This is a genomic window from Lysobacter enzymogenes (assembly GCF_900106525.1).
GTDB classification, from domain to species: Bacteria; Pseudomonadota; Gammaproteobacteria; order Xanthomonadales; family Xanthomonadaceae; genus Lysobacter; species Lysobacter enzymogenes.
Genome location: NZ_FNOG01000001.1, coordinates 772,986 through 830,656, shown reverse-complemented (window position 1 = coordinate 830,656; position 57,671 = coordinate 772,986). Strand labels below are relative to the sequence as shown.

Below are 57,671 nucleotides of genomic sequence, written 5' to 3'. Positions count from 1 at the left end.
GTCGCGGACCAGCGCCGCGCGCACCCGCACCACATTGATCCCGCGGCCGTCGTCGCGCGCGCAGAACAGCCAGCCTTCGCGCTCGCCGTAGCTCAGGCTCAGGCGCACCGCGCCGACCGGATCCTTGCCGACCCGGCGCCGCATCGGCATCGGCTCGATCCCGTGCAGCACCGCGTTGGCGACCAGTTCCATGCCGATATCGCGCAGCATCGCCGCCTGCGCGGGCGGCAGCCGCGCGAACGGCTCCAGCAAGGCCTCCACCCGCACCGCCTTGCCCTGATCGCCGGCGAGCCGGCGCGCGAGCCCGGCCCAGTCGACGAACGCCGCCTTGTCGGCCGGCAACGCTTCGGGGCCGTCGCCGGACAGCGCCAGCAGCGGCGCCCAGGCCAGCGGGTCTGCGTCGTCGCCGAGCGCCGATGCCGAGCGCGGCGCGGCGGCTTCGATTCCGGCGTCGCGGTTGGGCTTCAGCACCAAGGCCTCGACGGTGGCGGCGGGGTCTGCGGAGGTGGTCGTTGCTATGGGCGGGGACGAATGTTGCGGCGTGGCGTTGTGGTGCGGCGATGCGGCGAGCGATGCCGATGCCGATGCCGATGCCGATGCCAACGATACCTGCGCCGATGGCGGCGAGATTCGCGGCGTCGCCGGGAACGACGGCTCCGTCGCCGCCTGCCGCGCGGGAGGCGGCGAGACCGAAACCGGCGCGGGCGTGTCGATCCGGCGCTGTGCGACCATCGTCGGTGCCGATGCCGATGCCGATGCCGATGCCGATGCCGATGTCGGTGCCGGCGTCGGTGTCGGCGACGCCGTCTGGGTCGACGCGTTCGGCGTGACGAGAGCGGCTGTCGTCGTCGGGGCCAGGAGAGCCGCGGCATCCGCGGACGCAACCGCTGCGGCAGGATTCGGCGAGGATCGGATCGGCGCGGCGAACAAGGCCGCATCCGCCGCCACGAACGACGCCGCGGCCGGCACCGTCACTTCGCCGCTGTCCGAGGAACTCGCTGCGGGCCGGATCGACACAGCAGCCCTGACCGCACCCGCCGCCGCAACGACCGGCGCCGCCACAGCGCTCGTCGCAACCACGCTGACCTGTGGCGCAGGCGAAGCGGTCTGCGCCCGCGCCGCGGCCGCCAGCACATCGCTTTGGCCGGACCGCTGCAAGCGCGCGACCAAGGCCTGCGCGTCGCCGCGCCGCGGCGACTCGGCATTCACCGCGTCCGCCGTATCCGCCGTCCTGCCCGGCGCAGCCGCACCCACGTCGCCGCGGCCGCTGTCCGACGTGCGCGCCGCGCCGACGCGCGCATCCAGGCCGAGCACGAACTCGCGCACGGTCGCGATGCGTTCGGCCAGCACGTCCAGCTGCGTCGCCAGCCGCGCGCCCTCGTCGGCGCGGGCCGCCGGCCCGGACTCCAGCAGTTCCAGTTCGAAGTGGTGCGCCGGGGTTTCCAGCAGTTCCAGTTCGATCGCCGCCGCCTCGCGCTTGATCGTGCGCGCTTCCTCCAACAGGCTGCGCAACGACGCTTCGCGCTCGGCTGCGGCGGACGCGCCGCGCAGCCGACCCAGCCGCACCCGCGCTCGCTCCAGCGCGGCCTCGGCGTGGCCCAGGCAACTGCGCAGTTGCAGGCCGTCGCGGCCGCAGGCGCGCAGCAGGCCGTCGAGTTGCGCGCGCAGGCGCAGGCGCGCGCCGGCCAGCTCGCGCGCCGCCTGCAAGCGTTCGCCGATGTCGCCGACGACGACCAGCAGATAGACCACGCGCTCGCCGTGACGCACCGGTTCGAACCGGAAACCCAATTGCAGTTGCCGCGACGGCGGCCCGGGCAGCACCACCTCGGCCAGCGGGTTGCGCGTGGCCGGCCGTGCGCCGGCCCGCGCGGCGAAGCACTCGCGCAGATGCGTGCGCAAGGCCTCGACTGTGTCCGCGCCGAGCATCGGCCGCAACGCCTCGACCAGGTCCATGCCGGGCCAGAGCTTGCGCTGAAGCACGCCGAACAACGACGGCGACACCGGTTCGCGGATGACGAAGTCGGCATCGATCAGGCACATGCCCTCGGGCAGCGCGCGCAAGGCGTCTTCGCAGCGTTCGCGCCAATGCGCGTGCTCGAGCTCTTCCTCGCGCAACCGGCGCAGGCGCAACCACAGCGCGAGGCAGGCGCCGGCCGCCAGCGCCAGGCCGAGCGCCGCCGCGAGCAGCAGGCTGTAGCGCAAGGACGCGACCCGCAGCGCGCCGGCCAGCACATCGGCCGAACGCGCCGTCGCCGCCGCGGCGGCCAGGGCCAGACCGAGCGCCGCCGCCGCGGACGCGGTCAGCAGCGGGCGCAGACGCGCGTGCGGCTGGTTTGGGTTTTCCGACATGGCGATCTCCGGCTGCGTCCCCGCCGCGCCGCAGCGCCGCGGGGACGAATCGCGAAGGCCGGCTCCGGCCGCATGGAGCGATCCGCGCGGCGGCGCCTATCAGGGGGAGCGTCGCCGACGGCGCGCGGCCGGAGCCGCCTTCACGAACTGGCGCGGCTTATTCCAGCCGCTCGATATCCACCACCAACGAAGCGCTGTAGGTCTTCCAGCTGACCATGATCACGTAGGGCCGCTTGCGCGAGCCGGCGCCGCCGATCGCGCCGGCCGCGGTGCGCGGCACCGAGATCTCCATCTCCCCGCCGAAGTGCTTGCGCGCGTTGCCGGCCAGGGTGTTGGCCAGCTCGCCGACGGTGTCGCGCAGGTTGGCATCGGACTGGTCGCTTTCGTTGAGCGCCAGCAGCAGGTGGCGGATCATCGCGCGCGGCGCCGACACGGTGATGGTGCCGCGGAACTGGCCGCTGACCGCGATCTGGCCGCTGTAATCGAACACCGGCGCGGTGCCGCCGTTGTCGTCGAGGAACGCGCCGCGCACGTTCGCCGGCTCGTGGGTGAGCTGGTTGAAGTAGTTGGTGACCGCGTCGATGAAGACCTTGATTTCGGTTTCGTTGAGGTCGCTCATGTCGGCAGCATCTCCAGCAGGGCCTCGACCAGTTGGTCGTCGGTGAAAGGTTTGTAGAGGAACCCGCGCGCGCCCTTCTTGAGCGCGGTGATCGCGGTGGATTTGTCGCTCAGCGCCGAGACCACCAGGATGTTGACCTTGTCGTCGATGGCGGCGATCTGTTCGGTGCATTCCACCCCGCCCAGCTCGGGCATGGTCAGGTCCATGGTCACCACGTCCGGGCGGTGGCGCACGAACAGGTTCAGCGCTTCGGCGCCGTTGCGGGCCTGGCCGACGATCTCCAGGCCGGGCAGCCGGGTGTCGCCCGCCAGCCGCGCGATGCGTTGGCGGATCACGTTGGAGTCGTCCACGATCAGCAGTTTCATCGGGCCTCCGGCCTCAGAACGTCAGTTGGAAATCGCCGCCTTCTGCCGTCGCCGCGGCCGGCTTGGCCTCGGCCACCGGCAGGCGGATGCGGAACTCGGTGTAGGCGCCGACCTTGGTCGACATCGAAATGGTTCCGGCCATCGCCCGCACCTGCTTCATGACCAGATCCATGCCGACGCCGTGGCCGGCGTCGCGGTCGCCGCTGTCGGCCGCGGTGGACACGCCGGGCTCGAAGATCTTCATCATCGCGTCGCGGTCGCTGAGCGCCTGCACTTGCTCGGGCGTGTAGCGCCCGGACCCGGCCAGCGCCGCGCGCACCCGCGCCACGTCGATGCCGCGGCCGTCGTCGCGCACGCTCAGTTCGATCTGGCGGCTGCCGGCGTCGGCGCTGCGGAACACGATCGACCCGGCCGCCGGCTTGTCCAGCGCGGACCGCTCCTGCGCCGGCTCGATGCCGTGCGCGACCGCGTTGCGCAGCAGTTGCAGGCCGATCGCGCGCAACGCGGCGAGGGTATCCGCCGGCACCCGCTCCAGGCCGTCGAGCTGCATCTGCAATTGCACCTGCTTGCCCTGTTCGCGGGCGATGCGCTCGGCCAGGCCGGCCCAGCCTTCGACCAAGCGCTGCGCCGGCGTCACCACGACCGGCGCGCGCGCATCGTTGCCGCCGGAGATGCGGTCGAGGAACTCGCGGATCGTCGTCGCGCACTCGAACATGTCGTCCAGGTGCACGGTCATCTTGACCATGTCGCCGCCTTCGACTTCGCCGCGGTCGCGCAGGCTGATCAGGTCGACCTCGAAGTTGTGCGCCAGCGCTTCCAGCATTTCCAGGTTCAGCGCCGCCGCCTCGCTCTTGAGCGAATGCACGTCGCGGAAGATCGCGTTGACCAGTTCGACGTAGTCGGTGCCGCCGCGGCGGCCGGCGGCCTGGCGCAGGTCGTCGTTGATGCGCTCCAGCACCACGCCGATGCGGTGCAGGAAGAAGCGCACTTCGCTGGAGTCGCGGCTGAGCACGCGCAGCAGGCTTTCCATCTCCTCGCGGGTGCGGGTCTTGGCCGCGGCGATTTCCTGGGTCAGGCGCACCCGCTCGGTCGCGTCGGACACCGTCACCAGCAAGTGCACGGTGTCGTCGCCTTCCTGCACGCGGTTGAACTGGAAGTTGAGGTAGCGCGGCTGGGCCTGGCCGCGGCCGTCGCTGCCGCCGGCCACCGGCACTTCCGACAGCGGATTGAGGCTGGCGACCAGGTTTTCCTTGACTCGCTTGCCGAACAGCAGGCCGAGGTAGTCGCGGGTGGCTTCCAGGGTCTGCGCGCTCACCATCGGCCGCATCAGCTCGATCAGGTTCATGCCGGGCTCGACCCGGCGCTGCATGATCTGCGGCAGCGATTGCGACATCCGGTCGCCGATGACGAAGTCGCCGGTCACCAGGAACAGGCCTTCCTTCACCGTCGCCAGGATGTCCAGGGTCTGCTTGCTGGACCGGGCCACCGCGCGGTCGCCGGCGCGCAGGCGGCGCAGGGCGACGAACACAGTGAACAGGAAGTTCAGCAGCAGCGCGAGCGCGCCGCCGTACTGGACCTGTTCCAGGGTGCGGGTGTTTTCCTCGGTGCGGCGCTGCACCGCGTCGATTTCCTCGCCGTACAACTTGAGCATGGGTTCGACCACGTTCAAGCCGTGGGCGACCGCTTCGGACACCACCGCCGCGGGCGCCTCCGGCGCATCCAGCACGCGCTGGATGCGCTCCTGCCACGGCCGCCACAGCTTGTCGGCCTGCTCGTTGGCAGCGATGAACTCCGGGCTGTAGCGGGTGTTGTCCAGCGGCTGGCGGGCCGGTTCCTCCGGCAGGCGGCCGCCGTCGCGGAACACCACGATGGTATGGCTCACCCGCTCGGAACGTTCGCGCAGCATTTGCAGCGACTGCGCCGAGGGCGCCTTGCCGTCCTTCTGGTCGCGCTCCATGGTCATCAGCGCGCGCAGCACCAGCTGGGTCGAGGTTCGCTCGGTACCGGCAAGGTCGCGCATGATCACGCGCTGGGCGATTTCCGTGTTCAAGCGCACGCTGACCACGGTGGTGACCACGGCGATCAGCAGCGAGATCGCCACCGCCACCACGATCGCCGCATAACGGCTCCAGAAACTCCTGCTTTGTTCCGTTTGCATGTCATTCCCCAAATGAGCATGACCGGCCCGGCCTGGGCCGTGGATGCGCGACCCGCGTCGCGCCGATCAGAAGTAGATTTGCGCGCGCAACTGCGCGATTTCCGGATCCGGCTCGACCCCGCGCCGCGACGCATCGGCCCACACGTAGTTGAACTGCAGCTTGAAGTGCTGGCCCAGGTACCAGTTGGCGCCGAAGGTCCAGTCGCTCTGGCGGCCGCCGATCGCGCTGCCCGGGTCGTTGAGGTCGATGTGCGAATAGCGCGCGGCCAGTTCCACCGCACCCCAGTCGCGGCTGGGCTTGAGGTTGCCGAACGCGGCGCTCTTGTAGCTGCGCTTCTCGCCGGTCAGCACCCACGACGCGGCGAGGTAATAACCGTCGGCGCTGTAGTCCGGCGCGCCGTAGCGGTCGATGCCGATGCGCAGGTATTCGCTCTGCACCAGCAGCGGGCCGCGCTGCCAGATCGCTTCCAGGCCGAGCCGGCCGATGCCTTCGACCCGGTTCAGCGCGCCGGTGTCGACCAGCCGCCGCGCGGTCAAAAACGCTTCCGGCCGCACCTGCACGCGCAGGGTGTCGTCTTCGCGCTTCTCGTTCGACGCCGACAGCCCCAGGTGCAGGATCTGCGTATCGTCCTTGATCGGGTTGAACACCACGCGGCCGCCCAGGGTGCGGCCCTGGTTGTCGCCGAGCAGGTCGCCGCCGGCCTGGACGGCGAGATTGAAGTACCAGTTCGGCACCTTCTCGTACGTCCAGTCCACGCCGAGGCGGCGGCCGGCGTAGAACGCGGTCACCGGCATCGCGCGCTCCATGAAGGTGGTGGCGGCGGTGCCGACCGCGCTTTCCTCGTAGCCCACCGGGGTCTTGAACTGGCCGATGCGCAGGTCGCCACCGGCGCCGGAGATGCGCACGAAGTTGTCGAGCCACACCTCGTTGCGGAAGTCGTAACCCAGCGCCAGCTCGAACACGCCCGACTTGCGCACATAGGCGCTGAGTTCCTGCCGGCGCCAGGCGTCGTCGTCGACGAAGGACGCATCGTCGAAGCGGGCGTAGTCGTAGCTCCAGTTGCCGCGCAGCCCGGCCTCGATGCCCGACTCGCTCACGACCTTGACCGGCCAGTCGCCCAACAGGCTGTAGCCGCCGTCCGCAGCCCACGCCGGCGACACCGCCAGCAACGACAGCGCACCCAGACACACTCGTTCGAATCGCATGCAGCCCCCTAGGCCTTAACTGGACATCGATGCCGGCGGGCTGGAACGATCGCGGCGGGCGCCGCGTCGGCATGACCGACGCGGCGCCTTTCGCACGGTGCGGCCGGCACATGCGACGAGCGCGAGTACGCGCCGGCGCCGTGCCGCTCCCCCTCCCCTTGCCCCCTGTTTTCGCGATGCGCAACGTGCTGTACGTCGCATCGCGAAACATTGCTTGTGGCGTCCACGATAGCGAGGCGACATCGGCTTGTCCAGCCGAAAAAAACTCGATGCGCCGCAGATGCACACGACTGATGCGATTTGCGCGCAGGCGTTAAACCGATGCGGTGCCATCGGCATGTCGAAGCATTCGGATCGCCATCGCGGCGCGCTTGCGTCGCGTGGTGCGCGATCGCGTCGGCCGCAACCGGCGGCGCATCAATGCGCTACCGCATTGAAGCCGGTCTTGGGCAAGATTCGCGGGCACATGAGTCCGGCGCGGGGCCCGGCGAATGCGGCACGCATAGCGCAGTAAGCCGGCACGCCGAAGCGGCCCAGACTTGTTCGAACGAAAAAAGTTGCGACGCGCTGGTTACAGCGCCAACTAAAACGTGATGCTCATCACGTGTTGTTCATTTTGAGCGCGAACGTCCGCGCCTGATTTGCGCTCGACAGGCACGCAAAATGCGTGGATTCGCACAGCGGCCTCGTCGGCAACGGCAGCGTCCGCCTAGATCTTGAAATAGATCCTGCGCGCATCCAGCGCGCGCACCACCAGCCACCACAGCGCGACGAAGGCCAGCGCGAACGCCAGCGACGGCAGGTAAGGGCCGAAACGCGGCGTCATCCAGTCGGCGAAACCGTGGCGGTAGATCGGCTCCAGCCAACCCAGGCCCATCAGCAAGTACAGCAGCAGGGCCGAACCGCCGTAGGCGGCGATGGCGTTGACGCCGAAGGCGCGGCCCAGCGGCGGCCAGCCCTTGCGGTCGATCAGCACGTGGCACAGCGCGAGGATCCAGCACGACCAGCCGCCGGCCCACAGCACGTAGGCCGGAGTCCACAGGTTCTTGTTGATCGGCTGCGCCAGGTCGAGCGCGGCGCCGGCCAGCAGGCCGGCCGCGCCCGCGAGCAGCAGCGCGCGCACTTGGCCGCGGCGCAGCCAGTCGCCGGCGCGCAGGCCGACCAGCGTGGTCGCCAGCGCGCCGAGCGTGGACACCAGGCCTTCGGGATCGTGGCCGCGGCCGCTGGCCGGGTCGATCTGGTAGACGTGCGCGCCGAGGATCGAAAAATCGATGCGGCTGGCGATATTGACGAACGGCGCGTAGCTGCCGCCGACGGCGAGCAGGACGAAATAGCCGGCCAGCAGCGCGCCCCACAACGCCCACTGCGCGCGCGCCGACAGATACAGGGCGATGGCCGCGGCCGCAGCGAAACACAGGCCGATGCGTTGCAGCACGCCGGGCAAGCGCAGGTAGTCGCGATCGGTCACCCACATCGCGATCAGGTGCAGCGCCAGGCCCAGGCCGAGGATGCGCAGCGCGCGCCACAGCGCCGGGCGCAGCAGCGCCGGCGCGGGCGTGCCCGCGTCCAGGCGCGGCAGCATCGCCAGCGCGATCGACGCGCCGACGATGAACAGAAACATCGGGAAGACCAGATCGGTCGGAGTGAAGCCGTGCCAGTCGGAATGCAGCAGCGGCGCGTAGACGTGGCTCCAGTCGCCGGGGTCGTTGACCAGCAGCATCGCCGCGACGGTCAGCCCGCGCAGGGCGTCGACCGAGGCGTAGCGCTTGAGCGCGGGCGAACGCGCGGCCGCGTCCGGTTGCGGCGCCGGCGCGCGCGCAGCGGCGTGCGTTGCGGGCGCCGCGGCCTGACTCACGCCGCTTGCGCGAGCGCTTCGCCGATCATCGCCTCGACCGCTTCCAGGTCCGGCAGCAGCGCGGCATCGTCGTTGAGGCGGACCCGCGCCTGCACGCCCAGCGGCATGACTTCGTCCTCGCGGCTCTGCAGGTACAGGCCGGAGGCCGACACGGTGACCAGGCGCGGGAAGCCCTGGGTCAGCATGGCGAAATACGGCAGGCGCGAAGCCGCGCTGAGCGCCTTGAGCACGACCACCTTGCTGCCCAGCCCGCCGGGTTCGCGCGCCAGGCCCGACAGTTCGCCGAAGGCGATCATCGGCAGGTTCCAGCCGCGCCAGCGGATCTGGCCGAGCAGCCAGCGCGGCGCGCCGGCGATCGGCGCCGGCGGCGCGTACGACAGCACCTCGGCGATGGTCGCGTTGGGCAGCAGCAGGCGCGCGCCGGCGACCTGGACCAGCACGCCGCGAATGTCGATGGGCGGCGCGCCGTCGTTGGACGTGGCGCCGTCGCCGGATGCGGCGCCGTCGTCGCGCGCGATGTCGTCCTGCGCGCCGTCGACCGGCTCAGCGTCGTTGTCGGGGATCGAATTGGACATCGCGCTTTCCTCGCCGCCGCATGCGGCTCATGACTCGGCCCCGCCGCGCGGGGCCCGTGAACGGTGACGGCGGCACGCGCGCCGCCGCGGAACATTCTGCACTGCCTGCGCCGGCGCGCCGCGCATCGCGGCGTGCGTCGGCGGCTCCGCGGCGCGCCCGCAGGCCGCCGCGGACGCGGGTCAGATCGGGCTTTGCCGCGACCAACGCGCCGCCAGGCGCGCGGCCAGATCGGCCGGCTGCCCGCCGAGCGCGCCGCGCGCGATCGCGGCGCTGGCCGCGGCGGCGTCGTAGCAGCCGTCCGGCGCTTGCCCAGCGACCAGCGCGCCCTGCGCGGCCAGAGCCATCGCCGCATCCACCTGCGCCGCTTCGGCGCCGCTGAACAACAGCACCGCGCTGTCGCCGGCAGGCAGCGCGGACAACACGTCGGCGCCCTCGGCGAACTGGATGCCGCTGTCGGACACCTCGATGCCCAGCCCCGCCGGCAGGATGTAGATCACGCCCTCGATGGTGCGCGCGCCGGCTTCGGCCAGCTTCACCAGCACCGGGGTGGCGCGCTGCATCTGCGCGACCAGCTTGTCGTAGCGGCCGCCGTCCAGGCGCTGTTGCACCAGCACCGGACGGTCGAAGTTCTCCGGCAGCGCGCCGAGCAACTGGCGCACCGCGTCCGGGCCGCCGATGCCGGCCAGCACCAGCACCGCACCGCCGCGGCCGCCGCCAGCGTCGGCCGGCGTGTCTTCGACCAACTCCAGGCTGGAGATGCGGCGCTCGATGTCTTCCAGGTCGTGGCGCGGCGGCGGCGGCGCGTGCGCGCCGCTCTGGCCGGTCGCGGCCTCGACCAGGCTGGTTTCGTCGGCGAACGACCAATCCGGCACCGACGGCGCCGCCGGCGCGGGCGCCTTGGGCTGCTGCGGGACGGCTTCGTCGCTGGCGAAATCCAGGGTGGTTTCGAACTGCGTAGCGTCGAACGCCGGGAGCGGCGGCGGCGTGGCCGCACGGTTCTCGTCGGCGTCGTGCGGCGCGTCGGGCTCGTGGGTCGCGAACGCAGCGTCGAGGTCGACCAGCTCGCGCACTTGGCCCGGCGCCGGCGCACGCCACATTTCCAGGTCGCCCAGGCCGGCCTCGTCGAGCGGCGGCAGCGCGGCGGCGTCGCCGTCGGCCTGCCAGTCGTGGGCCTGCGCGTCGTAGGGGCGCGCCTCGCCGGGAACCTGGTTCGAGTAATCCTCGGCTTCCAGGCTCAGGTTGGAGAAATCGAAATCGTCGCCGCCGCGCGGCTGCGACGCTTCCGGCTCCAGGCCCAGGGCCTGGCGGGCGAAGAACTCGCGGGCCTCGTCGGGCAGTTGCGGCGGCTGCGTCAACACACGGTCGCCGGCCGAACCGATCGGCGCGACGCGGTCCAGTTCGCCCAGCGATTCGCTGGCGAACGACAGCGGATCGGCCGGCGCTTCGGCCGAGACCGGATCGAAGCTGACGTGCGACGCGGGCGCCGGCAGCAGTTCGTCGGCATCGTCGTAGGCCGGCAGCGCTTCGACGGCTTCGATTTCTTCGATCTCGCCGAAGTCGGCGGCGTCGAAAGTGGCGGCGTCGAAAGTGGGATGGGACGAGTCGGTGCGCTCCGGCTCGACGGCCGGCGTTTCCAGGCCGATCGAATCGAGGCTGGCGCTGTCGAGGTCGTTCGCATCCAGGGTATCGGTGGCGGCGGCGATGTCGCCGGTCGCCTCGAAGTCGATGAAGCTCACGTCCTGGCCGGCTTCCGGCGCTTCGGCGTCGGCGGCGAAATCGAGGACGTAATCGCCGGCATCGGCTGCGACTTCATGCGCGGCCGGCTCGGCGGGAGCAGCGGGCGCAGCCAACTCGGCCGCACCCGGACGCACGAACGCCAGCACGTTGTCGCCCGCCACCGGCTCCTGCGCCAGCGGCGAACCTTCGTGCGCCGGCTTGTGGAAGCCGTCGGCCTGCAAGGTCGGCGGCGTTTCCGGCTCGGGCTCGCGGCCCGGCGGCAGCACGTCGTCGTGGCGATGCAGCTTGGCGCTGAGGTGGCGCGCCCAGCGCGCCGCGTCCCAGCCTTCGCGCGCGGCGGCCAGTTCGGCCTCCTCGAAGATCACTTCGATCGACGGATCGACCAGCAGGTTCTCGAACCGGTCCAGCGCATCCTCGGAGGCCGGATCGAGCACGACCACGACCACGTCGGGATCGGCCGCGTCCAGCGCCTTGGGATCGAGCACGGTCGGATCGCCTTCCAGCACCAACTGCGCGCCGGCCTCGGCCAGCGCTCCGCGCAGGCGCTCGCAGGCTACGCCCGCGCGCGCCAACAACACTACACGACGATCGCCGTCAGACATGGGGACGCGCGATTCCCAGCAATTCGAATACGTTACGGATCAATTCCGGCTCCTGGTAAGGCTTGCCGAGATAGCGTTCCACGCCGATCTCGAACGCGCGCTGACGATGCTTCTCGCCGCTGCGCGAGGTGATCATCACGATCGGCACATGGCGCAGGATCGGATCGGCCTTCATCTGGGTGGCCAATTCGTAGCCGTCCATGCGCGGCATCTCGATGTCGAGCAGCATCAGGTCGGGCACGCGCTCGGCCATGCGCTCCAGCGCGTCGATGCCGTCCTTCGCCGTGGCCACTTCGAAGTTGTGGCGCTCCAGCACGCGACCGGTGACCTTGCGCATGGTGACCGAGTCGTCGACCACCATCACCAGCGGCACCTTGCGCGCTTCCATGTGCATCGTCGGCGGCGGCGCGCTCTGGGCGAAGTCCAGCAGCTGCGCGGTGCGGCGGCGCACCAGCGGGGCGACGTCGAGGATCACCACCACGCGGCCGTCGCCCATGATGGTGGCGCCGAAGATGCCCGGCACCGAAGCGATCTGCGGACCGACCGGCTTGACCACGATTTCGCGGTTGCCGATGACCTGGTCCACCGATACCGCCGCGCGCAGGTCGCCCGAGCGGATCAGCAGCAACGGCATCTGCAGCTGGCCTTCGGCCTTGGCCGGCGCGTGGCCGACCAGCACGCCCAGGTCGTGGACGTGGTAGTCCTCGCCGCCGTAGCGGTAGGCCACCTCGCCCTGGTCGAGCACGTCGCGCGACAGGCGGCCGACGCCGCGCACCGAGGCGATCGGCACGGCGAAGGTGGTGTCGCCGATGCGCACGAACACCGCCTGGGTGACCGCGAGCGTCTGCGGCAGGCGCAGAGTGAAGCGCACGCCCTGACCGGGCGTGGACTGGATGTCGAGCGCGCCGCCGAGCTGGCGCACTTCGCTGGCGACCACGTCCATGCCGACGCCGCGGCCGGCCAGGCGGCTGACCTCGTCGGCGGTGGAGAAGCCCGGCTCCAGGATCAGCATGTCCAGGTCGGAGTCGGACAGCACCGCATCGCTGCGCACCAGCCCGCGCTCTTCGCCGCGACGGCGGATCGCCGCGCGGTCCAGGCCGGCGCCGTCGTCGGCGACTTCCAGCACGACTTCCGAACCTTCGCGGCGCACCGCGATGCGCACCGTGCCTTCGTCGGTCTTGCCCGAGGCGCGGCGCTTGGCCGGGGTTTCCAGGCCGTGCGCGACCGCGTTGCGCAGCATGTGTTCCAGCGGCGCGGTCATGCGCTCGAGCACGTTGCGGTCGAGTTCGCCCTGGGTGCCTTCCAGCTTCAGCGCGACCTGCTTGCCCAGTTCGCTCGAAGCCTGGCGCACCACGCGGCGCAGGCGCGGCAGCAGCGTATCGAACGGCACCATGCGCGTGCGCATGAGGCCTTCCTGCAGCTCCGAGCTCACCCGCGACTGCTGCAGCAGCAGGGTTTCGTACTGGCGGGTCAGATCGTCGAGGGTGATCTGCAGGCTGTTCTGGTCGGCGGCCGATTCGGCCAGCGCGCGCGAGAGCTGCTGCAGGGTCGAGAAGCGATCGAGCTCCAGCGGGTCGAACGAATGCTCGGGCGAGTCGCCCTCGCGCTGGTAGCGCGCGATGATCTGCGCTTCGGTTTCGATTTCCAGACGGCGCAGCTGGTCGCGCATGCGCAGGTTGGTCTGGGCCATTTCCGCGATCGCGCCGCGGAATGCGCCCAACTGCTGCTCCAGGCGGGCGCGGTAGATCGCGACCTCGCCGGCGTAGTTGACCAGGCGGTCGAGCAGGTCGGCGCGGATGCGCACCTGTTCCTGCGGCGCGCGCACGCCGATGTCGTCGTCTTCGCCCAGCGGCTGCTCGAGGATCGGCGCCGACAGCGGCTTGAGGCCGTTCTCGTCGACTTCGGGCTGCGCAGGCGCGGCGGTCGCGGCGGCGGTGTCGCCGGCGTCGATCGTGAGTTCGCCGCGCGAGCGCGCCTCGAACATCGCGATCAGCTCGGTCGGCATGGCGATGGCCTTGCGCTGACCGACCCGGGTGACCATCGCGTGCAGGCGGTCGAAGCCGCGCTCGAGCAGGGCGACGCTGTCGCGGCCCAGTTCGGTGCGATGGTCGACCACCGCTTCCAGCAGCGATTCCATGACGTGGCCGAGTTCGCCCACGGCCATGATGCCGGCCATGCGCGCGCCGCCCTTGAGGGTGTGCAGGTCGCGCTGCATGCCGACCAGCAACTCGCGCTCGCCCGGCGTTTCGCGCAGCTGCGCGAGCAGGCCGTCGGAATGGTCGAGCAGATCGCCGCCTTCTTCGACGAAGATGTCGACCAGTTCGGGATCGAGCTCGCTCAGGTCCAGCGCGTCGTCCGGATCCGGATCGGCGTTGGCGGCCTTGGCGAACGCGGCGGCCAGCGCGGCGGACACGCCGGCGATGTTGGAGCCGGACACCGCAGCGCCGCTCGCGGCGACCGCGGGTTCGGCTTCGTCGTTGGCGGCGGTGTCGGCCGGCTGCGCGTCCACGCGCATGCCGTCGAGGTTCGCCGGTTCGTCGCTGTGCTCGCGGGCCAGACGCTCGGCGGCGTAGTCGGCTTCGAGGCGTTCGTATTCCAGGCGTTCGGCTTCGGCCTTCTCGGCGGCGAGGCGTTCGGCTTCCAGGCGTTCGGTTTCGGCTTGCTCGGCGGCGACGCGTTCGGCTTCCAGGCGCTCGGCTTCGGCTTGCTCGGCGGCGACGCGCTCGGCTTCCAGGCGTTCGGCTTCGGCTTGTTCCGCAGCGACGCGCTCGGCTTCCAGGCGCTCGGCTTCGGCTTGCTCGGCGGCGAGGCGTTCGGCTTCCAGGCGCTCGGCTTCGGCCTGCTCAGCGGCGAGGCGTTCGGCTTCCAGACGCTCGACTTCGGCCTGTTCGGCGGCGAGGCGCGCGGCTTCGGCTTGCTCGGCCGCCAGACGTTCGGCTTCGGCCTCGGCGGCGTACTGCGCTTCCAGGCGCGCGTACTCCTGGCGCTCCTCTTCGGCGAGGCGCTCGGCTTCCAGGCGTTCGGCTTCGGCCTGTTCGGCGACGGTGCGCTCGGCGACGAGGCGTTCGGCTTCGGCACGTTCCGCTTCGGCCTGTTCGGCGGCGAGGCGTTCGGCTTCCAGGCGCTCGGCTTCGGCTTGTTCGGCGGCGACGCGTTCGGCTTCCAGGCGTTCCGTTTCGGCTTGCTCGGCGGCGAGGCGCTCGGCTTCCAGGCGCTCCGCTTCGGCCTGCTCGGTGGCGATGCGCTCGGCTTCCAGGCGCTCGGCTTCGGCTTGTTCGGCGGCGAGGCGTTCTGCTTCCAAGCGCTCCGCTTCGTCCTGCTCGGCGGCGACGCGTTCGGCTTCCAAACGCTCCGCTTCGGCCTGCTCGGCGGCGACGCGTTCGGCTTCCAGACGCTCCGCTTCGGCCTGCTCGGCGGCGACGCGTTCGGCTTCCAGACGCTCCGCTTCGGCCTGTTCGGCGGCGAGGCGTTCGGCTTCCAGACGTTCCGCTTCGGCTTGCTCGGCGGCGACGCGTTCGGCTTCCAGACGCTCCGCTTCGGCCTGCTCGGCGGCGACGCGTTCGGCTTCCAGACGCTCCGCTTCGGCCTGCTCGGCCGCGACGCGTTCGGCTTCCAGACGTTCCGCTTCGGCTTGCTCGGCCGCGAGGCGCTCGGCTTCCAGACGTTCCGCTTCGGCCTGTTCGGCGGCGAGACGTTCGGCTTCCACACGCTCCGCTTCGGCTTTCTCGGCCGCGATGCGCTCGGCTTCGGCGCGTTCGGCCGCGGCCTTCTCTGCCGCTTCGCGTTCGGCGCGCGCGCGCGTCTGGTCGCTCTGGCCCAGCGAGCCGGCGAACGAAGCGAAATCGATGGTGAACTCGGACGTGCGACGGCCGTCGCTGCGGCCGACCGGCACGTCGGCGGTGCCCAGGCCTTCGCCCTGGAACGCGCTGAGGTCGTTGGCGCTGAGTTCGACCACGCCCTGGCCGATGGCCGGCGCGTCGTCGAGGTCGAGCTCGTCGACCGGCATCGGCGCGCGCGCGTCCGGCAGGCTGTCGCGCAGCGCGGCGAGGCGCTCGGGCAGGCCGAGGAACATCGGCACGTGCGGGCTGGCCGACTTCAATGCTTCGATCGTGGTGCGGATCGCCGCGGCGACCGCGCCCATCGCCGCCACGCCCTCGGCGCTGGCCGGCGCGCCGCTGGCGAGCAGGCGCTTGACGTAGGCTTCGGTGGGACCGGTGACGTCGGTGATGACCGGCACTTCGGTCATCGCGAAGGCGCCGTTCATGGTGTGGATCGAGCGCTGCAGCGCGTCGTTGGCCGGCTGCGGCTGCACGCGCGAGGCGTCCAGCCAGGATTCGATCGTGACCAGGTGGCCGGCGACTTCGCCGTCGAGGATTTCCAGCAGCACCGGATCGACCGAAGCCGGCACGTACGGGCCGGCCGCGACGGGCTTCGCAGCTTCGGCGGCTTGTTCGATCGCGGCGTCGGCCGCGGCCTGCGCCGACGGCGCGGCCGGCGGCTGATAGAACGCTTCCTCACCGCTGGCGAGCAGGTCGGCGTGCGCTTCCATGCCGGCGATGTCGACGCTCAGCGGCGCTTCGTTGCGCAGCGCGGCGTAGAAGCTCGGCAGCGCGCGATAGGCGTGGTCGACCAGGTCCAGCACTTCCGGGCTGGCGACGCGGCCGTGCTCGCGTACGCGGTTGAGCAGGTTTTCGATCTTCCAGCTGAACTCGCCCAGGGTCTTGGCGCCGACCAGGCGGCCGCTGCCCTTGAGGGTGTGGAAGACGCGCCGCACCGGCTGCACGCGGGCCAGATCGTCCGGCGCTTCGCGCCAGGCCGGCAGCAGTTGTTCGAGGTTGCCGATCTCTTCCTCGAATTCCTCCAGGAAGATCTCGCGCACTTCGTCGTCGATGTCGTCGACCTGTTCGAAGCCGCCGTTGGCGCCTCCGGACGGGATCAGGAACGACGGCGGCGCCGACGGCACCGCTTCGACCAGCGCGGTGTTGACCAGACCGCCGGAAACGCGCTCGGTGAGGTCGGCCGGTTCGGCGGCCGGCGGCCGCGACGGATCGGCGTCGAACGCCGAGGTGTACTGGGCGGCGCCGTGCTCGGCGTCGAGCGCGCGCGGCTCGCCGTCGGCGCGCTGCGGCGCTTCGATGTCGGCCAGGCCCCACTCGGGCGCGACCGGAATCTGCGGCGGCGTCTGCGCGGCCGGCGCTTCGGCGCTGGGCTCGGACGCGGCGGGCGCGACCGCGGCGGCGTCCTGCGCCGGCGCGACGTCGGCCGGCGCGGCGGCCGGCTCGACCCGGACCACGTCCGGCAGCGGCCAATAACGCAGCGCTTCCAGGCTCTGGCGGGCGATGTCGAGGATGTCGTCGCGGTTCGGGCGCTGCTCGCGCAGCGCTTCGAGGTAGTACTCCAGGCTGGCCAACGCATCGGCCAGGGTGTCGAGCTGCTGGCCGCTGGGCACGCGGCGGCGGCCGATCAGTTCGACTTCGGTGTAGCGCTTGACCCCGGTGAGGTAATCGGCGGCCAGCGGCAGCTCGATCATGCGCAAGGCGCCGGCGACTTCGTCGAGCACGCGCGGCACTTCGCTGAGTTCTTCGTGATCCCACTTGGTTTCGACGAAGGCGACGAAGGACTGGCGGGCGTCGCCGAAGTTGGCGATGGCTTCGCGCGCGACCACGTCGAGCACCTTGCGCGCCTCGCCGGCAAGCAGGTCCTCGTCGCCCTTCTCGTCGGGCAGGCCGAGGCGGCTGACCTGGTCGTCGAGCGAGGCGTCCACGTACAGCAGCGCGCCGGCCACATCGAGCAGGGTGCCTTCGTCGGCGGCGCGGCGGCCGTCGACGATGTCGTTCATGGCGTCGCGCTGCTGCAGCACGACGGTGCGGGCCATGCCCAGTCCCATCATGCCGAGGGTGTCGCTGACCCGCGCCAGGGCTTCGACCTGCGGGCGCAGTTCGCCCGGGTCGGTCTGGTTGGTGCGCAGGTGCAGGTCGAGCGCGTCCTTGACCCGCAGCAGGTCTTCCTTGATCGCCGCGGCGACGGTGTCGAGCAGCGCGCGGTTGCGGCCGCTGAGGCTGCCGCGGGCGTGTTCGAGTTCGGATTCGCTGGGCAGGTGCGCGGCGAGTTCGAAGGTCTGGCGCAGGTCGTCCAGGGCCGGGTGGCGGCCGTCGCTGTGGGCGACGTGATAGAGCAGTTGCCGGGTCGGCTCGGCCGCGGGCTCGCCGCGCGGCGCGCTGAAGCCGTCGTCGGACAGCATCTGCCGCGCTTCGCGCTCGACCCCGCCGAAGGCCTGGCGCAGCGCGCGGGTCGGCGGCAGGGCGCCGTCGCGCACCGCGTGGGCCACAGCCGAAGCCACCCACAGCATGCGCCGCACCGGTTCCAGCACGGCTTCGGCGAGCAGGCCGTCGATGGCCGCGGCCAGTTGCACGGCCTTGCCCGGCGCGCCGTCTTCCGGCCACGCGCTCAGCGCTTCGCGCAGCGAGGCCAGATGCGGCGCGCTGGCGTTGCGGCCGCCGGCCGCGCCGACCGGCAGCGGCGGCGGCAGGTGCGCCGGCAGCGGACGGTCGAGGTTCGGCGCGAACAGCACGCTTTCGTTGAGCCCGGATTCGCCGCGGGTGGCGCGCAGCTCGTTGAGCAGCGGCAGCAGCACGATCGGGATGTCGCGGTGGCCGCCTTGCAGGCGTTCCAGGTAATCCGGCAGCAGCACCACGCCGCGCATCAGCGCCGCGCAGGCTTCGTCGCGGTCGTGCACGCTGCCCTGCTGCAGGGCCAGCGCCAGCCGCTCCATTTCCTCGGCGACCATCGCCGGGGCGTACAGCTCGACCATGCGCAAGGTGCCGTGCACCTGGTGCAGGTGGTTCGCGCATACGCGCATGCGCGCGGCGTCGGCGGGATCTTCGGCGAACGCCTCGATCTCCTGGCGCGCCTGGCGCAGGGTTTCGTCCAGCTCGGGCTTGATCCAGCCCAGCGTGGTGGTGTCGATCGCTTCGCGCAGGGCGGTCATGGCGCGCTCCGCCCGTCGGCGCGGCCGCGTCGGAGACGCGGGGCGTGGCTCAGCCAGCGATGTGTCGGACGCTTCATCCTCGGTACAACCCTATTCCGTATGTCTGTTCCGGAGCCGCTTGCCGCTGCCGCCCTGCACCTGCCACGCCTGCGCTTCAAGCGGCTCCTGCCCGCGCTCAGGCCGGCAGCTTGAAGTCGGCCACCGAACGGCGCAGGTCCGCCGCCAACTGCGCGAGGTTTCCAATCGACGCGGCGGTCTGGTTGGCGCCCTGCGAGGTCTGCGAGGTGATCTGCTGAATGGTGTTCATCGTCTGGGTGATGTTCGAGGCTGCGCTGGACTGCTGCTGCGCGGCGCTGGAAATGCCCTGAATCAGGTTCGACAAGTCCGACGACACCTTTTCGATCTCGCCCAGCGCGGTGCCGGCGTCCTCGGCCAGGCGCGCGCCGGCGACCACTTCGGAGGTCGTCTGTTCCATCGAGCTGACAGCTTCGTTGGTGTCGGACTGAATTGTCTGGACCAGCGTCTCGATTCGCTTGGTTGCGTTGGACGCGCGTTCCGCCAGTCGCTGCACTTCGTCGGCCACCACCGCGAAGCCTCGACCCGCTTCGCCCGCCGATGCCGCCTGGATCGCCGCGTTGAGCGCGAGGATGTTGGTCTGTTCGGAGATGTCGTTGATCAGTTCCACGATCGAGCCGATTTCCTGCGAGCTCTCGCCCAGGCGCTTGATTCGCTTGGAGGTCTCCTGGATCTGATCGCGGATCGAGTCCATGCCTTGAATCGTCTGCCGCACCACGCCCGCGCCCTTGGTCGCGATCTGCACCGAGCGCTGCGCCACGTCGGCCGACTCGGCCGAGTTCTTCGACACCTGGTCGATCGAGGCCGCGATTTCGCTGATGCGGTCGGACGCGGAGTTGATCTCCTGCGCCTGGTGTTCGGCCGCCTCGGCCAGGTGCATCGCGGTGGCCTGGGTTTCCTGCGCGCTGGAGGCGACCTGCACCGAGGTGTCGGTAATCGTCTGCACCAGGCTGCGCAGCTGTTCGACCGCGAAGTTGATCGAGTCGGCGATCGCGCCGGTCATGTCCTCGGTGACGGTGGCCTTCACCGTCAGGTCGCCTTCCGCGAGCGAACCCATTTCGTCCAGCAGGCGCATGATCGCCTCCTGGTTTCGGTCGTTGAGTTCCTTGGTGGTCTGGTAGCGGCGCTGCTGGGCGTAGTTCAGCGAGAACAGCAAGCCGGCGATCGCGACCAGCGCGCCCAGGCCGGAGATGATCGAGACCCAGATGTTGCCCAGGATGCTGGTGTCGCTCATCGAGCCGAACGAGGTCAGCGCCGAGAACAGCGACTGGCTGTCGGCGAGCATCTTGTCCGAGCCGCCGGTGATCGATTCGGCCGCGGCCTGGGCCTGGAACAGGTCCTTGGAGCTGGCCGAGATCGCGTCGAGGTCCTTCTTCATCTCCAGCCACAGCGCCTCGGCCTGGCCGAGCGCGGCCAGCGCGCCGCCGTTGCCCAGGGCGTTGACGCCGAAGGACGAGTCGCCCTTGCGCAGGCCGGTGAGGATGTTGCCGAACACGATCGCGTCGCGGCCGAGCGCTTCGCCGGCCATGCCGGCGCCGCTGCCGCCGGCGCGGATTTCGGTGATGCGGCGGGCCATGGTCGCCGACAGCACCATCTGGCGCAGGGCGATGTAGACCTGCGAGGACGGCGAGCCGGAGGCCGACATCGCGCGCACCAGTTCGTCCAGGCGCGCCTGCAGCTGCGGCACGCGGCCGGAGAAGCTGTCGGCGTTGGTCGCCAGCGCCAGCACCGCCTTCTCCGAGGCGAGCACCTGGTCGGAGCTCTTGCCCATCGGCTCCCAGGTCTTGGTCGCCGTCTCGATCGGGCCGGACACGTTGGCGGTGTTGCCGTAGTTGTCGTTGAGCGACTTGATGTCGCCGTCGATGGCCGACTTGGTGGTCTTGAACGCGGCGAACGCGTCCTTGTTGCCGCCGACCGCTTCGCGCGCCTGCACCGCGAGCTTCTGCGAGTTCACCTGCAAGCGCGAGGCCGCCGAGCTGGCGCCGCCCAGGCGCGCGGCCTGCCAGGTCGCATAGCCGGTGTTGAGGCCGAACACCAACACCGATATGCCCAGCACGATCAGCCAGGTATTGGCGCCCAGCATGCGGCTCTTGCCGGCGTTGTCCATCACAGTGCTCATGGTTCGGGAACCTCGGGTGTACGTGCGTGCGGTCTTGTTGGAGGAAGCGGCTGCGTCAGGCCGCTGCTTGTCGGAATTCGGGGGTGCGGGCCAGGCGCTCGAGGCTGAAGACGCCCCAGGCGTGGTCGTCCACGCGGTAGGCGCGCTCGACGAAGTTGGCGTAACGGCCCGAGGTCAGCGCCTGCGCCTGGTCCAGGTCGAGCAGGTTGTGCTCGTGGAAGCTGCGTTGGCCGAACAGCTCGTCGATCAGCACCGCGACGTCGCCGCCGGGCTGGCGCACCAGCAAGATGCGCTGGCCTTCGTGCAGCACGGTGCGCTCGCCCTCCAGGAACTGCTTGAGGTCGACGATCGGCAGCAGGCTGCCGCGCACGTTGGCCACCCCGAGCATCCACGGCTGCGCCCCGGGCACCTGGGTGACCTGCGGCAGCGAGAGGATTTCCACCACCTCGGCGAAGGTCGAGGCGAGCCGGCGCGCGCCGATGCGGTAGCCGACGCCGCGCCACAGGCCGGGCGCGTCGAGCTGTTCGGGCAGACCGGCCACGTGCGCCAGCGAACGGCGCTCGTAATCGCTCAGCACATCGAACGGCGTCTTCAAAATCATCGTTTCACTTATCCAGCAATTCTTTGATCCGCGCGATCAGATCGTCCTCGCGCGGGGGTTTGACGATGTAGTCGCGCGCGCCCTGGCGCATGCCCCAGGCGCGATCGGTCTCCATGCCCTTGGTGCTGACGATCAGCACCGGGATCTGCTTGGTCTGCTCGTCCCGGCTCAGCGCACGGGTGGCCTGGAAGCCGTTCATGCCCGGCAGCACCACGTCCATCATCACCAGGTCGGGCAGCTCGCGCTTGGCCGCTTCGATTCCGTCCTCGGCACTGCCCGCGGCGAACACCTCGTGACCGTTGCGTTGCAGCAGTTGGGTCAACACCGCGGTATCCGTCGGCGAGTCCTCGATAAGCAGGATGCGTGCCATGGTGTGCCCTACCCCCCGGTCAGGCGTGTACGTGCTTGCGGATCGCGTCGAGGAGCTCCTCGCGCGTGAATGGCTTGGTCAGGTATTGCTCGGAACCGACGATGCGGCCCCGCGCCTTGTCGAACAGCCCATCCTTGGAGGACAGCATGATGACCGGCGTGCCCTTGAACAATTGATTGTTCTTGATGAGCGCGCACGTCTGATAGCCGTCCAGACGCGGCATCATGATATCCACGAAAATGATCTGCGGCTGTTGGTCGGCGATCTTGGCCAACGCTTCGAATCCGTCGATGGCCGTGACCACCTCGCATCCTTCGCGCTTCAACAGCGTCTCGGCGGTTCGACGGATGGTCTTGGAATCGTCGATCACCATGACCCTGAGACCATCGAGGCTGCCGCTACGAACCTCGTCGAGCATTCTTTGTATCCCCCATTGCAAACGCCTTGAAATCCCCGGGGCGTCGCGAAGCCGTCTTTATTTCAAGCCGCACGCAGGCTGTCAAGCGCGCGTTTCGCGCCCGGAAACTGAATACGCATGCCGCACAGATCACAGGACAAAAACTCCGGGCATCACACTTCCCCGGATGCCGCTTCCCTCGGCTAAGCCATCGTCCTGTCCCGCGCAAGGCGGTCGACCTGATCGCTGCGTGTCGCAAATGGACGCTGCACGGCCGTTTGCGACCCCTACATCATGACAGATACCGGCGACCTGCCTGCTACCATCCCGTCAATCTTTGAGGATTCCGTTGCCATGCCGTTGGACATCGTCGTCGTGATGGACCCGATCGGGTCGATCAAGATCGCCAAGGACTCTACCTTCGCCATGTTGCTGGAGGCCCAGCGCCGCGGCCACCGCCTTTGGTACGTAGCGCCCGGCGGGCTGAGCCTGGACGGCGGCAGCGCACGCGCCAAGGTAGCGCCGGTACGCGTGCGCGACGATAAGAACGGCTGGTTCGAATTGGGAGATTGGTCACAAATCGAACTCAGCAGTGCGCACGTGATCCTCATGCGCAAGGATCCGCCGGTCGACGCCGAGTACCTGCACGACACCCAGATCCTCTCGGTCGCCCAGCGTGCCGGCGCGTTCGTGGTCAACGATCCGCAGGGCCTGCGCGACTACAACGAGAAGCTCGCCGCGCTGCTGTTCCCGCAGTGCTGCATCGACACCCTGGTGAGCCGCGACCCGGCCGAGCTCAAGGCCTTCGTCCAGCGCCACGGCCAGGCCGTGCTCAAGCCGCTGGACGGGATGGGCGGGCGCTCGATCTTCCGCGCCGCCGCCGGCGAGGCCAACCTCAACGTGATCCTGGAAACGCTCGGCGACGGCGGCCGGCATCTGGTGATGGCGCAGAAATTCCTTCCCGAAATCGCCGACGGCGACAAGCGCATCCTGCTGGTCGACGGCGTGCCGGTCGACTACGCGCTGGCGCGGATCCCGCAGGGCGACGAGTTCCGCGGCAACCTCGCCGCCGGCGGCCTAGGCTGCGGCCGCGCGCTGAGCGAGCGCGACCGCTGGATCGCCGCCCAGGTCGGCCCGGAAATGCGCGCGCGCGGCATGCTGTTCGTCGGCCTGGACGTGATCGGCGACTACATGACCGAGCTCAACGTCACCAGCCCGACCTGCATCCGCGAGCTCGACGAACAGTTCGGCCTCAACATCGCCGGCCTGTTGTTCGACGCGATCGAGGCCCGCCTGTCGGCCGCACGCGCCGCATGAGCGCGGCCGGCGTTCCGCACCTGCCCGGCGGCGGGTTGGCCGAGCCGCAGCGCTTCAGCGCGACCATGGTGCTGTCGGTGCTGGTCCACGGCATCCTCCTGCTCGGCGTCGGCTACACCCTGGAGAAGGCCGCGCCGGTGGTGCCGACCCTGGACGTGATCCTGACCCAGACCCAGACCGCGCTGACGCCCAAGCAGGCCGACTTCCTCGCCCAGGCCAACAACCAGGGCGGCGGCGAGCACGACAAGAGCACCCGCCCGCGCGACAACCAGTCCGGCCCGGCGCCGCAGGCCGAGGCCGGCGTGGCGCAGATGGCGCTGCGCGCGCAGTCGCCGGCGGCGCAGGCGCAGCCGACCGCGCGCGTGGTCAGCAGCACCCGCGGCGAGACCGTCGCGCCGCGCGAGCGCCTCGCCCAGACGCCGACCGAGCGGCCGCTGCCGCCCGGCGAACGCAAGATCGAGCACGACATCGAAATGGCGCGGCTGGCGGCCGAGATCCACATGCGCTCGGAGCGCTACGCCAAGCGCCCGACCCGCAAGTTCGTTTCCGCCAGCACCACCGAGTACGCCTGGGCCGGCTACCTGCGCGAGTGGGTCGACCGGGTCGAACGGGTCGGCAACCTCAACTACCCCGACGAAGCGCGCCGGCGCCGGCTCGCCGGGCAGGTCGTCATCAGCGTGGCGGTGCGCCGCAACGGCAGCGTCGAGCGCGCCGACATCGTGCGCAGCAGCGGCATCGCCCTGCTCGACGCCTCGGCCCTGCGCATCGCCAAGCTGGCCGAGCCGTATGCGCCGCTGCCGAAGACCGAAGAGAACCCAGACATCCTGCACGTGACCCGGACCTGGAACTTCCTGCCGGGCGGGTCGCTGGTCGACGAGTGAGGCGCCGCCGCCTCAGCGGCGCGGGCGCCAGCGCGCTCACGTACGGTTCGAGGCTGGCCCCAAGGCGAAGACGAACTCGGCCATCCGCCGCTGCAACGCAGCGACGTGGGCGCCGATCGGCGCGGCCTTACTTCAACGCCGGACCGGGATGCGCCTCGACCTGCTTCCACGGCACCAGCGACCACTCCGGATACTCGCAGGCGCGCGCGACCCGGGCGAAGTACGGGCCGAGGTAGAGGCCTTCGGCGGTGAGGTACCAGATCGAGGTGCCCCAGACGTCGGGATCGGAATAGTCGCAACCCTCTTCGTCCTTGGGCTTCGCCATCTCGGCCGGATGCAGCCGCGTCAGCGTCTTGATCGTCCAAGGCACCAAGGTCGACTGGCGGTACTCGCTCAGTCGCTTGTAACCGGGGCTGTCGTAATCGCCGCGGCCGGCGCTGCGCGGCGGCGCGCCCTTGCCGAGCCAGAGCACGTCCTCCAGCGCCAGTTCGCGGCCGCTGCGCACGTCGATGGTCAGCGGCGAATCGCCGAAGTCCGGGTGCGCGCCGCCGCAGTAGTAGCTGGTCATCAGGCTGAGGCTGAGGAAGCGGCGGTCGAGCAGGCGCGGGGTGACGGTCTGGTCGAAGTCGCTCTCCGGCGCGGAGGTGCATTGCAGCGCGTCGACGGCCGAACGCCACAGACGCTGCTTGAGGATCGTGTTGACCCGGCCGCGCGCCGGCTGGTCGACGCCGGATTCGACGGTGAACAGTTCCATGCCGGTGCGCGGCTCGCGCCACCATTGCAATTGATGCCCCTGGAACTGCTGGGTCTTGGATTTTTCCAGCGCCAGTTCGCTGACGCGCAGCGCATCGAAGGCCGAGGCGTCGTCGCCGGCGCGGCGGTAACGCTCGCCGTCGCGGCCGGCGCGCAGGGACGCGATGTCCACGCGCTGCAGGCGCACCGGCAGGCTGCGCTTGCCGGCGCGCCACTGTCCTTCCAGCGCATCGCCCTTCGCGCTCAGTTCCCAGCGCTCGGTGGTCGCGCCCTTGCGGTCGAGTACCTGCAGATGCAAGCCCTTGTCGTCGCGCTTGCCTTGCAGTTCCAGGTCGCGCAGGTGCTTGAAGTAGAAGTACTGGCCGTAGACCTCGTCGCCGCTGCCCTGGTTCAAGCTCAGCGCCACCGGCAGCGTGCCGACCGTGCCGCGCCAGACTTCGGCCGGTTCGGACGCGGACGCAGGCGCGCACAGCGCCATGGCGGCGCAACACGACAACGCGAGCAGGCGCAGCGATTTCATGGTTCGTCCTTGAGCGTGAGCGGAAAGAGGTTGGTCTGCGGCCAGAGGCAGCAAGCCGGCGCCGCGGTTACGACGAGCGCGCCCGCAGCGCGGCCTGCTCGGCGATGGTGAGGGCGACGTTGTTGCGCAGGTAGGCCGGCTCGATGCGTTCGGGCGCGACGGTTTCGCCGCGCGCATAAGCAGCCGCGGCCAGCCGCGCGAGGTCGGCGGCGTGCGGCAGCGCCTCGGCGTCGATCGCGGCGAAGCGCGCGCCCAGGCGCTGGCGCAGCGCGCCGTCGGCGGCGGCAAAACCGGTGCCGACGCCGAGCCAATCGGTTTCGTTGCCCGGCAACTGCGCGGCGTCGGGCGCGAGCACGGCTTCGGCGTCGAGCGCGAACGGTTCGCCGTCGCGCAGTTCGTAAGCGGCGGTGTAGATCTCGCCCATGCGCGCGTCGATCGCGCTGAGCACGCGCTGCGGACCTGCGCCGCCGGCCAGCGGCTGCGCGCGCAGCGCCAGCACGGCCAGGGTCGAGACCGGGATCACCGGCACGTCCAGGGCCAGGGCCACGCCCTGGGCCAGGGCGATGGCCAGGCGCACGCCGGTGAACGCGCCGGGGCCGCGGCCCAGGGCCACGGCGTCGAGTTCGCGCCGCTTCACCCCGGCCTGCGCCAGCAGTTCTTCGGCCCAGGGCAGCGAGAGTTCGGCGTGGCGGCGCGGCGCCAGTTCGAAGCGCTCGCGCACGTCGCCGTCGAGCCACAGGGCGACGGAGCAGGCTTCGGTGGAGGTTTCGAAGGCGAGGAGTTTCATCGGGGCGATTATCGCGCGGATGGGCGCCGATGGCGTGAGCGGGGCGGCAGGGCGGCGGAGACCAGCGCTCCCAACCGACCGTCATTCCCGCGAAGGCGGGCTCGGCTTTACTTCGGCGGAGCCGAACATCCAGAGACTTCAAGCGCTCTCGCACGAAGAGCCCTGGATTCCCGCCTTCGCGGGAATGACGGTAGGTTGGGGGCGCGGGAGGTTCGGGGGGATAAGGCCTTCGCCGCCGCCTGTTGCCCGCCGCAAGCTCAATACCCTGGCGCCGGCTCCCACAGCTCCAGCAACCCGCCTTCCGGATCCAGCGCATAACCGAACTTGCCCTGCTCCGATTCCTCGTAGCGATCCAGCACCTGGCAGCCCTCCTCGCGCAGTCCTTGCAGCGTCGCCTGCAAGTCGTCGACGCGCAGGTTCAGCATGTAGGGCTTGTCGCTGGGCTTGAAATACTCGCTGTCTTCGCCGAACGGCGCCCACACCGTGCAGGCCTCGCCGCCGGTGTCGGCGCGGCGCCAGCGCAGCAGCGCGCCGCCCCAGCCTTGCACGTCCAGGTCGAGGTGGCGCTGGTACCACTGCGCCAGCGCGGCCGGGTCGCGCGCCTTGAAGAACACTCCGCCCAATCCGTGCACGCGCGGCTTGCGCGCCGCCGGCTCCTGCTCGCTCATGGCCAGCCTCCTTAGCGGTCACCGCGTTCAGCGGTAGTAGTAGTCCTCGCCGTCGCGCGCGGACGACGCCGATTCTAGGGCCAAGGGGCGGCCGGCGAAAAAGTCGGCCACGTCTTCGACCCGGCGGCTGCGCGGCAGCGGCGGCAGCGAGTCGAGGAAGGTGCGGCCGTAGCTCTTGCTGTGCAGGCGCGGGTCGCACAGCACCAGCACGCCGCGGTCGCGTTCGCTGCGGATCAGCCGGCCGGCGCCCTGCTTGAGCGCGATCACCGCCTGCGGCAGCTGTTCGTCGCGGAACGGGTTGCCGCCGCGGCGGCGGATCGCGTCCAGGCGCGCTTCGAACACCGGGTCGTCGGGCGCGGCGAACGGCAGCTTGTCGATCACCACCACGCTCAGCGCCTCGCCGGCCACGTCCACGCCTTCGCGGAAGCTGGCCGCGCCCAGCAGCACGCCGTTGCCGGAGGCGCGGAAGCGCTCCAGCAGCACGTGCCGCGGCGCTTCGCCCTGGACGAACAGCGGCCACGGGCCGCCCTTGAGCAGTTCGGCGGTCTCGCGCAGCGCGCGGTGCGAGGCGAACAGCACGAACGCACGCCCGCCGGAGGCTTCCAGCACCGGGCGCAGGCGTTCGACCATGCTCTCGTTGTAATGGCGCACGGCCGGATCGGGCAGCCCTTGCGGCAGGTACATCAGCGCCTGCCGGGCCCAGTCGAACGGGCTCGGCGCGAGCAGGGTCTTGGGTTCGAACAGGCCGAGCTTGCGCGCGTAATGATGGAACTGGGCGCCGACGGTCAGCGTGGCCGAGGTGAACACCCAGGCCGCGCGCGAGCGTTCGCGGTGCGCGGCCAGCGGGCCGGCCACGTCGAGCGGAGTGCGGCTGAGGCGGAAGCCGCGCGCGGTCAGCTCGTACCACAGCACGCTGCCGTCGCGGCCTTCCGGCGGCGTGCCTTCGCCCTGCTCCTGCGCTTCCTGAGCGGCGGCGAAGGCGTCCTGGTTCTCGGCTTCGGCCGGAATCGGTTCGCGCCGCGGCGGGGAAAAATCGTCGTCTTCTTCCGGCTCGGGCTCCGGCCGCGCTACCGGCGCGCCGCGCCAGCGGCGCAGGCGTTCGATGAACTCCTCGGCGCGCGCGTGGCAGCTGTCGAACCCCGGCGCGGCGCCGCGCAGCGGCTCCAGCGCGTCGCGCAGATTGAGCAGCGCCGCTTCCAGATTATCGAAGCCGTCCTCCACCGCCGGCACTTCGCCGGCGCGGCGGCGGGTGCCGCGGATCGGCAGCTCGTCCATGGCCGTGCGCAGCGTGCGCACCGAGTGCTCCAGGTCGCGCGAAGGCACCTGCAGGCTCGCCAGCGCGCCGGTCACGCTCTTGCATTCGGCCAGCGAATCGCGCGCCAGTTCCACCAGCGGCCGCGCGCTGACCGCTTCGCCGAAGAACTGTGCGGCCAGCTCGGGCAACTGATGCGCTTCGTCGATCACGAACGCCTGCGCGCCCGGCAGGATTTCGCCGAAGCCTTCCTGCTTGAGCGCCAGGTCGGCCAGCAGCAGATGATGGTTGACCACCACCACGTCGGCGGCCTGCGCGCGCTGGCGCGCCTGCACCACGAAGCAGTCGGCGTAGAACGGGCATTCGCTGCCCAGGCAGTTCTCCGCGGTGGAGGTCACCATCGGCAGCAGCGGCGATTCTTCCGGCAGCGCTTCCAGTTCGGCCAGATCGCCCAACCGGGTGCTCCCGGACCAGGCGACGATGCGCTGGAACTGCGCGGCGACCTCGCGCGAGGCGAACTTCGGCTCGCCTTTGGCCTGCTCCATGCGGTAGCGGCACAGATAGTTGGCGCGCCCCTTCAGCAGCGCGGTCTTCAAGCCCACGCCGAGCGCGTCGCGCACCCGCGGCAGGTCTCGGTGATACAGCTGATCCTGCAGCGCGCGGGTGCCGGTGGAAACGATGGTCTTGAGCCCCGACAGCAGCGCCGGGACCAGATAGGCGAAGGTCTTGCCGGTGCCGGTACCGGCCTCGGCCAGCAGCGTGTCGCGGCTTTCGAACGCATCGGCGATGGCCGCGGCCAAGTCCTGCTGCGCCGGCCGCGGGGCGAAGGTTTCGAGCTTGCGCGCGATCTCGCCGCCGTCGCTCAGCGCGGCCCGACTGGCGACGCCGAGGCGACTAGGTTCCATGGAGACGTCAGTACCTGGCGGGCGCGGCGACGGTGCAGGCGGCGATCTTGTCCTGCGCCTGGCGGCGCGACTTCATCAGACCGTCGCGCTGCGGCACCAGGGCGTCGTAGTGATCCTGGCGCTTGGCCAGTTTCATCGCCGCGTTGACGCCGTCGAGCTTGCCCTGGCGCGCCTGGGCGATCGCCGCCCAATGCCGGCGGCACAGCGGCCCGACCTGCGAGCCGCCGTCGAAAGCTTTCTGCGCAAAGCGCTCGGCGTCGTCGAGACGGTGCAGCAGCAGCGCGGCCTCGGCGCGTTCCTGCAACAGCGCCGGGTCGTCGGCGTTGATCTGCAGCGCCTGGTCGAGCGCGGCCGCGGCCTCGGGATATTTGCGCGATTTCTCCAGCGCCTCGGCTTTCTGGCGCAAGTCCTCGACCTGCGGATCGCGCAGCGGCTGCACGTCGAGCTCGCGCGCGGCGGGGCCGGCGGCGGCGCGCACCTGGGCGACCGCGGCTTCGCCGTTGAAGTTGGCCTCGGCTAACACCGACGGCTGCGGCGGCGCGACCGAACAGGCCGCGGCGAGCGCGGCCAGCGTCGCCAGGACGGCGCCGCGACGAGCGGCGCGCACAGGATTGAGGTTCATCGATTACTGCTCCGGAGACGGGGGAGTGGACGCCGGCTCGCGCGCAGGCTCGTCCTTGTCCTTGCCGATGCCGAACCATTCGCGCCAGCCGCCGCCGCTGGATTCCTCGGCTTCGGGCTGCGGCTGCGGACACGGCGCGTATTGCGGGGCGAAGCCCGCCACGAACGGGAACCGGCGCGCGCCGGCGCAGGCCGCGTCGGTGCTGTTGCTGCCGATCACCGGCTGCCAGTCCAGGCCCTTGTCGGTGACCTGCAACGGCGCGGTCGGCAGGCGCGAGAACATCGCCGACCACACCCGCATCGCGCCGGTGGCGCCGTACAGGCCGGTGGTCTGGTTCTGGTCGTTGCCGACCCAGATCACCGCCAGGTGGTCGCCGGTCCAGCCGGCGAACCAGCTGTCGCGGCCGTCGTTGCTGGTGCCGGTCTTGCCGGCCGGCTGCAGCTTGCCCAGGCCGTCGGCGACGAGCTGGCGGCCGGTGCCGTTGGTGACCGCCTGCTGCAGCGCGATGGTGATCAGGCGCGCGGCGATCGCGTCGCCTTCCTGCGCCGGCGCGGGTTCCTTGTCGTAGCGCTTGACCGCCTTGCCCTGCGCGTCGAGCACGCCGCGCACCGCGTGCAGCGGCTGCACTTCGCCGCCGGAGGCGAGGAACTGGTACAGCTGCGCCATCGCGTACGGGCTTTGATCGACCGCGCCGAGAATCAGCGAAGGATTGTTCGGCGCCTGGATGCCGGCCAGCTTCTGGGTCAGCTCGCCGATGGCTTCGGGCGAGACCTGCATGCCGATGCGCACGGTGGCCTGGTTGTAGGACATCGCCAGCGCATCGACCATGCGCACCTGGCCGTGGCTGCGGCCGTCGGAATTGCCCGGGTTCCAGTTGCGGCCGCGGCCGAGCTTGACCGTCACCGGCGAGTCGTCGACCCAGGTGGACAGGTTGAACTCGCTCGGACGCGCCAAGGCCAGCAAGTACACGAACGGCTTGAGCAACGAACCTACCGGCCGCTGCGCTTCGACCGCGCGGTTGAAGCCCGGCTGGGTGAACTCGCGGCTGCCGACCACGGCCACCACTTCGCCGTTGTGCACGTCGGTGACCACCAGGCCGGCCTGCAGCGGCGGGCGGCGCTTGTTGTCCAGGTTCTTGAGCGTGCGCGCCACCGCGCCTTCGGCCTGCGCCTGCGCGGCCGGCGACATGCCGCTCATCACGCTCAGGCCGGCGCCGGCCAGCGCATCGGCCGGGTAGTCGCGGGCGAGCTGGCGGCGGATCAGGTCGACATAGGCCGGGAAGCGGTTGGCGGCGATGTTGCCCGGGTTCTGGGTGATCTCCAGGGGGGTCTTGACCGCGCGGTCGTGTTCTTCCTGCTTGATCAGCCCGGTTTCGAGCATCTCGCCCAGGACGAAGTTGCGCCGGCCCAGGGCGCGCTCGGGATTGCGCCGCGGGTCGTAATACGACGGGCCGCGGACGATGCCGATCAGCAGCGCGATCTGCTCGGTGTTGAGGTCGCGCAGGTCGCGGCCGAACCAGAACTCGGACGCCGCGGCGACGCCGTGGATGGCCTGCGAGCCGCGCTGGCCGAGGTAGACCTGGTTGAAGTACGCCTCCAGGATCGTGCGCTTGTCGTAGCGCGCCTCGATCAGCAGGGCGTAGATGATCTCCTTGCCCTTGCGGGTAAGCGTCTGTTCCTGGCCGATGCCGAGCAGGCCGCTGCGCGCGAGCTGCTGGGTCAGGGTGCTGGCGCCCTGCTTGGCGCGGCCGGCGGCGACGTTCTTGAACGCGGCGCGGGCCATGCCCGACAAATCGATGCCGAAGTGATGGTTGAAGTCGCGGTCCTCGACCGCCTGCAGGCCGGTGACCAGCAGTTCGGGCACCTCTTCGATCCGCACCAGCCGGCGCTCTTCCTGCTTCTGGCCGTACAGCGTGGCGATGCGCGCCGGGTCAAGGCGCGCGGTGCGCAGCGCCTTCTTGCTGGTCAGGTCGCGCACGCTGGCCACGCGGCCGCCGGCGACGGCGACCTCGATCCGGCGCGGCTGCACGGCGCCGTCGACGTCGTTGAAGCCGCGGCTGGCGATGGTGAAGCGGCCGCCGTCGCGGGCGTAGGTGCCCGGGCGCTCGCCGCCGTCTTCGCGGTAGGACGCCGCGTCGAGTTCGGTCTTGAGCGTGGCCGCATCCAGCGCCGTGCCCGGCGCGACTTCCAGCGGCCGCGCGTAGACCCGGGTCGGGATCTGCCAACGCAGCTGGCCGAAGCGTTCGCCGACTTCGTGGTTGAGATAGAGGGTGTACGGGATCAGGAAGCCCAGGCCGAGACCGGCGCCGGCCAGGGCCCAGGTCACCAGCCGTCGACGCCAGCCCGGCCCTGCGCCCTGCGAGTCGTCGTCGTCGTGCTCGTCTTCGTCGTAATCGATTCGGGCCACGGAGATGCTGTGCGTTGAGTCGCGGGCAAGTCTAGCGCAGGCGTCCGCAGGGCGCGCCGGCGGTGCCCCGGGGTGAGGCTGGGGAATCGGACCCCGGAATTGGGCATTGGTTCAGGCCGGACGACCGGATCGGCAAAGTTTTGCGGTTTTCGCGGCGATTCGCGGTGGCGGGCGGCGGGAAGCGACTAAGAGCAAGAGCAAAATGGGTTCCGGCTTTCGCCGGAATGACGGGGTGTGGGCGCGCCTCCAATGACGGGGCGACGGCGCTGCATGGAATGTCGGGGTGTGGGCGCTGCCCGGAACGACCGGGTCTGGGTGTCCGTTCCTGTCCCGTCATTCCGGCGAAAGCCGGAACCCATTTTGATTTTCGCCGCATCGGCGCCGAAACCCTCCGCCCTCACCCCCGCGGCGGCATCGGCCCCAGCCGTCCGGCGATGCCGTCGCGCAGGCCGCTCAGCATCGCCCGCACATAGCCCAGGCGCGGGCGCAGGAACAGCGCCGTGCCGACGAACTTGAGCACCAGCCGCGGCAAGTCCTGCGCCGCCCAGCGCCGCGGCACTTCGGCGCGGCGGTACAGCAGCACGCGGTTGCGCATCATGTAGTACAGCCGGGTCGGGCTGTGCACCACGTGCTTGTACGAGGGCAGCAGTTCGCTGATCGCCACCAGCTCGCCGATGCGGTGCTGCATGTGCGCGTCGCACACACCAAAGAGCTTGTAGCCGTGGTACTTGGCGCGCGAGCTCCATTCGACGTCGACGTTGTCGATGAACAAGCCTTCGTCCATGCCGCCGACGGTGTCGAGCACGTCCAGCGGCAGCAGGCTGCCGGAGGTGATCAGGAAATCGCAGTCCACCGTCTGCCCCGGGCCGCCGAACAGCTTGTGGTTCATCGGGAAGGCGATGCGCACGAACGGCGCGAGCGCGCCGGTGCGCTGGTCGCGGAACTGCGGGCCGACCGCGGCGACCGGGCCGTGCACGCCCAGTTCGCGCAGGGCGCGCTGCAAGGTCGCGACCATGCCGGCGCCGACCAGACTGTCCTGGTCCATCAGCAGGATCTGGGCGAAACCGGCCTCGCGCGCGGCGCGCGCAGCCTGGTTGATCGCGCTGCCCAGGCCGACGTTGCGCTCGCTGCGCAGCACCTGCACGCCCTGCGCGCGCAGTTCGTCGAAGAACGCGGCGACTTCGGCGCCCGGGCTGGCGTTGTCGAAGATCCACACCCGGCCGACCTGCGGCCGCACCGCGGCGACGACGTCGCGCAGCAGCTCGATCTGCGGGTGATAGGTGACGATCGCCGCGCACACATCGGCGCAGGCGGGAGGGGCGGAATCGGACATGTCAGCGCGGCTCCGCGGCGCGGCGGCGCTGGATCGGGCGAGGGGCGAGGGTCGGGCGGGAGCGATGAGGCATGGCGGCATTATCGCCCAGGCCAGGGCGGCGGGTCTTGGAGGCGGGCGGCAGGCTGGAACGAGAGCGTCGGGCCTGAAGGCCCTCCCACAGCAGCAAATGCCGCGCGGGACCCGCAGGCCATGACTTTTTGCAGGAGACCTCAGGCTTATGTGGGAGGTCTCAGGCTTGTGTAGGAGACCTCAGGCTTGTGTAGGAGGCCCCAGGCTTGTTTGGAGGCGCTCAGGCTGTTGTGGGAGGGCCTTCAGGCCCGACGCCTTCGGGTCCGATCGCCGCGCGACCGGACTCAATTGCTCGCCGCCCCCGCCGCCTGCACCCGCGCGGCCAGCTCGGCCAGCCCGGGCGCGTTGCCGTCGAGCCCGCGCGCGGCCTGCAGCGCGGCCTGCGCGGCGCGCAGCTCGCCCGCGCCCAGGCGCTCGCTGCCGACGCCGATCCAGCGCTGGGCCAGCCGCGCCGAGGCCTCGCGCACCGCACCGCCGCCGCCCTCCAGCGCGCGCCGCGCGTCCAGGCATTCGCCGGCGCGCGAAAGCCGGTTGCCGCCGAGCTCGCGCTCGAAGCAGCGCTTGGCCGCCGGCAGCAGCCGCGCGGCCGCGGCGCGCACGGCCGCATCGTTCGGCGCGATCGCCTGCGCCGCGCGCAGCTTGTCGTAGGCGCTGTCGCCGGGCGGGGTCAGCAGATCGCCGCGCTGCTCGGCCGCGGCGGCCTCGGCCAGCAGCCGCTGCAACGACTGACGCCGGTGCGCCGGGCCTTCCTGATCGAAGCGCTTGCGCGATTCGCGCGCGCGGTCCAGGTGCTGGCGCGCGATCGCCATCGCCGGCGCGGCCGGAGCGATGGCGCGCGCCAGGCCGAGTTCTTCTTCGGCGTCGGCGAAGCGGAAATCCGCGGCCAACCGCTCGCTGCGTTCGGCATGGGCCGCGGCCACGGTCATCAGCCCCTCGCGCGCGGCGGCATCGTCGGGCCGCACCGTCAGCACATCGCGATACGCCTCCACCGCCGCGTCCAGGCGCTGCCGGCGCAAAGCCTGCGCGGCCTCGCCGCGGCGCCGCTCCAGGCGCAGCTCCAGCAAGGTCAGGCTGTCGGGCAGGTCGGCGTGGCCGGGGTCGGCTTCCTGGGCGCGGGCGATGCCTTGGGCGCCGCGCACCAGTTCGCCGCGCTCCAGCGCCTGGCGCGCCTGTTGCAGCAGGTCGGCGAGAGTGTCGTCGCGGCCTTCCAGCGCGTCGTTGCGCTGCGGCTGCAGTTCCAGCACGCGCAGGTACAGCGGCAGCGCGGCGTCGGGGGCGCCGTCCAGGCGCCCCTGCTCGCGCGCGCCCGCGGCCGCGGCGACCATGCGGTCCAGGCCGGCGTGGGCGGCTTCGCGCTGGCGCAACAGCTGCGCCAGCGGTTCGACCTTGGCCCGCGGCACGGCCAGGTCGCGGGCCAGCGCGATGCGCTGGCGGGCGAATTCGAAATGGCCGCCGTCGATGGCCTGGCGCGCCTGCTGCAAGGCGACCTCGCCGGTGCGGGCCAGGCCCTGGCGGGCGTCGCCACGGTCGGGATCGACCGCCAGCGCGGCTTCGTACAGCTCGCGCGCGCCACGGCCGTCGGGCGAACTCAGCCGGCCTTCCGACAAGGCCTGCGCGGCTTGGTCGCGCAGACGCTGCAGGCGGGTTTCCGGCCACACCCATTCCGACAGCGGCTGCCGCCACAGCGTCAGCGCGGCGAGCGCGGCGATGCCTACCAGGATCAAAGCGACGCGCAGCCAGTGGCGCAGCAGCCAGCCGCGCAGGCCGGCGTCCGCGGCCGTGTCGTCGTCTTCGCGGTTGCGGCGGTGCGGCGCGTCGAAATCCAGTTCGGTCCAGTCGCCGGCGGCCGGTTCGATGCGCGCGCCGCCCGGCGGGGCGGCGGCAAGATAGGGCGTGGCGGGCGGGCGCGGATTCACGGCGCACAGAATAGCGCTGCGCGGATGACGATCGCGATTGCGCGTCGATGCGCGGTGGCGAGGGCTTCGGTTGTGGGCGGGGTCGTCGAGACCTGAGCGGAAAGCGTCGGGCCTGAAGGCCCTCCCACAAGCAAGCTGCGGAGGCATCACCCATGCTCTTGTGGGAGGGCATGCTTTTGTGGGAAGGCTTCATGCCTTTGTGGAAGGGCTTCATGCTTTTGTGGGAGGGCCTTCAGGCCCGATGCTTTCGGCTCAGGTCGAAGCGATCTGAAAGAAAAGCATCGGGACTGAAGTCCCTCCTACAAGAGCATTCCCACAAGAGCGCTCCGACCAGGGCGCGCGCAGCTCACTGGCGCTGCGCGTACTCCACGCCCGGCAGCGACGACAGCTTGCCGAGCAGGTTCGACAGCTGCCCGTAGTCGCCCACGCGCAGGCGGAAACGCAGCCGCACTTGCGAGCCGTTGCGCTCGACGTCGCTGCGGATGCTCAGCACGTGCGCGTTGCCCTGGGCGATGACGTTGGTGACTTCCTTGAGCAGCCACTTGCGGTCCAGCGCCAGCACTTCGATGTCGACTTCGTAGTTGGAGCCCTTGCGCCCCCACTCCACCGGCAGCACCCGCTGCGGCTGGGCCGCGGCCAGGCGCTCGAACGCGGTGCAGCCGGGGCGGTGCACGCTGACGCCGCGGCCGCGGGTCAGGTAGCCGACGATGGGCTCGCCCGGCAGCGGCTGGCAGCAGCGCGCCAGTTGCACCAGCAGGTTGCCCACGCCTTCGACGGTGAAGTCGGTGGACTTGCCGGCCGGTTTGCGCGAGGACACCGCGACCACGCTAGAAGCCGGCGGCGGCGCGGCCGGCGCGGCGGCGCGCTCGTGCTCCAGCAGGGCGCGACCGACTTGGTGCGGGCCGAGATAGCCCAGCGCGACCTGCACGTACAGATCGCCGTCGCTGGCCAGGCTGAAGCGTTCCAGCACCGGCGCCAGCTCGGCGCCGAGCAGGCCGAGCCGGCGCAGTTCCTTGTCCAGCAACTCGCGCCCGGCCGCCTCGTTGCGCGAGCGGTCGAGCTTGTGGAACCAGGTGCGCACCTTCTCGCGCGAGCGGTTGCTGGCGAGAAAACCGTTCGCCGCCACCAACCAGTCGCGGCGCGGCTCGCCGGTCTTGGCCGTCAGAATTTCGACCCGGTCGCCGCTGCGCAGCTTGTGGTCCAGCGGCACGATCCGCCCGTCGACCTTGGCGCCGCGGCAGCGATGGCCGACCTCGGTGTGCACGTGATAAGCGAAATCCAGCGGCGTCGCCCCGGTCGGCAGGTCGATCACCTCGCCCTTGGGGGTCAGCACGTAGACCCGGTCCTCGACCAGTTCGGTGTCGAGCTCGCCGGCCAGGGCCTCGTCGCCGCCGCCCTCGGCCTTGGTGTCGAGCAGGCGCCGCATCCAGGCGATCTTGCGGTCGAACGCGGCGTCGGCGCTCTGGCTGCCGACCTCCTTGTACTTCCAGTGCGCGGCCACGCCGAGCTCGGCCTGGCGGTGCATCTCGTCGGTGCGGATCTGCACCTCGAGCGTCTTACCTTCCGGCCCGACCACGGCGGTGTGCAGCGAGCGGTAGTCGTTGCGCTTGGGCCGGGCGATGTAGTCGTCGAACTCGCTCGGGATCGGCGTCCACTGCGCGTGGACCACGCCGAGCGCGGCGTAGCACGAAGCCAGGTCGTCGACCATCACCCGCACCGCGCGCAGGTCGTAGAGCTCGCCGATCGGCACGTCCTTGCGCTGCATCTTCTTCCAGATGCTGTAGATGTGCTTGGGCCGGCCGGCGACCTCGGCGCGCACGCCCTGCGCGGCCATCGCCTCGCGCAGCACGCGCTTGACGTTCTCGATGTAGCGCTCGCGGTCGACGCGCTTCTCGTCGAGCAGGCGCGCGATCTTCTGATAGGTCTGCGGTTCCAGGTAGCGGAACGCGAGGTCTTCCAGCTCCCACTTGAGCTGCCAGATGCCGAGCCGGTTGGCCAGCGGTGCGTGGATGTCGCGGGTCAGCGCGGCCAGCTCGCGCCGGGTCGGCGGCGGCAGGCTGTCGGCGTGGCGCAGCCGCGCCAGCTGTCGCGCCAGCAGGATCGGCACCACCCGCAGGTCGCGCACGATCGCCAGCAGCAGCCGGCGCAGGCCTTCGCTGCCGGACTGGCGGCCGGGTTCGGCGTGCAGCGCCCAGACCTGCCCGGCGGCGCGCTGGCCGTCGAGCAGCGCGGCCAGCACCGGGTGTTCGCGCTCCCAGCCCGGGCCCAGCGCCGCGGCCCAGCCCGGGTAGGCGTGCAGCAGCGCCGCGGCCACGGTGTCGCCGTCGGCGCCGAGCAGGGCCAGCGCGTCCAGGGTGGCGGCGACCACCGCCGGCGAGTCCAGCGCGCCGTCGCCGGCCTGCGGCGCGCGCGCCGCGTTCAGCAGAGCCGCGCGCAGCGGCGCGGACAGGGCCGCCGCCGCGGGCAAGGCCAGGACGTCGGACAGGGGCGGTGCGGGCGGTTCGGCGGAAACGTTCACTGCGCGGGGGGAATGGAGAAGCGGGAGGAGCTAGCGTCTACACTAGCGAGCATCCGTCCCGAGTAACAGCCGAGGAACCGTACGAATGTCCGCAATCGCTCCCACCGCGCCGCGCCGTCTCGCCATCGCCCCGCTGCTGCTCGCCCTGGCCGCCTGCCTGGCCGCTCCCGCCGCGCTCGCGCAGCAGAAGATCGAGCAGCAGATGAGCGCCGAGCAATTCAAGAACGCCGGCCTGACCAAGCTCAGCGACCAGGAACTGAGCAACCTGAACGCCTGGCTCAACCGCACCCTGGAAGCCGAAACCAGCAAGGCCGCGGTCAAGGCCCAGGAAAGCGAGGCGCACGAGCGCCGCGGCTTCTTCGACCGCAGCCCGTCCAAGGAGCCGGTGGTGGCGCGCATGAGCGGCCGCTTCGAAGGCTTCCAGCGCGGCATGACCTTCGTGCTCGACAACGGCCAGGAATGGCGCCAGGACGACAACGCCGACCTGCCGGGCGTGAACCTGGACTCGCCGCAGGTGCGCATCGCCCCGAGCATCATCGGCAATGCCTGGTATCTGTCGGTGCAGGGCTACAACACCCGCGCCAAGGTGGTCCGGGTCAAGTGATCGCCGGCCGGCTTGAGGCAGGCCGGCTTTAAGCAGGCAGGTTCCAGGCAGGTCGATTCCCAGCGCCCCGCCGCACCCGGCGGGGCTTCCTTCCGCAGTCCGCTTCGAGCGCCGGAGTTGTTCCCATGCGAGTGTCGTTGCCGTTGGCCGTTGCCCTGTCGTTCGTCCTCGCTGGCGCCGCCCACGGCGCCGAGCGTTATGTGCCGCTGCAGCAGCGCCTGAGCGCCGAGCAGCTCAAGGCCACCGGCCTGGACACGCTGTCGTCGCAGCAGATCCAGTTGCTCGACCAGTTGCTGTCGCAGGACCACGCCGTCGCGGTCGAGGAAACCGCCAAGCAGGTGCGCTCCGAGCGCCGCGGCCTGCTCGACCGCCACGGGCCGGAAGAGCCGCTGGTCAGCAAGCTCAAGGCCGGCGAGTTCCGCGGCTGGTCCGGCGGCACCGTGCTGGAGCTGGAGAACGGCCAGCGCTGGCGCGTGGTCGAAGGCTCGCTGTTCCTCGGCAAGCCGGTGCCGGCGCCGCAGGTGACGATCCGCCCCGGCATGATGGGCGGTTGGTACCTGGAGGCCGAAGGGCAGACCCAGAAGGCCAAGGTCAAGCGGGTGGAATGAGGCGCGGCGGTTTCGCGCAGCGTGCACAGGCGGCCTTCGGGTCGCCTGTGTCGTTTTGGGGCGGCGGTGTTTTGTGGGAGGGACTTCAGTCCCGATGCTTTCCGCTCAGGTCGAAGCGATCTGAAAGAAAGGCATCGGGACTGAAGTCCCTCCCACAAGAGCCGAGGCCTCGGGACTGAAGTCCCTCCTATAAAAGCCCAAGCCTCGGGGCTGAAGCCCGGAGGCCTGGCTCAACCGCGCAACGCCGCCAGCCGCTGCGCCAGTTTCTTCGGCGACACCCCGCCGCGCACGCCCAGCTCCTGCGCGAACAGCGACACGCGCAGTTCCTCGATGTCCCAGCGCAAGGCCTGCCAGCCGGCGTCGCCGCCGCCGCCGGCCGCGGTCGCCGCGTCCAGCGCATCGACGAAGGGCTTGAGTTCGAGCATGCGCGCCTGATCGCGCACCGGATCGCGCAGGGCGCGCTCGCCGCGGGTCGACAGCGCCTTGAGATAACGCGGGTATTCGGCCAGCGCCGCGGTCGGCACGTCGCGCAGGAACCCCGGCGGGGTCAAGCGCGCCAGCTGCGCGCGCATGTCGTCGAGGTTGCCGCTGGCCCAGCCCATCAGCGGCGATTCCAGGCGCGCGCGCACCTCGGCGACCGCGGCCAGGATCGCTTCGGCCTGACGCAGCCGCTCCATCGCCTCGGGGAACAGCTTGCGCGCGACCTCGTCGCGGCGCAGCTCGAACGCGGCCGCGTCGCGCACCTGCACCAGCTCGGCGTCCTCGCCGAGCAGCGACTGCACCGCGCCGTCGACTAGGTCCTCGCGCAGGCGGTCGCCGTCGCGCGGACGGTCGAGCGCGGCGCGGCCGGCGGCGTTGCCGGCCTGGGCCTGACGCAGCAGCGAATCGCGCTCCTGGCGCGGCGCCGCCGATTCGATCGCCGCGTACAGCAGGCCGATCTTGGGCTGGATCGGCAATTGCTTGCGCGCCTGCTTGAGCTTTTCCACCATCGCCAGCGCCAGCAGCCGGCGCACCCCGCGCGGATGTGCGCGCAGCGCTGCCTCGCGCTCGGCGTGCACGCGCAGCGACACGCTGTCGCCGTCGTCGTGCAGCGCCGGGAACGCCGGCACGCCGGCGGCGCCAGGCACCGACAGCGGGATCGGCTGATCGGGGAACGCGGTCAGCCCGCGCTGGCCCAGGCCGTCGGCCGCGCGCGCGGCGAATGCGCGCGCGGCGCGTTCGCCGAAGCGCGCGCGCAGTTCGTCGAGGTCGCGCGATTCGGCCAGCACGACCGGCTCGCCTTTAGCCTCGCCCTTGCCGCGGCGCCCTTCCTGACCGGCCGGATATTCGAGCAGGCGCAGGTTCATGCGCAGATGCGCTTCGATCGAGCCCGCGTCGAAATCCGTCGCAGCGATCTCCACCCCGCCGAGCTTGCGCAGGAACCGCGCCAGCGTGCCGGCGAAATCGTCGGCCTCGGGCTTGGGATGAGCCTCATGGAAGGCCTTGGCGAAGTCCGGCGCCGGCACGAAGTTGCGCCGCAGCGCCTTGGGCAGCGACTTGATCAGCGCCGCGGCCTTGTCGGCGACGAAGCCCGGCGCCAGCCACGACAGCTGCGCCGGGTCGAGCGCGTTGAGCAGATGCAGCGGCACCGCCAAGGTCATGCCGTCGTCGGGCGCGCCGGGCTCGAAGCGGTAGCGCACCGCCAGCCGGGCCTGGCCGAGCTGCAGGTACGGCGGGAAACGCGCGGCCTCGCTTTCGCCGCCGATCATCAGATCGTCGGCGCTCCATTCCAGCGCGGCCTTCTCGTTCGCCGGCAGCTTGTTGTACCAGGCGTCCAGCGCCTGCGCGTTGTGCACTTGCGGCGGCAGGCGGTCGAGGTACCACTGCGCCATCCATTCCTCGTCCACCACCAGCCCGGCGCGGCGCTGCTTGGCTTCCTCTTCGCGCGCTTTCGCCAGCGTGGCGAGGTTGCGCGCCAGAAACCCGGCGCGGGTGTTGATCTCGCCGGTCACCAATGCGTCGCGGGCGAAGATCGCGCGGCTTTCTTCCGGGTACAGCGCGCCGTAGTGGATCGGCCGCTTGGGCGCCAGCACCAGCCCGAACAGGCTGATCTGCTCGCTGCCGACCACGCGGCCCTGCGAGCGCGACCAGCGCGGGTCGTGATGGCGCCGCGCCAACAGGTGCGACAGTTCCTGGATCGCCCAGTCCGGCTCGATCGAGGCATTGGTCATCGACCACACCCGCTCGGTGTCGAGCAAGGTCGCCGACAGCAGCCACGGCGGCGGCTTCTTGGCCAGCGGCGAGCCCGGGAACAAGGTGTACTTGCGCCCGCGCGGGCCGTCGTAAAGGCCCTTGTCGCCGCGGAAACCGACCTGGGTCGGCAGGCCGGCGATCAGCGCGCGGTGCAAGGTGGCGTAGGCGGCCGCGTCCATCGGCTCGTCGGCCGGCGCCTGCGCGACCTCGCGGCTGCGCCAGCCCAGTTCGTCGCACAGCAGCTTCAGCTGGCGGTGCAGCTCGCGCCACTCGCGCATGCGCAGGAAGCCGAGGAAATGCTTCTCGCACCAGCCGCGCAGCTTGGACTGGGTGAGTTCCTGGTGGGCCTGCTGGTAGGCGTCCCACAGCTTGAGGATGCCGACGAACTCCGAGCGCGGGTCGGCGAACAGCGCATGCGCGTTGTCGGCCGCGGCGCGCTGGTCGGACGGACGCTCGCGCGGGTCCTGGATGCCCAGGAACGCGGCGATCGCGATCGTCTCGCGCAGGCAGCCGTGCTGGTCGGCGGCCACCAGCATGCGCGCCAGCTTCACGTCCACCGGCAGGCGCGCCATGGTCCGGCCGGTGGCGGTGAGCTTGCGCTGCTCGTCGACCGCGCCGAGTTCGGCCAGTTGCTGCCAGCCATCGGCGATGGCGCGGCTGTCGGGCGGCTCCAGGAACGGGAACGCCTCGATATCGCCCAGGCCCAGCGACAGCATGCGCAGGATCACGCCGGCCAACGCGGCGCGGCGGATTTCCGGGTCGGTGTACTGCGGCCGCGATTCGAAATCGGCCTGGCTGTACAGGCGGTAGCAAGTACCTTCGCTGATGCGTCCGCAGCGGCCCTTGCGCTGGTCGGCGCTGGCCTGGCTGACCGGCTCGATGTGCAACCGGTCGAGCTTGCCGCGCGGGCTGTAGCGCTTGACCCGGGCCAGGCCCGGATCGACCACGTAGCGGATGCGCGGCACCGTCAGCGAGGTTTCGGCGACGTTGGTCGCCAGCACGATGCGGCGCTTGGGGCCGGGGTTGAACACCCGGTCCTGGTCGCGCACCGACAGCCGCGCGTACAGCGGCAGCACTTCGGTCTCGCGGTACTTGCGCCGCTCCAGCGCCTGGTGGGCGTCGCGGATCTCGCGCTCGCCGGACAGGAAGATCAGCACATCGCCGCGCGGATCCTCACGGGTGATCTCGTCGCAGGCGGCGACGATGCCGTCGTTGACGCTGCGCGCAGCGTTCGGATTGCGCGCTTCGGCATTCGCCGCAGCGGCGCGGCGCGGCGGATTGGCCTCGTCCGCGCCTTGCGATTCGGCATCGTCCAACGGACGGTAGCGCACGTTCACCGGATAGCCGCGGCCCTCCACGCTGACCACCGGCGCGCCGTCGAAGTGCGCGGCGAAGCGCTCGGTGTCGATGGTCGCCGAGGTCACGATGATCTTGAGGTCCGGGCGCTTCTTCAGCAGTTGCTTGAGATAGCCCAGCAGGAAATCGATGTTGAGGCTGCGCTCGTGCGCCTCGTCGATGAGGATGGTGTCGTAGGCCGACAGGAAGCGGTCGGACTGGATCTCCGCCAGCAGGATGCCGTCGGTCATGAACTTGATCGCGGTGCGCTCGCCGACGTTCTCGTTGAAGCGCACCTGATAGCCGACCGCGCCGCCGAGTTCGGTGTTCAGTTCCTCGGCCACGCGCCGCGCCACCGCGCGCGCGGCGATGCGGCGCGGCTGGGTGCAGCCGATCAGGCCGGCGGCGCCGCGGCCGGCGGCCAGGCACAGCTTGGGCAACTGGGTGGTCTTGCCCGAACCGGTCTCGCCGGCGATCACCACCACCGGGTGCTTGCGGATCAGCTCGACGATGCGCTCGGCTTCGGCCGCGATCGGCAAAGCCGGATCCACCGGCGCCTGCGGCAACGCCGCCGCGCGCGCCTGGCGCTGCGCCAGCGACGCCGCCAGCGCCTTGGAGAACGCCTCCTGCGCGGCCGCATCGGCGGGCTTGCCGCTCCAGCGCGACCACAGCCCGTGCAGGCGGCCGCGGTCGCGGCTCAGCGCGCCGTCGATGGCGCGGCGCGCCTGCCGTAACGCAGCGCTCGCATCGGCCTGCTTAGACTGTTTGGATTGACTGGTATTCATCGATAGATCGTCTGCATTGCAGCGCTAAAAACAAACCATTTCACTTCCGCCGCGACTGCGCCTATTGTCGCCGCAAAGTCCGGACCCCATAGAAGAACCGTCCGGATCGCCGGAATCCCGTCTTCCGCTGCACATCCCCCAATGAAGGAGTCGCACATGGCCAAGTCCAGCAAGTCCGACAAGAGCAAACCCGGCAAGTCCGGCAAGGAAACGCCGGTGAACCCGGCCGCCTCGCCCGGTCCGAACGACCGCGGTCCCTCGATCGATATCGGGATCTCGCCGGCCGATCGCAAGAAGATCGCCGAGGGTCTGTCGCGGTTCCTGGCCGACAGCTACACCCTGTACCTGAAGACCCACAACTTCCACTGGAACGTGACCGGGCCGATGTTCAACAGCCTGCACGTCATGTTCGAGACCCAGTACAACGAGCAGTGGACCGCGCTGGACGAGATCGCCGAGCGCATCCGCGCCCTGGGCTTCAACGCTCCGGGCTCCTACGCCGAGTTCGTGCGCCTGTCCTCGATCCCGGAAGAGCCGGGCCTGAGCGACGCCGCGGACTGGCGCGAAATGGTACGCCAGCTGGTGGTCGGCAACGAAGCGGTGTGCCGCACCGCGCGCAAGGTACTCGACCAGGCCGACGACGTCGACGACGCGCCGACCGAGGATCTGCTGACCCAGCGCCTGCAGACCCACGAGAAGTACGCCTGGATGCTGCGCTCGCTGCTGCAGTGACCGGCCCGGGCCCGGTGCGGCGCAGGCCGCCCGGGCTCGCTCCCGAAACCCCTCTCCGCCTTGCGGGGAGGGGTTTTTCGATTGTAGGAGACCTGTTGTGGGAGGGCCTTCAGGCCCGATGCTTGTCGATCGGGTCGCCGCGACCTGGAACAAGAGCCTCGGCCCTGAAGGCCCTTCCACAACAAGCCCTCCCATAACCGCGTCCGCCGATTCCCGACCCGCCGGGGCGCCGTTCTCCGACCGCTGCGCGCGGCCGCGCCGCTAAACTAGGCCCATGTCGTCCCCCGCACTCGAAATCCTCCACCGCGTCTTCGGCCACACCGCGTTCCGCGGCGAACAGGCGCAGATCGTCCAGCACGTGATCGACGGCGGCGACGCCCTGGTGCTGATGCCGACCGGCGGCGGCAAATCGCTGTGCTACCAGATTCCCTCGCTGGTGCGCGAAGGCTGCGGCCTGGTGGTCTCGCCGCTGATCGCGCTGATGCAGGACCAGGTCGAGGCGCTGCGCCAGCTCGGCGTGCGCGCGGAGTACCTCAACTCCACCCTGTCGGCCGACGAGGCCGCGCGGATCGAGCGCGAACTGCTCGCCGGCGAGCTCGACCTGCTGTATGTGGCGCCCGAGCGCCTGCTCACCGCGCGCTGCCTGAACCTGATCGATCGCGCCAAGATCGCCCTGTTCGCCATCGACGAGGCCCATTGCGTCTCGCAATGGGGCCACGACTTCCGCCCCGAATACCGCGAACTGACGATCCTGCACGAGCGCTGGCCGCACATCCCGCGCATCGCCCTGACCGCCACCGCCGACGCGCCGACCCAGCGCGAGATCGCCGAGCGGCTCAACCTGGAAGAGGCGCGCCGCTTCGTCAGCTCGTTCGACCGCCCCAACCTGCGCTACCGCGTGGTCCACAAGGACAACGGCAACCGCCAGCTGCTGGACTTCCTGTCCGCGCATCGCGGCGACAGCGGCATCGTCTACGCGTTCTCGCGCCGGCGCGTGGAAACCGTGGCCGCGCAGCTGGTCGAGGCCGGCATCCACGCCCTGCCCTACCACGCCGGCATGCCGGCCGAGTCGCGCGCGGGCAACCAGCGCCGCTTCCTGCAGGAAGACGGCGTGGTCATGGTCGCCACCATCGCCTTCGGCATGGGCATCGACAAGCCCGATGTGCGCTTCGTCGCCCACGTCGACCTGCCCAAGTCGATCGAAGGCTATTACCAGGAAACCGGCCGCGCCGGCCGCGACGGCGAACCGGCCGACGCCTGGCTGTGCTACGGCCTGGGCGATGTGGTGAGCCTGCGCCAGCTGATCCAGCAAGGCGAAGCCGGCGAGGAGCGCAAGCGGGTGGAGCTGCGCAAGCTCGACTCGCTGCTGGGCTATTGCGAATCCACCGAATGCCGGCGCAAGGGCCTGCTCGGCTGGTTCGGCGAACCGCACCCGGGCAACTGCGGCAACTGCGACAACTGCCTGGAGCCGCCGCAAAGCTGGGACGGCACCATCGCCGCGCGCAAGGCGCTGTCGTGCGTGTACCGCACCGGCCAGCGCTTCGGCGCCGGCCACGTCATCGACGTGCTGCGCGGGCAGACCACCGAGAAGGTCTCGCGCTTCGGCCACGAAGACCTGAGCACCTTCGGCATCGGCGCCGACCTCGACGCGCGCCAATGGAGCAGCGTGTTCCGCCAGCTCGTCGCCGGCGGCCTGCTGGAGGCCGACATCGAACGCCACGGCGCGCTGCGCCTGACCGCCGACTCCGGCCCGGTGCTGCGCGGCGAGCGCAGCCTGCGCTTCCGCAGCGAGACCGCCAAGCCCGCGCGCGGCGCAGGCGCCAAGAAATCGCGCGGCGGCGGCGCGGCCGCGGCGGCCGCCGTCGCCGATCTCGCCCCCGACGCGTTGGCCCGCTTCAACGCCCTGCGCGAATGGCGCTCGACCACCGCGCGCGAACAGAACGTCCCCGCCTACGTGATCTTCCACGACGCCACCCTGCGCGCCATCGCCGAACAGGCGCCGGACGACCTCGACGATCTGGCCCAGATTCCCGGCATCGGCGCGGGCAAGCTCGATCGCTACGGCGAGGCGGTGTTGCAGCATCTGCTCGATCACGAGTAACCGCAGCGCCGTCGCTGCGGGACGGGTGCGTCGCAGTCGTATTGTCGCGGTCGCGGCTCGCGCCGCTCCTACAGGCGCTGCGGCAAGTTACGTATCCGACTGTAGGAGCGGCGCAAGCCGCGACCGCGACAACGCAGCAACGACGAACCCCACCTCGCCATCGCGAACCTACCAGCGCGGCTCACGCTCATCCCGCCGCCGCGTCCCCACCTCGCACCGCTTCCGACGCATCCGCCCTCACGGCAACTGATACGCGAAATTCAAATTCCAGCGCGGCTTGCGGTCGTCCGTCTCCAACGGCAGGTCCGCAGTCGGCTTGGCGTAGGCGAAATCGATGTTGTAGTGCTTGTTGTCCGACAGCCGCACGCCCAGCGCGACCGTGCCCAGCCGGTTCGGCGCCGGCCGGCGGCCGTCGCTCAGCGACACCTGCGCGTGCTGCACGCTCAGGTACGGCGACACCGCCTTGAGCCAGCGCGTGTTCGGCTTGAAATTGCGGCTCAGCTCCAGACCCACGCCCCAGCCGCGGTCGCCCGAGGTTTCGCCCGGGTCGTAGGCCAGGGCGAAGCGGGTGCCGCCGAAGCTGATCTGCTCCGACGACGGCAAGCGGTCGCGGGTGTACTGCGCGGCCGCGCGCAGCACCGCGAGGTAACGCTGGTCCTTCCACGCCCGGCTCTGGGCGAACCCCAGGTTGTAGCGGGTGAACGCCACGTCGCTGGCCGCGGGCAGGATCGCGCCGCCGATGTTGGTCAGGGTCTCGGCCTTGGCGCCCCAGGCGTCGAAGCCGCGCGCGATCTGCACGCTGACCTGGCGCGCGCGGTCCTTCTTGGCCTCGGCGAAATCCAGCCCGGCTTGCAGCACGCGGGTCTTGGAGCGCTGCTCCAGGCTCGCGCCGTTGATCGTGTTGAGGTAGCGGTCGGACTGGTCGGCCGCGTATGCGCCCAGCGACAGGAACAGCGAGCGCTCGGTCTCCAGCCGCAGCGGATAGCGCGCGCTGAGCGCGTAGCGGTCCTGCTCGACGCGATGGTCGAGGAACGCCGGCAGCGGCGTCTGCGTCGCCGGCACGCCGCGATAGCGCGAACCTTCGGCGCGGCCGATCCAGCCATCGCTGCCGAACAACTGCTGATAGCCCGCGCTGTAGAACCGCTCGTTGCCGCGGCCGTCGGGGTACAGCGCCGCCAGGCTCCATTGCTCGGCCAGTGAGGTCAGCGCATTGAGATTCAGCGAAGCCAGGCCCTGTGTGCCGGGATGGTTGAACTCCAGCGCCCAGGTCGCGTCATAGCGCTTGGCCTCGACGGTGACGTCCAGCGAGGTCGCGCCGTCGGTGGTGGTCGGCGCCGGCACGTTGAGGCCGATCTTCGCCCCCGGCAGGAAGCCCAGGATCTGCGAATAGCGCTCGAAGGTCTTCTGCCGCAGCGGCCGGTCGTCGACGATGCGCTGGGCGATCGCGCGGATCTTGCGCTCCAGCTTGCCGGCCTTGCCCTGGATGCGCACCTGCGCGACGTAGCCTTCCACCGCCACCACCCGCACCGCGCCGTCGGCGAAGTCCTGGGTCGGCACATAGCAGAACGACAGCGCGTAGCCGCGTTCGCGATACAGCTTGGTGCAGGCCTCGGCTGCGGTGAGCAACTGGGCGACGGTGATCGGCTGGCCGGCCAGCGGCTTGAACAGGCCGATCACGTCGTCGAACGGCACCGACTTGACCCCGGACACCTCGAACCGCGACGGCGTCAGCTGCAAGGCCAGGAACGCGGCCATCTCGAGATTCTGTTGCGGCGCGACCGTGGTTTCGACCTTGGCCGGGCCCTTGGGCAACGGCGCCTGCGGCAGCGTCTGCAGCGGATTGCCGGTGCTCGGCAAGCGCGGTGCGGCGGTTTGCGCCGATGCGGGTGGACTGGCGTACAGACACGCCGACAATGCCAGCGCGAGCGGATAGCGCTTCCCCCAAAGCCCTGTAGCCATGCACGGCCCCTTGTCGTCGGCAACCCGAATCTCGGCAGGCAAGCGGCGCCGGGAGTCGCCAGTGGCGACAGCAGCGCCGCGAAAGCCAGGCGCGTCCGCCCTGGGCCGGACGCGCCTGCGCTGACGAACTCCAATCTACGTGCGTATGCCGCGGCGGGAATGGCGCGTGGCCATTCCCGCGCGGTCGATCACACCTGCATCCGGACCGAGCCGACGCTTACGGCTTGGCGCCCTTCTTGCCGAGCAGTCCGGTGCCGAGCAGCCCGCCCTTGTCGTTGGTGCCGCCGGTCGCATTGCCGAGCACACCGCCGAGCAGGCCGCCGTTGGCGTTGTTGAGCCCGGTCGCCCCGGCTACGCCGTTGACGACCGTGCTCAGCCCCTGAGTCACCGGCTGCAGCGGCCCGTTGACCGCCGCCGTCGCCCCCGTGCCGACCTGATTGACGCCGCTGCCGACGCCGGACACTACGCCGCCGACCAGATTGGTCACCGGCGCCAGCGGAGTCGCCGCGCCGGCGCTGGCCAGCCCGGTGCCGACGCCGCCGACCGTCACGCCCACGCCGGCCACGCCGGTGGTCGCGCCGGCCGCGGTCACCCCGACCGGATTGGCGATCCCACCGGCATTGCCGAGCCCGGCGTTGATGCCGGCGCCGACCGTGCCGAGGTTGCCGCTCAGGCCGGTCACCGCGCCGCCGACCACGCTGGTCACGCCGCCGGCGCCGCCGGGTACCGGCGCGCCGCTGATCGCCGCGCCCAGGCCCGCGCCGGCCGAAGCCACGCCGCCGACCACGCCGCCGACGCCGCGCGAGGCGTTGGCGACCAGATTGCCGCCGCCGTTGCCGCCGGTGGTGCCGCCGTTGGCCTGCAGCAGGCCCGCTACCGGGGTCACGATCTGGCTGACCGCGCCGGTGAGCTGCTGCCCGGACTGGCCTTCGATCACGCCGCCGAGCTTGCCGCCGAGTTGCTTGACCCCGCCGCCCACGCCCGAAACCAGGCCGCCGGCCGCGCTGGTCAGCGGCTGGATCGGCGAGCCCTGGAACGCGCCGACGGTGGCGACCGTCTTGCCGAGGTCGTCGACCGTGGTGCCGACGTTGACTACGAGATTGTCGACCCCGCCGGCGGTGGTGCCGACCGGGTTGGCGATGTTGCCGATCTGGCCGAGCCCGCTGCTGGTCGCACCGCCCAGGCCGCTGACGGTCTTGCCGAGGTCGTCGACGACCTTGGCCAACCCCTGCGTGGTCGGGTTGTTGCCGCCGAGCAGGGCCTGATTCGGAATCTGCGTGCCGAGCGAACTCACCCCGCCGCCGATGCCGGAGACCAGATTGCCGACGGTGGTGATGACCGAACCCAGCGGATTGCCGGCCGAAGTGCCGCCCGGACCGCCGGGATTGCCCGGTCCGCCCGGATTGCCTGGGCCGCCCGGGTTGCCGGGACCACCGGGATTGCCCGGCCCGCCCGGATTGCCGGGCCCGCCGGGATTGCCCGGTCCGCCCGGACCGCCGGGGCCACCGGGATTGCCCGGCCCGCCCGGATCGCCGGGACCACCGGGGCCGCCGGGCTCGCCGGGGCCGCCCGGACCGCCCGGGTTGGGATTGAAGCTGGATTTGACGCCGCCCGAGCCCGAGCAGCCCGTCGCCGATACCGTGATCGTCAAGATGCACGCGGCGAGCAAGCTGTAGGAAAGAGCCTTGCGAATGCCTTGGGTGTCCATCACGTCCTCCGAATGCAGCCTTGCGCTGCTCCGTGCCCTGAGGTTTGGACCGCTGTGCCTGCGTCTGCGTGGGGCGACACCGGCTAAGCGCCGACAACACACATTCGAGGTGCGAATCTCGTGTGTATCGCGGACAGGCTGCGCCTGTTTATCGTTAAAGGCGCGTGATGAAACCGGCCGTGCCGACGGCCCCGGCGGAGATTTCCGATAGCCGGTTATTTCAGTGAGAAACGGTGATTTTCGTTCATGGCGGCGCGCTGAAACGCACTTCGCCGGAGCGGCCGGACAGGCCTGTCGCAGGCCCGCATGCGCCGGGTCGGAACGGCGTCACCGAACCAACGAAATCGCAACTTTAAATTGTGACGCGACATGTGAATCGAGTCGGGAGCCAGCACCCGACACCGGCCTCGGCGCGCGACGGTCGGTACCCGTCGCCACGGCACGCATCGCCGCTCTCGGCGCGCCGAAAAGCCGCACGCCCGTGTTCTTTTTTACGCATTCACTGGCGAATTTACGTAAACAGCGCCAAATGCATTATGCAAATACAAATTGGCAGAACCGCCCGTTCACCACTCCACGCTGCCGCGGATCACCGCCTGCACCCGGCCGCCGACCCAGACCTCGCCGGCCTCGTCCACGCTCAGCTCCACCCGCCCGTCGCGCCCGACTTCGCGCCCCTGGCTGGCGCTGTAGCTGTCGCCCGCGCTCAGCCGCCCGGCGGCGAGCAAGGCGCTGGCGATGGCGGCGTTGGCGCTGCCGGTGACCGGATCCTCGGCGAAACCGTCGGCCGGGCAGAACGCGCGCACGGTGCGGGCGCAGCCGGCGACGTCGCCCGGCGCGAACAAGGCCAGGCCGAGCGCGTCGCCGCCTAGCGCGGCGATCGCCGCCAGCTCGGGCCGCCAGCCGCGCAGCGCACGCACGTCCTCGACCTCGGCCAGCCACCAGCGCGCGCCGTTGTCCCACAGCGCCGGGCGAAGCGCGCCGGCCGGCAGATCGCGCAGGATCGCCTGCAGCGCCGCGCGGTCGGGTTCGACCGACAGCGGCCGCGCCCGCGGCGTGCGCACCGACACCCGCGGCCCGGTCGCGTCGTGGACGATGCGCACCGGCAGCGAGCCGGCCGCGCACTGCTGCACCATCGCCTCGCAACCGGCCGGCACCCGCCGCGCATCGAGCACGGCCCAGGCCGCGCCGACGCTCGGATGCCCGGCGAAATCCAGCTCGCGGGTCGGAGTGAAGATGCGCACCCGGTAGTCGGCGCCGTCCTGCGGCGGCAGCAGGAACACGGTTTCGGGCAGATGCATCCACGCGGCGAAAGATTGCATCGCCGCGTCGTCCAGGCCCTGCGCATCGAACACCACCGCCAGCGGATTGCCGGCGCCGATGCGGTGGGCGAACACGTCCAGTTGCAGATAGCGGCGCAGGCTCATCCCCGGATCGTAACCGCCGCGGCGCGCGCGGCTATGTGGCTTTCGGCCTGTTGACGCGCGCGCCGACCCTCACGGGCAGCGATTGGCGCTCTTGTAATCGGTGTAGCGGCCGCGGCCGTCGTAGTAATGGATGGTGCGGCCATCGAACTTGATCTTCTGCAGCGCGCCGTTGAGCAGTTGCTCGTGGTGCAGGTGGTCCAGCGTTAGTTGTCGCGCAGCGCGTCCGAGGCTTTGACACCATCCGTCTGGGCGGTCCAATCAGCCGGTACGAAGTTGGGCGGTGTACAGGCAGTGCAAAGCAGCGAATGGAGCGCCGCTGCGAAGGCGAGGATAGCTTTGTGTTTCACGGTGTGCCCATTCCTGTGGGTGGAACATTGAGAATAGTTACACACACCGACTGGACCGAGACGCCGAGTCGCATTTCGCCTACGTGCCCGGCGACAGCGCAGCACGAGTGAGTCCAGACCATCGCCCGTGACCCGTCCCCGCCCGCCAGCCTTGCTCGCGTACAACGCAGCATCTACCCGGCGCAGCAATCCATCGAGCGTTCCCCCTCCCTGAGCTCCGCAACCCCCAGGCTGAACCCGACCATCAGGGCGCCCGCTGTCTCGGACTTGTCGCCAGCGTGGGCGCCTTAACGATCAGGTCGTGCGGAATCGGCACACCCGTCTTCTTGACCATCATCCGCAACTGCACGAACTGACTGTTGTCGAAGGTCACGGTGTACGGCTGTCCCGTCAGCCGGCGATGCACGAAGCGCCGCATTTCAGACGAGGCAGGTTGCAGCGGCACGCGCGGCAGCGGCGGCCTCCGCCGCGCCGCCCCAAGTAGCGGCGGCGCGGGGGCTGGAAACCGAGAGGTCACAGTCGATTTGCAACAGCTCAAACCGGGCGACTTCAAGAAGCTGCCGGAAAGCACGCAACGAGCCCTGCTCGGTGAAGACCTCTGACGTCAGGGGCTGATTACAACGGGTCCGGCGACGTCGGACGCACCGCAAAAACAACCGGGACGTGCTCCCGATACTTGGCTGACAGCAACCCTTCGTACAAGCGCATGGCCCGTCGGTCGACGATGCCGACTTCAAGCGGTGCGGCCGAGCCTGCGAGCGACGAGGACAGTGGATACGAAGCCTTCCAGTCGCCCAACAGATAGGCCAGCCGCAGTCGCGCCTTGCCTTCTATCGGGTCAGAAACCCCGCTGTTTTTGTCTAAGAGCGCCTCAGCCATTACATGATTTGCATAGATGCTGCCGCGCACCGCTGCTTGCTGCATGACCCCTAAGCCGATCAAACCTTGCCCGGCTTCGACCAGCTTCTTGCCGTAGAAGACCGTAGCGACGTTATTCTTCGCATCGCTCAGCCGCTTCAGTTCGCTCAGCGGCATTTTGCTGAACTCTTCGGTCTGCGCCGCAGTGGGATAGCCCATCCGCTCCAGCCACTGCGCCTCAGCCGCGGATGTGGCGGCGCCGAGCATGTACTCACACTTGTCAGCGTTGCTGTCCGGGCACTTATAGGCTCGGAACACGGCATCGGAACTAGCGCTTTCCGCCGGAGGTGCACCGCCAACATTCGGGCCGTCCGGCGACGCGATTGCCGTCGGAGCAGCGGCGATAGGTGGTGGACCGCTATCGACGGTAGGGGCCGGAGCCTGTTCGCTCTGCCGGCCGATCCAGAAGGCAATGACCGTAACGGCGACGAAAGCAACAGCAATAGCGATCTTCTTCATGGCACCGAGCACTGATAGACATGGACATTCTCCCACCATTGGGAGCACTTGGCTTCGGCCTGAACCTTGTTGACCTTCATGCCCAACGAGTTCTCGGGCGCACCCCAGGCCACGACGGAGGACAGACTCAGGTAGCCGAGTCCGATGTCGAACTTGTTCAGATCCAGCCAAGCTCGGACTTCGCTAGCGAACGTGTCGCCGCCAGCCTCACGCACCAAGACTTCCAGGGCATCTTGGCACTTCTTGGTTCCGTCCGTGAGCTGGAAAGGCCAGTTCGTTCGGTCGTACTCCGAAATCTCGGTGCAGATGCGAGCAAGGTTTCCGATCAGATTGAAGTTGATCAGGGTCATATCGGCGAACGACCCGTACGCGATGTCGCTGGTGTGATTCAACAGCGAGTTTTCGATGCTGGTGCGGTCGAAATCCCTGAGCAGACCACTGTTCTTCAGGTAGATCAGCTTCGCGAGGCCGGATCCCCCGGCGTAAGAACCGGCACCGAACTCGGCGCCGCTGGGCATTTTGATCGCGGTTGGACAACTCGGCGGTCGCGCTTGGGCGAGGTAGGTGCAGGCCACGGCGGGGTCTGGCCCCCCACTGCCGCCGCCGTCTCCCCCGCCCCCCGGTTCCCCGTCTCCCGGCGGATCGGGGCTATCGCACTGCCAGATCCAGTTGCTGTGCGCCTGCCCGTTCACGATGACAGTAGCGTTTATCCACTTACACCCTGCGACGGCCGCCGAAGATGCACACATTAATAAAAACGCGGTGGCTAGCTTGACGAACATGCACTTCTTTCCATGAATTGAAAAATGGGGATTCCAACAGCGTCCGACGCGGACGCTACCCAGTAACGGTCAGACGACTCGCCCTCCCTACCGGAGGACGAGGGCGCGCCCGTAAATGCGACACGCGTCGCAGCTACGGGCGCCGAGCCTCGGCTGCGCACCTTGCTCACCGTGCCCTTGGCCGCGGCCACCACCTTGTCGCCCTCGCCGTTGGCGCGGCTGAGATCCACCGCCAGCTTAGGGCTGTGGTTCTCGCGGGTATTGCCGTGCCAGACCTGCTTGCACGGGAACGGCATCTGGAACTTGGGCGCGGCAGCGAAGGCGCCGGCGGACAGCGCCAGCGCCAATACGGCGGCGGCGAAACGGATGGACGTGCGGATCATGACGGACACTCCTGACAGGAAAACGGAATTCGACGAGCGCCGGCGCCTGGGCGCCGGCGCGGATAAAACGCCGCGCAGCGATCTGCATCCACGAGTGCAGACCGCCGCGCGACGCCCCGCCAATCGCACTACGGCCGTCCGCCCACGGACGATCGCTGGGCCCCGGGGGCACGGGCCCAAGGTGCGCGGCGGGAGAAACTTCAACGCGGCTGCGCGTGCGCGAGCTCAGCGCGGGTCAGCTCTGCGCGCAGCAGGTCGCGGTCGGACGAGGCCGCCACCGCGCTGACGAACGCCGCTTGCAACGCCAGCGCGCACAGCGCGCCGCGCCGGCAGCGCGACCAGGAATGCAGCGAGAACCACGGCATGCGAAGACTCCGCGCGCCGCGTTGCGGCGCCGAAAAGTCCGGTCGGCGGCGGCGCGGCCCCGAGCGTCGGGCGCGCCGCCGCCACGCCGCGACGTGCGCGACGGACCGGGGAGAGAACAAAAGCGCGGCCGCGGGATCGGCGGCCGCGGCATCACTGTCGCGCCCGCACCGCAGGGGCGAGGGCGAACGCGACAGCGGATGCGCGGTCCGGATCGCGTCGGGCGGCGGTCGAGGCCGGCGCGCGATCCGTGTTTCTTCAGCGTTTTTCGAATCGGCGCTTTCCGATCAGCGCCCTTCGATCAAGCGCACAGCGATGTCCGGCGAGAACGTACCGGCCGGCGTGTTCGGCGCGATGCCGCATGGACCGTCCGAATCGCCGGGCACTTTCACCCACAGCAGCATTTCCGCGCCGCTGGAAGCGTTCTGCGAGGCCACGCCGAGCTTGCGCCCGGCCGGATTGCACCACTCGCCGTTGGAACCGTTGCCGTTGCGGCTGGTGTCGACCACGAACGGCTTGGCGTAGCCGAACTGGCTCTTCAAGGACGCGGCCACCGCCGCGCCGTAGCGGTTGGAATCGGCGCTGGTGTGATAGTTCGACACGTTCAAGGCGAAGCCGCGGATCTCGGCGACGCCGGCCGATTGCAGGCGCCGCGCCATGTCGTCGGCGCCGATCCAGCTCGCATTGCCGCCGTCGTGATAGACCTGCGCGTTCGGCGCGCGCTGCTTGAACTCGCGCGCGGCGTACTGCAGCAGACTCACGCGCACCGAGCGCTGATCGGCGGACAGGCAGTCCAGCTGCGCCAGCGCATCGGGCTCGATCACCACCACCGCGCGGCTGTTGCCGATCCCGGAGGCGAAGCTCGAAATCCAGGTGCGGTACGCCTCCGGGCTGCCGGCGCCGCCGCCGGAATGGCTGCCGCAATCGCGTCCGGGAATGTTGTAGGCGACCAGGATCGGCAGCTTGTCGGCGCTGCGCGCGGCCTCGACGTAGCGCGACACCGCGCTGCCGATCGCCCCGCTCCAGTTGCCGAACCAGCGCGCCATCGGCTTGCCGGCGATCGACGTGCGGATCTTCGCCGCGCGCGCATCGCTGCCGTGGTCGCGCACCCAGATCGCCGGATTGGAATCGGGATCGACGTAGAACCCGCCGTTCTGGTTGGCCGCGCTGGCGCAGCCCGAGGCCAGCAACGCGGCCAGCGCCAGCCACAACGGCGCGGTGCGGCGAGTGCGGCGGATGGATCGTATACCTTGACGCATGTCTCCTCCTGCAAGTGATACGGGATCGAAGGCGGTCATCGGCGCGGCGATGGTTTCGCGCGCTACCTACTTTTTCTTACGACTGCCATCAGCTCCGCTTTTTTCGCGGACGCCGGGCGTAGGCAAAATCGCCCGCCTCGGCGCGGCGCTCTTTTAAGCGCCTCACACTTTCGAACTTTGCTCGTGCGGCCCATCGACAGAGCCATTGCTGCGTGTTAGTCGTGGACGCATGCTCCCTCCCCGGAGCATGCGTCCATCGCACTATCGACCGGCCGGCGGAACCACCCAACCAGCGCGACCGAACACTCCCTCCAGAGCACGCGAACAGTCTAGGCCGGGGGCCTGTCGGCGACCTGTCGCGCGATGCGCAAGCGGCACGAAAACCGGCGCGAAGCCGCCGTTTCGCCCGCCTCGCCCGCGCCGCCGCGACCGCCTTCGGGCCCCGTCCACCGCACAACGGCGGCGCCCGCGCGCACGCCCAGGAGTTCCTATGCGCATCCTGCTGGTCGAGGACAATCTCGACCTCGCCGATTCCGTGGTCCAGCATCTGCGCCGCACCGGCAACGCCGTCGATCACGAAGCCGACGGATTGAACGCGCTGCGCTTTCTCGAACACGAACGTTACGATCTGGTCCTGCTCGACATCGGCCTGCCGCGCATGGACGGGCTGAGCCTGCTGGCCGAACTGCGCCGGCGCGGCGACGCCACGCCGGTGCTGATGCTGACCGAGCGTTCGGACATCGAGGATCGGATCAGCGCGCTCGATGTCGGCGCCGACGACTACATCGGCAAGCCCTTCGATTTCCGCGAACTGGCCGCGCGCTGCCGCGCGCTGACCCGGCGCCGACAAGCCCAGGCGCAGACCTCCAGCCTGGTCCGGATCGGGCCGATGCTGATGGACAACGCCGCGCGCCGGCTGCGTTTCGAAGACCGCACGATCGACCTGCCGAATCGCGAGTACAGCCTGCTGGAAATCCTGGTCGGCCGGCTCGGCCAGGTGGTCAGCAAGGCCGAGATCACCAATCGCCTGTTCGCGCTGAGCGAGGAGGCCGGCTCGAACACGGTCGAGCTGTACGTGGCGCGGCTGCGCAAGAAGCTGCCGCAGCAGTTCCTGCGCATCGTCACCGTGCGCGGCACCGGCTATCTGGCCGAAACCCTGCGCGACTGCGCGCAGGCGCAGCCCAGCGGCGGCGCGCATGAGTGAGGCCGCCGTCAGCGCCGCGCAGGTACGGCCGCCGCCGTCGATCCGGCGCACCTTGTTGTTGTCGATCGGGCTGCTGTCGCTGGTGGCGATGCTGTTGCTGTTCCTCGGCGCCGGCCGCTACGGCCGGCGCGCGGCCGACCTGTCCTACGACCGCCTGCTCAACGCCTCGGCGCTGACCATCGCCGACAGCCTGGCGCTGGTCGACGGGCGGCTGGAGGCGAACATCCCCTGCGCCGCGCTGGAGCTGCTCTCGGCCGCGCCCGACGACCGCGCGTTCTACCGCGTGTACACGCCCGACGGCGCCACCCTCACCGGCTACGCCGACCTGCCGCGCGCGCCCAGAGCGGTCGGCGAGCAGCCGCTGTTCTTCGACGCGCCCTACCGCGGCGAAGCCGTGCGCTTCGCCGTGCTGCGCCGCGCCGCCAGCGGCGACGGCGCCGGCGCGGCGCTGGTGCAGATCGGCCAGACCCGACGCGCGCGCGAGGCGGTGGCCGACGA

The 57,671-nt window shown here is 70.3% G+C and carries 42 protein-coding genes (2 of these 42 cut by a window edge); 9 read left to right on the top strand and 33 right to left on the bottom strand.

What is annotated here, in order from left to right; genetic code table 11:
* The 13 genes from BLU84_RS03565 to pilG form a co-directional block, all read right to left on the bottom strand.
* Positions 1–2,349 carry the 5' portion of an ATP-binding protein gene (locus tag BLU84_RS03565; RefSeq protein WP_074862944.1) on the bottom strand. The gene continues 225 nt to the left of window position 1, outside the view, so only the first 2,349 of its 2,574 coding nucleotides appear in the window; the start codon lies at positions 2,347–2,349; its stop codon lies beyond the left edge, outside the window.
* A gap of 157 nt (positions 2,350–2,506) precedes the next feature.
* Positions 2,507–2,968 (bottom strand): chemotaxis protein CheX, encoded by a 462-nt coding sequence (locus tag BLU84_RS03560; RefSeq protein WP_074862942.1) that lies wholly within the window; start codon positions 2,966–2,968, stop codon positions 2,507–2,509.
* The gene (locus tag BLU84_RS03555) at positions 2,965–3,333 is read right to left on the bottom strand and encodes a response regulator (protein ID WP_074862941.1); all 369 of its coding nucleotides are present in this window, start codon (positions 3,331–3,333) and stop codon (positions 2,965–2,967) included. The genes BLU84_RS03560 and BLU84_RS03555 overlap by 4 nt, the downstream gene beginning before the upstream one ends.
* A 13-nt stretch (positions 3,334–3,346) precedes the next feature.
* Positions 3,347–5,491: an ATP-binding protein gene (locus tag BLU84_RS03550; protein WP_074862939.1), complete on the bottom strand. Its 2,145-nt coding sequence runs from the start codon at positions 5,489–5,491 to the stop codon at positions 3,347–3,349.
* Positions 5,492–5,557: 66 nt separating this feature from the next.
* Positions 5,558–6,697 carry an OprO/OprP family phosphate-selective porin gene (locus tag BLU84_RS03545; RefSeq protein WP_074862937.1) on the bottom strand — a complete coding sequence of 380 codons (1,140 nt, stop codon included), beginning with the start codon at positions 6,695–6,697 and terminating at the stop codon, positions 5,558–5,560.
* Positions 6,698–7,406: 709 nt separating this feature from the next.
* Entirely contained in the window at positions 7,407–8,552 is a 1,146-nt protein-coding gene (locus tag BLU84_RS03540) for an acyltransferase family protein (protein ID WP_074862935.1), read from the bottom strand.
* Complete coding sequence (locus BLU84_RS03535; RefSeq protein ID WP_083382281.1) at positions 8,549–9,127, bottom strand: chemotaxis protein CheW; 579 nt, start codon at positions 9,125–9,127, stop codon at positions 8,549–8,551. The genes BLU84_RS03540 and BLU84_RS03535 overlap by 4 nt, the downstream gene beginning before the upstream one ends.
* A gap of 180 nt (positions 9,128–9,307) precedes the next feature.
* Positions 9,308–11,467 (bottom strand): chemotaxis protein CheB, encoded by a 2,160-nt coding sequence (locus tag BLU84_RS03530; RefSeq protein WP_139174594.1) that lies wholly within the window; start codon positions 11,465–11,467, stop codon positions 9,308–9,310.
* The gene (locus tag BLU84_RS03525; RefSeq protein ID WP_074862931.1) at positions 11,460–18,455 is read right to left on the bottom strand and encodes an Hpt domain-containing protein; all 6,996 of its coding nucleotides are present in this window, start codon (positions 18,453–18,455) and stop codon (positions 11,460–11,462) included. Before BLU84_RS03525 ends, BLU84_RS03530 begins: the two co-directional genes overlap by 8 nt.
* 175 nt (positions 18,456–18,630) lie before the next feature.
* A complete protein-coding gene (locus BLU84_RS03520) occupies positions 18,631–20,649 on the bottom strand; it encodes a methyl-accepting chemotaxis protein (protein WP_074862929.1) in 2,019 nt (672 codons plus the stop codon).
* A gap of 55 nt (positions 20,650–20,704) precedes the next feature.
* Complete coding sequence (locus BLU84_RS03515) at positions 20,705–21,244, bottom strand: chemotaxis protein CheW (RefSeq protein ID WP_074863320.1); 540 nt, start codon at positions 21,242–21,244, stop codon at positions 20,705–20,707.
* Between the two features lie 10 nt (positions 21,245–21,254).
* Positions 21,255–21,620: a response regulator gene (locus BLU84_RS03510; protein ID WP_074862927.1), complete on the bottom strand. Its 366-nt coding sequence runs from the start codon at positions 21,618–21,620 to the stop codon at positions 21,255–21,257.
* A gap of 19 nt (positions 21,621–21,639) precedes the next feature.
* Positions 21,640–22,038 (bottom strand): twitching motility response regulator PilG, encoded by a 399-nt coding sequence (gene pilG / locus BLU84_RS03505; protein ID WP_031372856.1) that lies wholly within the window; start codon positions 22,036–22,038, stop codon positions 21,640–21,642.
* A 333-nt stretch (positions 22,039–22,371) separates the two neighbouring features.
* Here pilG and gshB point away from each other — a divergent pair, with 333 nt between their 5' ends.
* Positions 22,372–23,334 (top strand): glutathione synthase, encoded by a 963-nt coding sequence (gshB, locus tag BLU84_RS03500; RefSeq protein WP_074862925.1) that lies wholly within the window; start codon positions 22,372–22,374, stop codon positions 23,332–23,334.
* Positions 23,331–24,215: an energy transducer TonB gene (locus tag BLU84_RS03495; RefSeq protein WP_074862924.1), complete on the top strand. Its 885-nt coding sequence runs from the start codon at positions 23,331–23,333 to the stop codon at positions 24,213–24,215. Before gshB ends, BLU84_RS03495 begins: the two co-directional genes overlap by 4 nt.
* Before the next feature lie 127 nt (positions 24,216–24,342).
* Here BLU84_RS03495 and BLU84_RS03490 read toward each other — a convergent pair whose 3' ends face one another.
* The 9 genes from BLU84_RS03490 to BLU84_RS03445 form a co-directional block, all read right to left on the bottom strand.
* Positions 24,343–25,488 (bottom strand): hypothetical protein, encoded by a 1,146-nt coding sequence (locus BLU84_RS03490; RefSeq protein WP_074862922.1) that lies wholly within the window; start codon positions 25,486–25,488, stop codon positions 24,343–24,345.
* Positions 25,489–25,555: 67 nt separating this feature from the next.
* A complete protein-coding gene (gene tsaB / locus BLU84_RS03485) occupies positions 25,556–26,275 on the bottom strand; it encodes a tRNA (adenosine(37)-N6)-threonylcarbamoyltransferase complex dimerization subunit type 1 TsaB (protein WP_074862920.1) in 720 nt (239 codons plus the stop codon).
* Between the two features lie 257 nt (positions 26,276–26,532).
* On the bottom strand, positions 26,533–26,943 hold the full coding sequence (locus BLU84_RS03480) for a VOC family protein (RefSeq protein WP_074862918.1): 411 nt from the start codon (positions 26,941–26,943) through the stop codon (positions 26,533–26,535).
* Positions 26,944–26,970: 27 nt separating this feature from the next.
* Entirely contained in the window at positions 26,971–29,100 is a 2,130-nt protein-coding gene (gene yoaA / locus BLU84_RS25395; RefSeq protein ID WP_083382280.1) for a DNA repair helicase YoaA, read from the bottom strand.
* A gap of 7 nt (positions 29,101–29,107) precedes the next feature.
* A complete protein-coding gene (locus tag BLU84_RS03465) occupies positions 29,108–29,722 on the bottom strand; it encodes a hypothetical protein (RefSeq protein ID WP_074862916.1) in 615 nt (204 codons plus the stop codon).
* A gap of 3 nt (positions 29,723–29,725) precedes the next feature.
* Positions 29,726–32,119: a penicillin-binding protein 1B gene (gene mrcB, locus BLU84_RS03460; protein ID WP_233431071.1), complete on the bottom strand. Its 2,394-nt coding sequence runs from the start codon at positions 32,117–32,119 to the stop codon at positions 29,726–29,728.
* Between the two features lie 406 nt (positions 32,120–32,525).
* On the bottom strand, positions 32,526–33,461 hold the full coding sequence (locus BLU84_RS03455) for a glycosyltransferase family 2 protein (protein WP_074862913.1): 936 nt from the start codon (positions 33,459–33,461) through the stop codon (positions 32,526–32,528).
* Between the two features lie 356 nt (positions 33,462–33,817).
* Positions 33,818–35,449, bottom strand: coding sequence for a tetratricopeptide repeat protein (locus BLU84_RS03450; protein ID WP_083382278.1), 1,632 nt, complete (start codon positions 35,447–35,449; stop codon positions 33,818–33,820).
* Positions 35,450–35,795: 346 nt separating this feature from the next.
* Positions 35,796–37,967 carry a RelA/SpoT family protein gene (locus BLU84_RS03445; RefSeq protein ID WP_074862912.1) on the bottom strand — a complete coding sequence of 724 codons (2,172 nt, stop codon included), beginning with the start codon at positions 37,965–37,967 and terminating at the stop codon, positions 35,796–35,798.
* An 85-nt stretch (positions 37,968–38,052) separates the two neighbouring features.
* Between BLU84_RS03445 and BLU84_RS03440 the strand changes: the two genes are divergently transcribed.
* Positions 38,053–38,571 (top strand): hypothetical protein, encoded by a 519-nt coding sequence (locus BLU84_RS03440; RefSeq protein WP_074862910.1) that lies wholly within the window; start codon positions 38,053–38,055, stop codon positions 38,569–38,571.
* Positions 38,572–38,696: 125 nt separating this feature from the next.
* Positions 38,697–39,179, top strand: a complete 483-nt coding sequence (locus BLU84_RS03435) for a hypothetical protein (protein WP_074862908.1) — start codon at positions 38,697–38,699, stop codon at positions 39,177–39,179.
* A gap of 230 nt (positions 39,180–39,409) precedes the next feature.
* Here the strand turns inward: BLU84_RS03435 and hrpA are convergent, their stop codons facing one another.
* Positions 39,410–43,531, bottom strand: coding sequence for an ATP-dependent RNA helicase HrpA (gene hrpA, locus BLU84_RS03430; RefSeq protein ID WP_074862906.1), 4,122 nt, complete (start codon positions 43,529–43,531; stop codon positions 39,410–39,412).
* Between the two features lie 156 nt (positions 43,532–43,687).
* Here hrpA and BLU84_RS03425 point away from each other — a divergent pair, with 156 nt between their 5' ends.
* From BLU84_RS03425 to recQ, 3 genes are all read left to right on the top strand, one after another.
* Positions 43,688–44,263, top strand: coding sequence for a Dps family protein (locus tag BLU84_RS03425; protein WP_074863316.1), 576 nt, complete (start codon positions 43,688–43,690; stop codon positions 44,261–44,263).
* A gap of 97 nt (positions 44,264–44,360) precedes the next feature.
* Positions 44,361–44,528: a DUF6053 domain-containing protein gene (locus BLU84_RS28190; protein ID WP_425479300.1), complete on the top strand. Its 168-nt coding sequence runs from the start codon at positions 44,361–44,363 to the stop codon at positions 44,526–44,528.
* 9 nt (positions 44,529–44,537) lie between these two features.
* Positions 44,538–46,364 (top strand): DNA helicase RecQ, encoded by a 1,827-nt coding sequence (recQ, locus tag BLU84_RS03420; RefSeq protein WP_074862905.1) that lies wholly within the window; start codon positions 44,538–44,540, stop codon positions 46,362–46,364.
* Between the two features lie 237 nt (positions 46,365–46,601).
* Here recQ and BLU84_RS03415 read toward each other — a convergent pair whose 3' ends face one another.
* From BLU84_RS03415 to BLU84_RS03375, 10 genes are all read right to left on the bottom strand, one after another.
* On the bottom strand, positions 46,602–48,323 hold the full coding sequence (locus BLU84_RS03415; RefSeq protein ID WP_074862903.1) for a ShlB/FhaC/HecB family hemolysin secretion/activation protein: 1,722 nt from the start codon (positions 48,321–48,323) through the stop codon (positions 46,602–46,604).
* Positions 48,324–48,540: 217 nt separating this feature from the next.
* A complete protein-coding gene (locus tag BLU84_RS03410) occupies positions 48,541–50,031 on the bottom strand; it encodes a collagen-like triple helix repeat-containing protein (protein ID WP_083382277.1) in 1,491 nt (496 codons plus the stop codon).
* Positions 50,032–50,597: 566 nt separating this feature from the next.
* Positions 50,598–51,458, bottom strand: a complete 861-nt coding sequence (locus tag BLU84_RS03400) for a PhzF family phenazine biosynthesis protein (RefSeq protein WP_074862900.1) — start codon at positions 51,456–51,458, stop codon at positions 50,598–50,600.
* 69 nt (positions 51,459–51,527) lie between these two features.
* Positions 51,528–51,716 (bottom strand): hypothetical protein, encoded by a 189-nt coding sequence (locus BLU84_RS03395; protein ID WP_074862898.1) that lies wholly within the window; start codon positions 51,714–51,716, stop codon positions 51,528–51,530.
* Between the two features lie 333 nt (positions 51,717–52,049).
* A complete protein-coding gene (locus BLU84_RS26095; protein WP_139174592.1) occupies positions 52,050–52,250 on the bottom strand; it encodes a hypothetical protein in 201 nt (66 codons plus the stop codon).
* 170 nt (positions 52,251–52,420) lie between these two features.
* The gene (locus BLU84_RS03390) at positions 52,421–53,182 is read right to left on the bottom strand and encodes a hypothetical protein (RefSeq protein ID WP_139174590.1); all 762 of its coding nucleotides are present in this window, start codon (positions 53,180–53,182) and stop codon (positions 52,421–52,423) included.
* Positions 53,179–53,964, bottom strand: coding sequence for a hypothetical protein (locus BLU84_RS03385; RefSeq protein ID WP_139174588.1), 786 nt, complete (start codon positions 53,962–53,964; stop codon positions 53,179–53,181). The genes BLU84_RS03390 and BLU84_RS03385 overlap by 4 nt, the downstream gene beginning before the upstream one ends.
* Entirely contained in the window at positions 53,949–54,347 is a 399-nt protein-coding gene (locus BLU84_RS03380; protein ID WP_074862892.1) for a hypothetical protein, read from the bottom strand. The genes BLU84_RS03385 and BLU84_RS03380 overlap by 16 nt, the downstream gene beginning before the upstream one ends.
* 200 nt (positions 54,348–54,547) lie before the next feature.
* On the bottom strand, positions 54,548–54,712 hold the full coding sequence (locus BLU84_RS27035; RefSeq protein ID WP_170849076.1) for a hypothetical protein: 165 nt from the start codon (positions 54,710–54,712) through the stop codon (positions 54,548–54,550).
* A 285-nt stretch (positions 54,713–54,997) separates the two neighbouring features.
* A complete protein-coding gene (locus tag BLU84_RS03375; protein ID WP_074862890.1) occupies positions 54,998–55,969 on the bottom strand; it encodes a glycoside hydrolase family 6 protein in 972 nt (323 codons plus the stop codon).
* A 490-nt stretch (positions 55,970–56,459) separates the two neighbouring features.
* Here BLU84_RS03375 and BLU84_RS03370 point away from each other — a divergent pair, with 490 nt between their 5' ends.
* Together BLU84_RS03370 and BLU84_RS03365 are read left to right on the top strand one after the other, a co-directional pair.
* Positions 56,460–57,173, top strand: coding sequence for a response regulator transcription factor (locus tag BLU84_RS03370; protein ID WP_074862889.1), 714 nt, complete (start codon positions 56,460–56,462; stop codon positions 57,171–57,173).
* Positions 57,166–57,671, top strand: partial view of a sensor histidine kinase gene (locus BLU84_RS03365; RefSeq protein WP_074862887.1) — the 5' portion only. The gene runs 892 nt beyond the window's last position; the window shows 506 of its 1,398 coding nt (coding positions 1–506); it begins with the start codon at positions 57,166–57,168; its stop codon lies beyond the right edge, outside the window. The genes BLU84_RS03370 and BLU84_RS03365 overlap by 8 nt, the downstream gene beginning before the upstream one ends.

Excerpts from the sequence above, each read along its gene's own strand:
- gshB (WP_074862925.1), top strand. The coding sequence starts at position 22,372 with ATGCCGTTGGACATCGTCGTCGTGATGGACCCGATCGGGTCGATCAAG.
- BLU84_RS03370 (WP_074862889.1), top strand. The coding sequence starts at position 56,460 with ATGCGCATCCTGCTGGTCGAGGACAATCTCGACCTCGCCGATTCCGTG.
- BLU84_RS03510 (WP_074862927.1), bottom strand. The coding sequence starts at position 21,620 with ATGGCACGCATCCTGCTTATCGAGGACTCGCCGACGGATACCGCGGTG.
- BLU84_RS03520 (WP_074862929.1), bottom strand. The coding sequence starts at position 20,649 with ATGAGCACTGTGATGGACAACGCCGGCAAGAGCCGCATGCTGGGCGCC.
- BLU84_RS03550 (WP_074862939.1), bottom strand. The coding sequence starts at position 5,491 with ATGCAAACGGAACAAAGCAGGAGTTTCTGGAGCCGTTATGCGGCGATC.
- BLU84_RS27035 (WP_170849076.1), bottom strand. The coding sequence starts at position 54,712 with ATGCCGTGGTTCTCGCTGCATTCCTGGTCGCGCTGCCGGCGCGGCGCG.
- BLU84_RS03530 (WP_139174594.1), bottom strand. The coding sequence starts at position 11,467 with ATGTCTGACGGCGATCGTCGTGTAGTGTTGTTGGCGCGCGCGGGCGTA.
- recQ (WP_074862905.1), top strand. The coding sequence starts at position 44,538 with ATGTCGTCCCCCGCACTCGAAATCCTCCACCGCGTCTTCGGCCACACC.
- BLU84_RS03410 (WP_083382277.1), bottom strand. The coding sequence starts at position 50,031 with ATGGACACCCAAGGCATTCGCAAGGCTCTTTCCTACAGCTTGCTCGCC.
- BLU84_RS03535 (WP_083382281.1), bottom strand. The coding sequence starts at position 9,127 with ATGTCCAATTCGATCCCCGACAACGACGCTGAGCCGGTCGACGGCGCG.
- BLU84_RS03495 (WP_074862924.1), top strand. The coding sequence starts at position 23,331 with ATGAGCGCGGCCGGCGTTCCGCACCTGCCCGGCGGCGGGTTGGCCGAG.
- BLU84_RS03480 (WP_074862918.1), bottom strand. The coding sequence starts at position 26,943 with ATGAGCGAGCAGGAGCCGGCGGCGCGCAAGCCGCGCGTGCACGGATTG.
- yoaA (WP_083382280.1), bottom strand. The coding sequence starts at position 29,100 with ATGGAACCTAGTCGCCTCGGCGTCGCCAGTCGGGCCGCGCTGAGCGAC.
- BLU84_RS03465 (WP_074862916.1), bottom strand. The coding sequence starts at position 29,722 with ATGAACCTCAATCCTGTGCGCGCCGCTCGTCGCGGCGCCGTCCTGGCG.
- BLU84_RS03440 (WP_074862910.1), top strand. The coding sequence starts at position 38,053 with ATGTCCGCAATCGCTCCCACCGCGCCGCGCCGTCTCGCCATCGCCCCG.
- pilG (WP_031372856.1), bottom strand. The coding sequence starts at position 22,038 with ATGCTCGACGAGGTTCGTAGCGGCAGCCTCGATGGTCTCAGGGTCATG.
- hrpA (WP_074862906.1), bottom strand. The coding sequence starts at position 43,531 with ATGAATACCAGTCAATCCAAACAGTCTAAGCAGGCCGATGCGAGCGCT.
- tsaB (WP_074862920.1), bottom strand. The coding sequence starts at position 26,275 with ATGAAACTCCTCGCCTTCGAAACCTCCACCGAAGCCTGCTCCGTCGCC.
- BLU84_RS03555 (WP_074862941.1), bottom strand. The coding sequence starts at position 3,333 with ATGAAACTGCTGATCGTGGACGACTCCAACGTGATCCGCCAACGCATC.
- BLU84_RS03375 (WP_074862890.1), bottom strand. The coding sequence starts at position 55,969 with ATGCGTCAAGGTATACGATCCATCCGCCGCACTCGCCGCACCGCGCCG.
- BLU84_RS03385 (WP_139174588.1), bottom strand. The coding sequence starts at position 53,964 with ATGTTCGTCAAGCTAGCCACCGCGTTTTTATTAATGTGTGCATCTTCG.
- BLU84_RS03435 (WP_074862908.1), top strand. The coding sequence starts at position 38,697 with ATGCGAGTGTCGTTGCCGTTGGCCGTTGCCCTGTCGTTCGTCCTCGCT.
- BLU84_RS03425 (WP_074863316.1), top strand. The coding sequence starts at position 43,688 with ATGGCCAAGTCCAGCAAGTCCGACAAGAGCAAACCCGGCAAGTCCGGC.
- BLU84_RS03525 (WP_074862931.1), bottom strand. The coding sequence starts at position 18,455 with ATGACCGCCCTGCGCGAAGCGATCGACACCACCACGCTGGGCTGGATC.
- BLU84_RS03380 (WP_074862892.1), bottom strand. The coding sequence starts at position 54,347 with ATGATCCGCACGTCCATCCGTTTCGCCGCCGCCGTATTGGCGCTGGCG.
- BLU84_RS03390 (WP_139174590.1), bottom strand. The coding sequence starts at position 53,182 with ATGAAGAAGATCGCTATTGCTGTTGCTTTCGTCGCCGTTACGGTCATT.
- BLU84_RS03455 (WP_074862913.1), bottom strand. The coding sequence starts at position 33,461 with ATGTCCGATTCCGCCCCTCCCGCCTGCGCCGATGTGTGCGCGGCGATC.
- BLU84_RS03560 (WP_074862942.1), bottom strand. The coding sequence starts at position 2,968 with ATGAGCGACCTCAACGAAACCGAAATCAAGGTCTTCATCGACGCGGTC.
- BLU84_RS03490 (WP_074862922.1), bottom strand. The coding sequence starts at position 25,488 with ATGAAATCGCTGCGCCTGCTCGCGTTGTCGTGTTGCGCCGCCATGGCG.
- BLU84_RS03545 (WP_074862937.1), bottom strand. The coding sequence starts at position 6,697 with ATGCGATTCGAACGAGTGTGTCTGGGTGCGCTGTCGTTGCTGGCGGTG.
- BLU84_RS03400 (WP_074862900.1), bottom strand. The coding sequence starts at position 51,458 with ATGAGCCTGCGCCGCTATCTGCAACTGGACGTGTTCGCCCACCGCATC.
- BLU84_RS03415 (WP_074862903.1), bottom strand. The coding sequence starts at position 48,323 with ATGGCTACAGGGCTTTGGGGGAAGCGCTATCCGCTCGCGCTGGCATTG.